The sequence below is a fragment of the Micromonospora sp. NPDC002717 genome, from assembly GCF_040295705.1.
Taxonomy (GTDB): domain Bacteria; phylum Actinomycetota; class Actinomycetes; order Mycobacteriales; family Micromonosporaceae; genus Micromonospora.
The window spans coordinates 1-57,671 of record NZ_JBEOVW010000033.1 but is presented as its reverse complement, the minus strand read 5'-3'; the positions used below and the strand labels follow the sequence as shown (position 1 = coordinate 57,671).

At 66.6% G+C, this 57,671-nt stretch carries 36 protein-coding genes and 2 pseudogenes (1 of these 38 running past the window's edge); 25 read left to right on the top strand and 13 right to left on the bottom strand.

The features are described from left to right. A protein-coding gene (locus tag ABT006_RS30400; protein ID WP_350711909.1) for a S8 family serine peptidase crosses the window boundary here: on the top strand, positions 1-1,157 show its final stretch. It extends 2,644 nt beyond the left edge of the window; only the last 1,157 of its 3,801 coding nucleotides appear in the window; the start codon falls outside the window, past its left edge; the stop codon is at positions 1,155-1,157. A gap of 843 nt (positions 1,158-2,000) precedes the next feature. Here ABT006_RS30400 and ABT006_RS30395 read toward each other — a convergent pair. Continuing rightward, positions 2,001-2,801: a HEAT repeat domain-containing protein gene (locus ABT006_RS30395; RefSeq protein WP_350711908.1), complete on the bottom strand. Its 801-nt coding sequence runs from the start codon at positions 2,799-2,801 to the stop codon at positions 2,001-2,003. Positions 2,802-2,813: 12 nt separating this feature from the next. Next, positions 2,814-3,203 (bottom strand): hypothetical protein, encoded by a 390-nt coding sequence (locus ABT006_RS30390; protein WP_350711907.1) that lies wholly within the window; start codon positions 3,201-3,203, stop codon positions 2,814-2,816. A 126-nt stretch (positions 3,204-3,329) separates the two neighbouring features. Here ABT006_RS30390 and ABT006_RS30385 point away from each other — a divergent pair, with 126 nt between their 5' ends. From ABT006_RS30385 to ABT006_RS30360, 6 genes are all read left to right on the top strand, one after another. Beyond that, on the top strand, positions 3,330-3,776 hold the full coding sequence (locus ABT006_RS30385) for a DUF6896 domain-containing protein (RefSeq protein WP_350711906.1): 447 nt from the start codon (positions 3,330-3,332) through the stop codon (positions 3,774-3,776). Between the two features lie 413 nt (positions 3,777-4,189). Beyond that, entirely contained in the window at positions 4,190-4,546 is a 357-nt protein-coding gene (locus ABT006_RS30380; RefSeq protein WP_350711905.1) for a hypothetical protein, read from the top strand. A 105-nt stretch (positions 4,547-4,651) separates the two neighbouring features. Next, a complete protein-coding gene (locus tag ABT006_RS30375) occupies positions 4,652-4,855 on the top strand; it encodes a hypothetical protein (protein ID WP_350711904.1) in 204 nt (67 codons plus the stop codon). Beyond that, complete coding sequence (locus tag ABT006_RS30370) at positions 4,852-5,193, top strand: hypothetical protein (RefSeq protein ID WP_350711903.1); 342 nt, start codon at positions 4,852-4,854, stop codon at positions 5,191-5,193. The genes ABT006_RS30375 and ABT006_RS30370 overlap by 4 nt, the downstream gene beginning before the upstream one ends. A gap of 91 nt (positions 5,194-5,284) precedes the next feature. Next, on the top strand, positions 5,285-6,034 hold the full coding sequence (locus tag ABT006_RS30365; RefSeq protein WP_350711902.1) for a DUF5131 family protein: 750 nt from the start codon (positions 5,285-5,287) through the stop codon (positions 6,032-6,034). 158 nt (positions 6,035-6,192) lie between these two features. Continuing rightward, positions 6,193-7,287, top strand: a complete 1,095-nt coding sequence (locus ABT006_RS30360) for a three-Cys-motif partner protein TcmP (RefSeq protein ID WP_350711901.1) — start codon at positions 6,193-6,195, stop codon at positions 7,285-7,287. 352 nt (positions 7,288-7,639) lie between these two features. On the opposite strand, the gene ABT006_RS30355 is transcribed toward ABT006_RS30360, so the two are convergent. Further along, entirely contained in the window at positions 7,640-7,999 is a 360-nt protein-coding gene (locus ABT006_RS30355) for a hypothetical protein (protein WP_350711900.1), read from the bottom strand. On the opposite strand from ABT006_RS30355, the gene ABT006_RS30350 reads away from it, so the two are divergent. The 4 genes from ABT006_RS30350 (at position 7,998) to ABT006_RS30335 (ending at position 11,366) form a co-directional block, all read left to right on the top strand. Then, positions 7,998-9,047, top strand: coding sequence for a tyrosine-type recombinase/integrase (locus tag ABT006_RS30350; RefSeq protein WP_350711899.1), 1,050 nt, complete (start codon positions 7,998-8,000; stop codon positions 9,045-9,047). The two genes, ABT006_RS30355 and ABT006_RS30350, sit on opposite strands and share 2 nt — an antisense overlap. 201 nt (positions 9,048-9,248) lie before the next feature. Beyond that, complete coding sequence (locus ABT006_RS30345) at positions 9,249-9,473, top strand: hypothetical protein (RefSeq protein ID WP_350711898.1); 225 nt, start codon at positions 9,249-9,251, stop codon at positions 9,471-9,473. Between the two features lie 541 nt (positions 9,474-10,014). Beyond that, positions 10,015-10,350 carry an AbrB/MazE/SpoVT family DNA-binding domain-containing protein gene (locus tag ABT006_RS30340; protein WP_350711897.1) on the top strand — a complete coding sequence of 112 codons (336 nt, stop codon included), beginning with the start codon at positions 10,015-10,017 and terminating at the stop codon, positions 10,348-10,350. After that, positions 10,347-11,366 (top strand): tyrosine-type recombinase/integrase, encoded by a 1,020-nt coding sequence (locus ABT006_RS30335; RefSeq protein WP_350711896.1) that lies wholly within the window; start codon positions 10,347-10,349, stop codon positions 11,364-11,366. Before ABT006_RS30340 ends, ABT006_RS30335 begins: the two co-directional genes overlap by 4 nt. Before the next feature lie 19 nt (positions 11,367-11,385). Here the strand turns inward: ABT006_RS30335 and ABT006_RS30330 are convergent, their stop codons facing one another. After that, a complete protein-coding gene (locus ABT006_RS30330; RefSeq protein ID WP_350711895.1) occupies positions 11,386-12,582 on the bottom strand; it encodes a hypothetical protein in 1,197 nt (398 codons plus the stop codon). Continuing rightward, positions 12,582-13,082 (bottom strand): DUF4365 domain-containing protein, encoded by a 501-nt coding sequence (locus ABT006_RS30325; protein WP_350711894.1) that lies wholly within the window; start codon positions 13,080-13,082, stop codon positions 12,582-12,584. Before ABT006_RS30325 ends, ABT006_RS30330 begins: the two co-directional genes overlap by 1 nt. A gap of 686 nt (positions 13,083-13,768) precedes the next feature. On the opposite strand from ABT006_RS30325, the gene ABT006_RS30320 reads away from it, so the two are divergent. The 3 genes from ABT006_RS30320 (at position 13,769) to ABT006_RS30310 (ending at position 17,042) form a co-directional block, all read left to right on the top strand. Then, complete coding sequence (locus ABT006_RS30320) at positions 13,769-14,794, top strand: hypothetical protein (RefSeq protein WP_350711893.1); 1,026 nt, start codon at positions 13,769-13,771, stop codon at positions 14,792-14,794. Positions 14,795-15,727: 933 nt separating this feature from the next. Continuing rightward, complete coding sequence (locus ABT006_RS30315) at positions 15,728-16,198, top strand: hypothetical protein (RefSeq protein WP_350711892.1); 471 nt, start codon at positions 15,728-15,730, stop codon at positions 16,196-16,198. A 340-nt stretch (positions 16,199-16,538) separates the two neighbouring features. Then, a complete protein-coding gene (locus ABT006_RS30310; RefSeq protein ID WP_350711891.1) occupies positions 16,539-17,042 on the top strand; it encodes a hypothetical protein in 504 nt (167 codons plus the stop codon). 472 nt (positions 17,043-17,514) lie between these two features. Here the strand turns inward: ABT006_RS30310 and pglX (ABT006_RS30305) are convergent, their stop codons facing one another. Further along, on the bottom strand, positions 17,515-20,790 hold the full coding sequence (gene pglX / locus ABT006_RS30305) for a BREX-2 system adenine-specific DNA-methyltransferase PglX (RefSeq protein ID WP_350711890.1): 3,276 nt from the start codon (positions 20,788-20,790) through the stop codon (positions 17,515-17,517). A gap of 211 nt (positions 20,791-21,001) precedes the next feature. On the opposite strand from pglX (ABT006_RS30305), the gene ABT006_RS30300 reads away from it, so the two are divergent. The 7 genes from ABT006_RS30300 (at position 21,002) to ABT006_RS30270 (ending at position 39,359) form a co-directional block, all read left to right on the top strand. Beyond that, the gene (locus ABT006_RS30300) at positions 21,002-21,172 is read left to right on the top strand and encodes a hypothetical protein (protein WP_350711889.1); all 171 of its coding nucleotides are present in this window, start codon (positions 21,002-21,004) and stop codon (positions 21,170-21,172) included. 424 nt (positions 21,173-21,596) lie between these two features. Continuing rightward, a complete protein-coding gene (gene pglW / locus ABT006_RS30295) occupies positions 21,597-25,811 on the top strand; it encodes a BREX system serine/threonine kinase PglW (RefSeq protein ID WP_350711888.1) in 4,215 nt (1,404 codons plus the stop codon). A 2-nt stretch (positions 25,812-25,813) separates the two neighbouring features. Then, positions 25,814-29,374: a BREX-2 system adenine-specific DNA-methyltransferase PglX gene (gene pglX / locus ABT006_RS30290; RefSeq protein WP_350711887.1), complete on the top strand. Its 3,561-nt coding sequence runs from the start codon at positions 25,814-25,816 to the stop codon at positions 29,372-29,374. Positions 29,375-29,405: 31 nt separating this feature from the next. Further along, the gene (locus ABT006_RS30285) at positions 29,406-33,149 is read left to right on the top strand and encodes a DUF6079 family protein (RefSeq protein WP_350711886.1); all 3,744 of its coding nucleotides are present in this window, start codon (positions 29,406-29,408) and stop codon (positions 33,147-33,149) included. Next, the gene (pglZ, locus tag ABT006_RS30280) at positions 33,146-35,941 is read left to right on the top strand and encodes a BREX-2 system phosphatase PglZ (protein WP_350711885.1); all 2,796 of its coding nucleotides are present in this window, start codon (positions 33,146-33,148) and stop codon (positions 35,939-35,941) included. The genes ABT006_RS30285 and pglZ overlap by 4 nt, the downstream gene beginning before the upstream one ends. After that, positions 35,938-37,245: a BREX system ATP-binding protein BrxD gene (gene brxD / locus ABT006_RS30275; RefSeq protein WP_350711884.1), complete on the top strand. Its 1,308-nt coding sequence runs from the start codon at positions 35,938-35,940 to the stop codon at positions 37,243-37,245. Before pglZ ends, brxD begins: the two co-directional genes overlap by 4 nt. After that, positions 37,242-39,359 (top strand): DEAD/DEAH box helicase, encoded by a 2,118-nt coding sequence (locus ABT006_RS30270; RefSeq protein WP_350711883.1) that lies wholly within the window; start codon positions 37,242-37,244, stop codon positions 39,357-39,359. The genes brxD and ABT006_RS30270 overlap by 4 nt, the downstream gene beginning before the upstream one ends. Positions 39,360-39,751: 392 nt before the next feature. Here ABT006_RS30270 and ABT006_RS30265 read toward each other — a convergent pair. Continuing rightward, positions 39,752-39,948: pseudogene (locus tag ABT006_RS30265) on the bottom strand (hypothetical protein). Positions 39,949-40,062: 114 nt separating this feature from the next. On the opposite strand from ABT006_RS30265, the gene ABT006_RS30260 reads away from it, so the two are divergent. Then, the gene (locus tag ABT006_RS30260; protein ID WP_350711882.1) at positions 40,063-40,941 is read left to right on the top strand and encodes an O-acetyl-ADP-ribose deacetylase; all 879 of its coding nucleotides are present in this window, start codon (positions 40,063-40,065) and stop codon (positions 40,939-40,941) included. Between the two features lie 718 nt (positions 40,942-41,659). Beyond that, positions 41,660-42,763, top strand: coding sequence for a PDDEXK-like family protein (locus ABT006_RS30255; RefSeq protein WP_350711881.1), 1,104 nt, complete (start codon positions 41,660-41,662; stop codon positions 42,761-42,763). Between the two features lie 38 nt (positions 42,764-42,801). Here the strand turns inward: ABT006_RS30255 and ABT006_RS30250 are convergent, their stop codons facing one another. The 3 genes from ABT006_RS30250 to ABT006_RS30240 all read right to left on the bottom strand — a co-directional run bounded on the left by ABT006_RS30250 (position 42,802) and on the right by ABT006_RS30240 (position 46,981). After that, positions 42,802-44,610: an Hsp70 family protein gene (locus ABT006_RS30250; protein WP_350711880.1), complete on the bottom strand. Its 1,809-nt coding sequence runs from the start codon at positions 44,608-44,610 to the stop codon at positions 42,802-42,804. Further along, a complete protein-coding gene (locus ABT006_RS30245; RefSeq protein WP_350711879.1) occupies positions 44,607-45,647 on the bottom strand; it encodes a hypothetical protein in 1,041 nt (346 codons plus the stop codon). The genes ABT006_RS30250 and ABT006_RS30245 overlap by 4 nt, the downstream gene beginning before the upstream one ends. 230 nt (positions 45,648-45,877) lie before the next feature. Then, a complete protein-coding gene (locus ABT006_RS30240; protein ID WP_350711878.1) occupies positions 45,878-46,981 on the bottom strand; it encodes a hypothetical protein in 1,104 nt (367 codons plus the stop codon). Between the two features lie 251 nt (positions 46,982-47,232). Here ABT006_RS30240 and ABT006_RS30235 point away from each other — a divergent pair, with 251 nt between their 5' ends. Beyond that, on the top strand, positions 47,233-50,199 hold the full coding sequence (locus ABT006_RS30235) for a serine/threonine-protein kinase (protein WP_350711877.1): 2,967 nt from the start codon (positions 47,233-47,235) through the stop codon (positions 50,197-50,199). Positions 50,200-50,459: 260 nt separating this feature from the next. Beyond that, a pseudogene (locus tag ABT006_RS30230) lies at positions 50,460-51,061 on the top strand (IS3 family transposase); the annotation flags it as partial. 345 nt (positions 51,062-51,406) lie between these two features. Here the strand turns inward: ABT006_RS30230 and ABT006_RS30225 are convergent. From ABT006_RS30225 to ABT006_RS30215, 3 genes are read right to left on the bottom strand one after another with little or no spacing between them, the layout of a single operon-like run. Next, entirely contained in the window at positions 51,407-54,607 is a 3,201-nt protein-coding gene (locus ABT006_RS30225) for a helicase-related protein (RefSeq protein WP_350711876.1), read from the bottom strand. Beyond that, positions 54,604-56,358: a phospholipase D family protein gene (locus ABT006_RS30220; RefSeq protein WP_350711875.1), complete on the bottom strand. Its 1,755-nt coding sequence runs from the start codon at positions 56,356-56,358 to the stop codon at positions 54,604-54,606. Before ABT006_RS30220 ends, ABT006_RS30225 begins: the two co-directional genes overlap by 4 nt. Next, positions 56,342-57,529, bottom strand: a complete 1,188-nt coding sequence (locus ABT006_RS30215) for a DUF6361 family protein (protein ID WP_350711874.1) — start codon at positions 57,527-57,529, stop codon at positions 56,342-56,344. The genes ABT006_RS30220 and ABT006_RS30215 overlap by 17 nt, the downstream gene beginning before the upstream one ends. Between the last annotated feature and the right edge of the window lie 142 nt (positions 57,530-57,671).

Sequence of the window (57,671 nt, the reverse complement as noted above, 5' to 3'; positions counted from 1 at the left end):
CCGGCCCGTTCTCCACGATCGTCCCGCGGGTGCTGCGCACCAAGATCCCCGCGTGGTCGCTCACCCAGGACGCGGGTCAGCAGCTGCTCGCCCGCATCCACCACGGGCGCACCAACGTCAGCCTCCGCGGCATCGGCAAAGACCCGCAGGTCTACAACGTGGCGCTGATGGTCCCCGACACCATCCCTGCCGATCCCACCGACGCCGTGACCTCCGCCAACTCCGCGACCACCCACGCGGACTACCGAGGCCCGGCCGGTACCTACATCGGCGACTCCAACGCTGCGGTTCGGCCGGGGGAAGCGTCACTCTTCAACCTCATCGACTACTTCGACGCACCCTCTTCCCGGACCGAGTGGTACTCCACGGGCAACAAGTGGCCGACCAGCGACCAGATGCGCTGGTGGCACACAGTCCACGCCGATGACGCAGACATCTCGCGACAGATCATGGGCGCGATCACCGGCTACGCGCCCGGCAGCACCCGAGACGAGACCTGGCTGGGGGCGGCCATCACGGCCGGCGGACCCCAGGGAGGCGGCGCCGTGCGCGACGGTGACGCGCTCATCTTCGGCCTGCCCGAGTGGGTCGACAGCGGCGGCCACTACGGCTGGTCGGGCAATACCACCGATCATGCGACGGCCCGGCTGTTCCGCGAGGGCGAGCTGGTCCGCGAGATCCCCTGCCCGGCGTGCCGCAACGTGATCGCCGTCGGAGCCGACAACGCCACCTACCGGCTCACCCTCGAGACCCAGCGCCCCGACTGGATGCCGCTGTCGACCAGGACCAGCACCGAGTGGACCTTCCAGTCGGCGCGTCCCACGGCCGACAGTGAGCAGCTCGCCATGCTATGGCCGCGCTACGAGCTCGAGCTGGACGACCAGAACCGGATGTCCGCCCGTGGCACGAGGACCTTCGACCTGTCCATCCTCACCGCTTCCGGCGAGGTTTCGAGCCTCGAGGAGCTGAAGGTCTGGGCGTCCGGCGACGACGGCGGCACCTGGTCGTCGGCCGAGACGAAGCGCAAATCCGACGGGTCATACACGGTGACGGTGCCCGCCGTCGGTTCCGGCTACGTGTCGCTGCGGGTCAGCGCCCGCGACGGTCACGGCAGCGCGGTCACCCAGACCCTGATCCGGGCCTACGAGGTTCACTGAGCGTCAGGCGATCACGGAGGGGCGGTCGCGTGGACGACCGCGCTGCAGCATAGTCGTGGGCGGATCCACTCTCAGCAGAGAGCCCATGACGAGAACGATGCGTTGCGCCGCCGAGGCCCCACACCGCCCGTCGCCAGTGACCGCGCATGGGGGGTGAAGCGGGGGATGCAGTGAGCGCAGCGAGCAAGCCCGGAGCTCGCCGAGTCACCATGCGTGGCCGGCGAGTTCTGGGCTTCCCGACGTCGACGTCAAATCGGTCCCGGACACTGGTCGTTCCAGCTGCCGGGTCTGCCCTTCGGCCACCCACGAGCGGGACGGCCGACCACCTCTTGAACCCGGCTGGTCCGGCCCAGCCGAAAACCAACGGGGCATTCGGGTGGGCGTCAAAAATCAGCCACTTGCCAGGCCTCAGGGGGTCAACTCGCGGATGCCACGCAAGCGCGACCTCCGGTGTCGGTGACGCGCGCAAGCATGCTGCCGATCATGAGATCCACCCAGATCGTGACCGCCGATGCGGCCCGCCGGACTCAATCCCCCCTGCCGATGATCTCGCAGTGGTTCTCAAGGGCGGGGTCCAACAACAGCATCCTCCCGCCGGAGCTGTGAGCAGAACAGCTCACCCCGCGGACTCGGCGATGGCGCCTGCCGCGTAGACGCTGGATGTGCTCACGCAAACCACCCCAGTCTCCGAGGCAACGACCCTCGATGTTCACGGCCGAGCGACGCACCCTCGCACAGCCCTCCTGGGCGCGTACATGGCCTCCGGCACATAGCCAGCCGCTCGCGGCTTTGCCGATGATTCGGCGTACCTTCGGCTTGTCTATCAGGTGCCGCGCCGTGGTGTCACCGATTGCTGGTTGGCGGATCAGTGGGTGGTGCGGTCAGTCGGCCCAGTTCGGTGCCGGCGAGCCGGCGCACCACGGGGTCGGGGTCGCTGGCATACCGGTGGAGGATGTCCGGGGCAGCGTCAGGCGCGAGATGTCGCGCCGCAACCGCGACCCGCTGACGGACGTCGGGGGCCGGGTCGGTTGCGAGCTCAACCAGGAGTTTCTGCCAGTGCGTTGTGCTGCCACCGGCGCTGGCGAGTCCACGGATGGTGGCCGCGCGTACCACTGCCTGGTCGTCTCGCGCCAGCGCCATGAGCTGCGGTGCCACGCGGGGATCGGAGTCGACCGCCTTCGCGAGCGCGTGGGCGGCGTCGATCCGCAGTTCCGGGTCTTCGTCGGCAGCGAGCGTGAGCAGGGCGTCGACTGCGGTCGGTCCGCCGACTGCGCCGAGGGCGTTGCGGGCGTTCTCGCGGACGTGCGAGTCGGGGTCGTTGAGTAGCCGCAGCAGGGCCGGGGTCGCCTCGCGGTTGCCGAGTTGCTCGAGTGCGTACGCGGTCATGGATCGTACCCGGGGCGCCAGGTCGGCGGCGAGGGCAACCAGCGGCATCACCGCGTCAGCCCTGCCGCTGTAGCCAAGTTGGCTGATCGCCGATACTCGTACCTGGTCGTCCAGGTCGCGCAGTGCCTTGATGAGAACTTTGAAGGCCCGGTCGTCGGCGGCTGAGTCAGGAATCGAGGCGATTGCCACGGATCTGATCTTCGGATCGGCGTCGGTCGCCGCAGCTGCCAGCAGTTCGACGTCCTGCGCTTCGGCCACGAACCCGAGTGCCTACCGCCCTTCGCGGCGCAACTCGAGCGCGTTACCGGTGACCAACTCGAGCACCGCGCGCCGGGCGGCTGGCCGGTCCCCGTGCAGCAGGTGGATGATTTCGGCCTGCAAGCTGTCCTGGTCGTCCCCGAGGTCGCGGGCCGAGGCGCGCAGCAGCGCCGGAAGCGCCGCCACACCCTGGATGCCGGCCAAGACGCCGGCGATCAGGTCGCGGCCGTAGAAGTTCCCTTCGTCAAGGAACCGGTCGAGTGCCTCGGTCAGGTGGGACACCAACGTGATGTCCCCGCAAGCCTCCAACTGTCTGAGAGTCGGTGCGATGGCGTCGTAATCGTCCTCAAGCTCCACGGCGTGCCGGACCACGGCTTCCAAGGCCCCACGGCTGTCGATCACGCGGCCACCCTGCCACACCCGATGGTGGAACAGTGCACCGAACCTGCAAGATCAATCCGCTTGTCCGTCGCCGGCCAGGCGCGGAGTCGCGCCGATATGCGGAGGCAGGATCCTCATACTGGGCGCATGGCTCGGGATGTTTCGTCGGTTGACGCTATTCTGCGCTTCGCCTCCGCCCTGCGCGAGTTGCGTGGTCGACTGCTCACCGACTTGTTTCCCGTCGCGGACATCGCGGATCTTCTGGCTGCGGTCCGCTCGCGCGGAGAGTTGCCCCGGGAAGGTGTCACCCGTAGCGGGATCGAGTACACCGTCCACGGCGCGGGGTGCCGGTTAATCAGCTCCGACGGCAGGGAGGTCGACGTCGACCTGGTCACCGATCCCCTGCTCGGGCGCGAGGTTGAAGCATTCGACGCCTGGCGAATCCGTTGGTTCCTCAACGACGCCGCCGATGACGGCTACAGCCATGAGGACATCGTGGCGGCCTGCACCCATTTCGCCGGCGAGGGCCCCCTACGCGAGGTGGTTGAAGGCCGTTGGTTCGCGTTGCCTGGCGCTCCAGGCGGCCCGGCATGAGTCACCCACACGCAGCAACCCACCGCTGTCCGCCTTGAAGCAGCGCATCTTCAGGTACCCGGATCTTCCGCCGTGCGTGAGCTGGGCCGCCAGTGTTGCAAGGGGTTTTGCTTCGCTGGGCTCATGCCGACTGGAGCCGGCGGGTATGGATGTCCTGGTAGCGGAGCGGGTCGACGGTGGCGGGGTCGTCGAGAGTTCGACGAGTAGGGCGCCGTTCGGGAGCCGGCGTGCCTGGGCCGCGATCTCGGGCAGCGGTGCCGGTGGCAGGTGGCGGTCGGGGCCCAGGTAGGTCCACCAGCCGAGCTGCCCGTTCACCGCTGGCACGTTCGGTCGGCCGTCGCCCTACGCGCCGCCGCCTGCCCCAGTACCCGGCCGAGATCGGCCACCACATCCCCGACGCGATCTTCGCCGCCGTGCAGCGCCTCACCGGCAGCCCCCGCCCCTACGACTTGGTGGAGGTCACGACCAAGATCTTGGGCGAGCACCTCCGCGCGCAGGCTGGCCCGGCGTGCGAGCTGACCGGCGGTGAGCTGATCCGCCGGCGTCTCCTGCTCGCCTCAACCGATGTGATCACGATGGCGCTCTACGCCGCCGTCGCGCCGCACGACGAGCGCCGCTGCCCGGCCCCCGGCGGCGAGCCGACCGTGCAGCGGCGCAGGCTGCGGCTTCGACCCCGACGACTTCGCCAACCTCACCCGCTAAACGGCCAGGGCGGGGCGACCCAGGCCGGTCCGCGCTGCCCGCTCGCCCCGCATCTGCCCTACCACTAGCTGCCGAAATACGCGTGTATTACACTAATGGAGTGCCGTACGAGTGGGAAGAGTGGGCCCTGCAGGCGCTCGCTGGCGTGCAGCCCTATGAGGTACGCCAAAGCTTTGGAGGCCAAGCAGCGGTGGCCGCGTGCTGCCGCCGATGCCGCAGGCTTCCAAGTGTTGACCGTCTGGGCCCGTACCCACGACGGCCGGCCGCTGATCGTGGCCGTGCACCACGTCCACGGCTTTACCTGGAAAATCATCGGCGCGCGTGACATGGCCGACGCCGAGCTGGCCGAGTTCACCCGATGGGAGCAGACGCGATGAGCGACAACCAGCACCTGCCGTCCACCCCTGAAGAGGTGGCCGCGCTGATGAACAACCTCACCTTCGAGCCGCCGCCCACCCCTGAACGGGAGGCCGAGCTGCTCGCTTCCCTGCCTGAGGCCGCTGAAGTCATGGTGGTCCGGTCCCTACGCATGCCCATCGACCTTGACGAAGCCGTCGCCGCAGCTGCTAAGGAAGCCGGCGTCACCAAAACCGCCTGGATCCGTCAAGCCATCGAGATCGTCCTGACCATGCAATCCGACGACGACCAGCCCATCTCCCGGGCCGACGCCCTCCGCGCTCTCACCCTGCTGCGACCCGTACGCCGGGCCGCTTAGGCGACGAAACCACCGCGATGAGCAGATTCGACGACGTCCGCTCTGTCGAACTCTCGTTCGAATGAATACTCTCGCGAAGTGAGGATCAGCCATGGGTGACCGCAGCGCCATCGAATGGACAGAGGCGACGTGGAACCCTACGACGGGCTGTGACCGCGTCAGCCGTGGATGCGACAACTGCTACGCATTGACGCTTGCCAAGCGGCTCAAGGCGATGGGGCAGCCACGGTACCAGCGAGACGGGGATCCGCGGACGAGTGGACCGGGGTTCGGGTTGACGCTCCACCCGGACAGCCTCAGCTTGCCGTTGACCTGGAGGCGCCCCCGGCTCGTGTTCGTCAACTCAATGAGCGACCTGTTTCACGCCCAGGTGCCGGTGGAGTTCGTCCGCCAGGTCTTCGAGGCCATTGCGGCGACTCCACAGCACACCTATCAGGTGTTGACCAAGCGGGCCCGCCGTCTACGCCGGCTGGCACCCTCGCTGACCTGGCCGTCGAATCTGTGGGTGGGCGTCTCGGTGGAGGATGCCGACGCGGTGGATCGGATCGATGATTTGCGGGACGTGCCCGCAGCGCTGCGGTTCCTGTCATGCGAACCACTGCTTGGTCCGTTGTCGGACCTGAATCTCGACGGGATCGGCTGGGTTATCGCCGGCGGCGAGAGCGGCACCAACGCCCGGCCGCTACATCCGACCTGGGTTGTGGACCTGCGCGATCAGTGCACCCGCGCCGGAGTGCCGTTCTTCTTCAAGCAGTGGGGCGGGCGCACGCCAAAGGCTGGCGGTCGCGAGCTGAACGGCCGAACATGGGACGACATGCCCCTCAGCTCGACTGCGCCCTGAGACTCCTCCCGGTCTACGCCCGGCAGGTCAGACCGCCGCGGGGACAAGCGCATCCTCAGGCGCACGTGCGGCCAGCTGGCGCCGCCGCAGAGGCTTTCCCTCCCGATGTCGCAATGAGACACTTCTTCGTAACACCTCGTGATCATCGGGAGGGCTGCATGCCGGTCGACGGCCCGGTGCCGTGGCCGTGTGCGGAGCACACGGGCGCCAAGCACGACATCTACCGCCGCTACCTCGAGCGATGGTTCCCCATTCTCCTCGCCGGCTCCAACGCCTACCCCTCTGTCACCTACGCCGAGGGCTTCGCCGGGCCCGGCATTTACAGCGGCGGAGAACCCGGGTCACCCGTCATCGCGATCCGCGCGCTCGTCGACAAGGTCCCCGCGACCAAGGGCATCGCCCGATTCGTCTTCATCGACGACGACCAGCGCTGCGTCAACATGCTCCGGAAAACTCTCCAAGAAGCGTTTCCCGACCGGCCGCGGTCCGAGGTCGCGATGCCCGTCACGATGGGCAAAGGCACCTGCGCCGACGATCTCGAAGCAGCGCTCGACCGCATGGACGCCTGGGGCCAGCCGATATTCGCAAACTTGGACTCCTGGGGCAATGCACCTGTGCCCTTCAGGCTGCTGAAGCGCCTCGCCGCGAACGTATCCACCGAGGTCATCGTCACGCTGCTCCCGCAGCACTTCGTCCGGTTCGTCAGCAACTTGGGCGAGGCGGGTGACGACGTGTTCGGCGGCGACCCGCGGTGGCGCGATGTCGTCAACCTGCCACCAGCGGCGAAGAGCCGGCACATCCTCACCTGCTACCGGCAGGCTCTGCAGGCGGCGGGCTTCCCGTACCTGCTGGACTTCGAACTGGTCCCCCGGAATGGCCAACCCCTGTACCTCGTCTTCGGCACCGGGCATCACCTCGGCGTGCAGAAGATGAAAGACAGCCTCTGGGAGGTCGACCGGGTCCAGGGCGTCGGCTTCCGCGATCCCCGCGACGAACAAGCAGAGACCCTGTTCGCCATGGACGAACCGCTTCTCGGGCCACTGACCCGGTTGCTGCAGCAGAGGCTGCGTGACAGCGAACCGGTCCGCGTAGAGGACCTGCGCCAGTTCGCTCTGTTTGAGACGGTGTACCGACCTGAACACGTCATCAAGGCACTGAAGCCGCTCATCGACGCCGGCAGCGTGAAGATCGAGGACGGCGGCCCGCTGCGGAGGGCATCCTTCGTTTCGCTAGTGCATGCGCCCCTTCGTTAGGTGTACCGAACTTCCTCGGCCCCCGGGTAACTGCCCACCGAGCAAGGCAGACCGGGCCGATCCTCCGACCCGGTGCGGATCTCGTCACGTTGGGAGGTGTACTTCCTCGAGAGAGCGCCCGATCATTGGGCGCAGAGGTGCCACGCGGAGCGGTGCGCGCCATCGGCCACCGGTGGCTCCCGGCCGTCAGGAACGACGAGGCCCGAGACATGGGCGCCCTGTTGTCACCGCCATGACACGACCTCCTGTCCCGAGCGGTGAACAGCTTGTCCGTCCGCTTGTTCCTGCTGCCCTGCCCGCCCGTTCACGTCCTCGTCCCGTACCGATGCCGGTACTGCCCGCTCGAGTTCAACTACCGGCGGTTGTCAATGCCGCGGAGCTTCTGTTGGGGATGGCTGTCCCATCCCGCTGCGGCCGGGTGGCCGCGCAGCCCATTCTGCGTGCGTTGGGTTGGCAGCCGGGCCACCGCCTTGACATCCACCCGCACCGAAGGGTGCTCGTTATTGCCTCGGCCAAGGATGGTCGGGACCGGGTGGGCAGCCGAGGTGCGCTGCCCCTGCCGGCTTCCAGCCGACGTATGTGCCGGATTGGGCATGGCGAGCCGGTCCTGCTCGCCGCGCTCGTCGCCCATGACCTGGTTGTTGTGCACCCGATCGGCGCCGTCACTCGGCTGCTCGCCGACCTGCACATCGAGGTAGCGGGAGGCGACCATGTCTGCTGATTCTGCCGCCGTTGCCGCCGCCCGGCAGGTCCTCGCGCATCTCGGTGTCACCCTGGCCGACCTCCAGTCCAACGCCGGCGTGTTGGTACCAGTGCCGACGGTCGCGGAGTATCTGCCGCGCGTGATCGCGGCGGCGGGCCCGGGTGCGAGACGGACGTACGGCACGTACTGGGAGCGGATGGCCGCTGCGTGGGGTGATTGGCCTCTGAACTGCGTCGCAGCGAGCGACATCGAGGCGATGAAACAGCAGATGGTCGCCACAGCCCGGTCGCGGCGTAACAGCCGCAACGGCCGGCACGCCGGCGAGCACGTCATCGCCGCCGCCCGCGCTTTCTTCTCCCGGGCGGTCGCTGACGGCCTCATCGACGCGTCGGCCAGTCCCGCCCACCGCGTCGCCAAACCCCGCCGCCTCCCCAGCACCCGCCGCGCTCTGACGCCGCACGAACTGGAAAAGATCAACATGGTGGCGCGGACCAGCGGCAACGATGTCATCCTCGACGCACTCCTGCTGCGCCTACACACGGAGAGCGCCTGCCGGCGTGGCGGTGGCCTCGCCCTGCGGCTTGTTGACCTGGATCGTCCCAGCGGGCTTGTGCGGCTGGCCGAGAAGGGCACTGTGCGGTGGCAGCCGGTCAGCCTCGACCTCGCCGAGCACCTGTACGAACATGCCCGCGTCCGCGGTGCCGTTCAGCCCACCGACCGCTTGTTGCGCTACCGCAACGGCCTGCCGATCAGTAGCCGCCGCTACGACCACCTGTGGAAACGCATCGGGGAGCGCCTGCCGTGGGTGGCCGCTCAGGGCATCTCCACCCACTGGCTGCGGCACACCACCCTCACCTGGGTGGAGCGCCACTTCGGCTACGGTGTGGCCCGCGCCTACGCCGGGCACACCGACAGCCCCGGATCCTCGACCACCACCTATATCAAGGCTGATCTGCACGCCGTCGCGGATGCGCTGTCGGCGATGACCGGCCAACCACACCCACTCGCCACGATGGAAGAAACCCGGGCCGCCTGGCCCACAGCCACTCGCCACTGATCGATATTGGATGAGATCCTGTCGCTTCGTGTGGCCGGTGGGGGAGGAGCCCTGGATTCCGCCGCACGAAGCGACAGGCAAGGGCGGGAGCCTGGGGATGAGCGACACCGATCCGACTGGGCCTGGTTCCGCCAGGAGGCTGGGGAGGTGTGAAACTATCGAGGATGGTTGAAGCCCTGGACTGAGTGACGGGAGTTGTGGATGGACGGCGCAGGCGGCGATTGGACTCCCGGTGACGTTGCTGCCATGATCGGCAACCCGTTCTATGCCGTGAATATCGATCCTGACCTGGCTGTCGCGCGCGATCCGATAATCTCCGAGGAAGAATGGGTTGCGGCGAACGCGAGATTGATCGACGAGCTTGGCCCAGAGCCTTATCTGCGTAACCTTCTGGCTGTTCTTAAGGGCGCGTACCCGACGAGTTGACAACTCCACCGCCCTCTTGAGATTTCGCGTCTGCGCCGTCGCTGGTGCCTCGCGGCGCGAACTCCGTGCGGACTCAGCCTGTCGGAGGCGCCCTTCTCCGTGTCCGGATTGATGAGTGCGCTGTCATCGGCGCAGGCAGATCGAATTGTTTGCTTAAATTGCGTCACGTGGCAGCTCACGCCTGTAGTGTTACGCATCGTGAAGTGCTAGGCTTATCGCATGAGCACCCGTTTGTATAGCGGGTGCTACGCACGGGTGGCCGAATCCCCCCTCGGACACAAATTTGCGGCACCGATGCCGTGTCTTGCATACTGGTGGTCAAGCGCACTTGACCACGCGAATCTGAACTCTGTCACCGCCTCTACCGGCTTGGCGCCGGGCGAGGGCGGTGTTCGTTGTGGCTGAGCCCTCGGTGGCTTCCGTCGTTCCTCCGGTTCTGCTTCCGGACCAGGTGAGGGCCTCTCGCGGTGGCTCCGCCGCTCGGCTGCGTCGGGCACCCTTACCGATGCCGGCTCTCCCTCAGCAGCGCACCGAAGCGAGGATGTATCGCCTGGCATCGGTCGACAGCAGCGGCCGGATCCGTGATCGGGCGATCATCGGCGCGCTGGGCTGGGAGCCTGGCGTGCGGCTCGACATCCGTCACGGTGCTGGGGCCATCGTTGTGCGCCGCGATCCCCAAGATATCTTCGCCGTCACCGGTCAGGGGCACCTGTTGCTGCCGGCTGCGGCGCGGCACTGGTGCGGGCTCGGCGCGGGGGAGCGGGTCCTGCTGACCGCGGACCCCGCCGCGAGCCTGCTCGTGGTGTATCCGCCAGGGTTGTTGGACGAGATGGTCGCCCACGCCGAGCGGACGGTGCTGGGCGGTGATGAGGCGTGAGCGCGGCCAGCGCGGGCAAGGCGGAGCTGGATGCCGCGCGGCTGTTGCTGTCGCGGATGGGCATCTCGCCCGCGGACCTGACGGAAGCGACGGCGGACCGTCCGTCGGCGCCGACGTTCGCGGAGTACGTGCCGGTGGTGGCGGCAGCGGTCAGCGGGGGCACCCGGCGCGCGTACGGGTCGTACTGGAAGCGTGTGATCGAGCAGTGGGGCCAGCGGCGCATTGACGAGCCGACGCCATCGGAGATCGAGCGGTTGGCCGAGTACGTCAAGACGCACGTCGTCGCCCGGCGCAACGCCCGGGGTGGGCGAAGCGCGGCGGAACATCTGATCGCATCGTTGCGCTGCCTGTACCGGCGGGCGGTCGCCGACGGGCTTCTGTCGGAGGCGGACAACCCGGCGTTGAAGGTGGCGAAGCCGCGGCGGTTGCCGAGTACGCGGCGGGCGTTGGCGGACGCTCGGTTGGCGGAGATCAACGAGGTGGCGGCGTCTACGGGTGATGATCCGGCGTTGGACAGTCTGCTGCTGCGGTTGCACACGGAGACGGCGTGCCGTCGGGGTGGGGCGTTGGCGTTGCGGCCGGTCGACCTAGACCCGGACCAGTGTCTGATCCTGTTGCGTGAGAAGGGCGAGACGGTGCGGTGGCAGCCGGTGTCGCCGACACTCATGCGGTACCTGCTGCGGCATGCCGAGCAGCGGCATGCCACCGAGGCGGGGCCGTTGTTCCGGTATCGCAGCGGGCAGCCGATCACCTACCGCCGGTACGACCACCTCTGGGTTCGCATCGGTGAACACCTGCCCTGGGTGCACGCGCAACAGATCAGCACCCACTGGCTACGGCACACCACGCTGACGTGGGTGGAGCGTAACTTCGGCTACGCCATCGCCCGCGCCTACGCCGGTCACTCGGGCAGCGGTGGTGACGCCGGAACCACCGCCACCTACGTCCGCGCATCCATCCACGAGGTAGCTGCCGCGCTTGCGGCGCTGACCAACGAACCCCATCCGCTTGCATGACTTGACCCAGAGTAGGAGTTTAAGGCTCTACTTGGCGCCGCCTTGCGGTTGGTTTTTGGCGAGGTGTTACGACGGGCTGTGGAAGCATCATTTCATCTACAGGATGGCAACGTGTTGGATTATCCACCCGCAAGGGCTTGCCAGGTGCCCGCCTGATGGTTCCCTCCACCAAAACCGCTCGTCCCTGATAGTGCCAATTCCATGCCTCTAGGTATTGGTGCATTCGGAGTCTAACGAGAATTTCAGTAGCGCGGCCCTGACGGACAGTCGCGATCGCGATCTCGCCAAATGGATCGTCGTGGCTCTCATGGCGCAGCTGCACGATGGTTCCTGAGAAGACGCGGCTAGGGTCGACCTTTTGCTGACGGAGCTTTTCAGCCACCACCTTTACCAGATCGGCCGCCTCCGCCTCGATGACAACGCTCCTTGGCATCGTCTCGGGCGCAGGTACAGCCGGAGCCCAAGCCACGGTTGCCTCGAACTCTCCAATGGCTCGTTGATCTAAGATCCGAGCCAATGCGGTGCAGAACTCTCGGCTGACGCCTCGGTAGACTAACTCATGAACTTGGTTAGGGGTGGGCGCCCGAGCGTGATCTACTACGAGCTCCCTAACCGCCTGCATCGACTGTGCAAACGTCCGCACCACGCGTCGCTCGAAGGGCTCCGAGGGTGCCCTATGTAATTCTCCGTGAGTGTGATCAAGGGTCGGTTGATGAAGGTCCGGTTCAGACGGTGCAGGTATCGGCACAAGCACCGGAATTACGTACGAGCCCTTCTGTGTGTGACCCATCAGCGCCTGGCGAACAACGTCATCACCAGGCTTGGAATAATTCGTGGCGATATGGGCGCGTTCCCAGCGTGCGGTCGTGGCGGCGGCGCGAAGCATCGCCCTCGCCGACGCCAAGATCTTGACTCCGGTTTCGAGTGGTATGGCGTCGGTGATTCTTGAGTCGTTGGCCGCGCGTAGGTGCGTGACGTCAAAGAGAAGGTACTTCGCCGCTGCGATCACTTCCTTCGGCGTCCTGCGCTCTGCGGCTGCCAATCTTCCGACGACACCTGAAACTAGGTCCGAGTCTTCGGCAGTTGGTACGCCTATTCGTGCGCCATCGCGGAGCCAAAGCGAGCCCGCAGGGCCGGGAGGTTGCTCAACCCAGCCGTTGAAGCGCAGGTATGCGCGCAGTTCGCCGATAGACGGCTGTGCGGCTTCGCTGATCATCAGTACCCACCTTGCGGCTGGGGCTGGAAGCATGCGTCAACGTCGGAGGACCATTGGCGTAGGGTATCTGCCGTAAGTCGCTGGCTCTTGGGAACAGTGATACCCGATGCCTGGGACATCTTGTCGACCCGCACCCAGAAGGCTGCTGCCCGGTGCATGGTGCCGTCGCCTCGATGGTCGAGCCAACTCGGTTGATCGTCAGGATCCATTACAACCAAGACGAAGTAAACCGGTACGCCGGAATTGTGCCACTTCTTCCACCACTGCTCGTCTGCTGGCCAAGTTGCGGTGCCGCCACCGTTGATGCGGAACTTGCCCGTGCACTTCACCTGCACTCGTGCGTCTGCGACAGCAAACTCGATCTTGCCGTCGATCGCTAGCACATCCTCATCGATGGAAGTCTCGGTGAACCCGACGCCAGCTTGGCTGCAGATCGCCCGGAGGTAGGCAACGCCGAACCTCGCCTTACAGCCGTTGGGGCCGAGGGTGGCGATGTCCACAGGGCCTGGCTGATGAGGGACCACCATGACCATCATCATGACGACCTTGCGACACTGAAGGTAGACCTGATGTTGCGCAGGGCTACGATTTGCTGAGTCGGCAAGCCGACAGAGTTCGCAACTTGAAGTTTGCTAAGCCCTTATGGGCAAGGTGCCGCTCGCAACCTGGCATCAGTCGTTGACATCAACGGTGGCGGCCAAGGCCGGACCGGTGCGGGCGGATGTTGCCTTCGACCGGATCCCAGCGGACACCAGCGGAAACTACGACACTCGCCGGAAGCGCCTTGTAAGCGAGGTGCCGCGCGTAGCGAAGCAGTCGCGAGACCGGCCCCGTTGGCCGCAGAGTCCCCGCGGCCAACGGGAACGTCCGTGGGTGCCCAGTTGGGCTGTGACGGAAGAGTTGGCTTCGGCAGCGAGGCAGCGGTAGATCTTGACATCCCGTGGATGTTGCCGAGATGCTCAACAAAGTTGCAATAGGCGCCGGAAGGAACTGAAAATGCCTGAGCCGGGATCTGACGTGGCAGTTGTGGTTCATCCTGATGTGGAAATGGTCCGCGATAGTGGAATTCCTGAACTAATGGCCCAAATCCGGCCTCAATGGCAATCTAAAGGGTTGATCGAGCGCGTCCGTCGACTGATGACCGTTGACCCTAGCAGTGCTTGCCAGCGCCTTCTGAACGCTTCAATTGCGGATCTGCGAGATCAAGATCGCGGGCCTTGACATTGCAGGCGACGCAGCTAAAGCTCATAAACTCCCAACCGTCGAGCGGTCGGAAGATATCGACAACTACTCGACCACAAACGTCATCAACTTGTCGTATCGTATGGGATTGCTTTCCCGTCCGGAGTGGCGTCGACTCTCTCGTTCGTATGACATTCGGAAAGACCTGGAGCACGAGGATTCAGAATACGAAGCTGGGGTAGAGGACTGCGTTTACATCTTCAAGACGTGTATCGAAGCAGTGCTGTCACGCGATCCGGTCACCTTGATCCGGGTGCACGAGGTGAAGCAGGTAATTGAGACCGCTGGTCCTGCAACGGCAGATCCCGAGCTAGTCGAAGATTTCGCGCACGCACCCGACACGCGACAATTGGAGATTTCCAAGTTCTTGGTCTCGACGGCAACAAACGACGGTGAGCCGGACCTGGTTCGACAGAACGCCTTCACACTGTTGGGGACATTGAGCGAAGTGACCCGACCCTCTGTGATCGTCGAGTTAGCCAAGCACTTCCAGGAAAAGATCCGGCGTAACGTCCTCACCGATCTGCAGGTGAGAGTCGCCAATGCGGCGGGCATCCTTCCCTTCCTTCGTAAGGCGCAGCGCCGTGCTTTCTTCGAGTCCTACTTGGATCAGCTGAACCGTACGGGTTACCACTGGGCTCAAAACACATCACACGGAGCACTCCTCCGCAACCTTCAGGAGTACGGCGGGCTTAAGGCAATCCCTGAGGAGACGGATCGAGAGGTCGTCAAGTGGATGGTGCTCTGCTACGTGGGCGAACCCGGCGGACGCGGCATGGGAGTGAACCGCAAGGTCTTCTATAGCAACTCGGCAGCGCCGTTGATTGAAGCCATCATAGAGATCAATCCCGATATTTCCGGCCGGCACCTTAAAGCCTTGTCCGCGGATCCAGACGTAAAGCGAGCCTGTGACCAAAGCACCCACGTCGCTCGGCGCTTCCAAGACCTTCTCGATCTCACCAATGAGTAGAGTGCCGGGCCTACGGACGTGCTTGTAACAGGGCTGCGGCGTTGTAGCGCGTCAACTAGGGAGTATCGAGGCCGTACCCTGATGATCTGCAATTTCAGGCCACGGCGCCAGAAGCAGCGAAGAGGCAACGTCGTCTGAAGGCGGCACGCTGACAGGCCCAGGCGCGGACGAGCTCCGAGCGTGCAGCCGTTGTCGGACGCGTCCGGACAGAACTCAGACGGAAGTAGCCCAGGCGCGAGTGAGATGGACCAGTCTGGGCTACTTCCAGGCGGCCGGGTGCCGCGCTAGATGCGCGCTCTCCGTAAGTGAGGCGTCACTTCGGCCGTTGCAGCCGGGCAAGGGCCAGTCTGGGGCGGGGAGCCTCTCAGGTGGAATGTGATGGGTAGCGGTAGTTTCTCGGTGTGGGCCGACGAGCGTCGGCCGCTTGGCCAATCGTCGTTTGCGCGTTGGTCGGCTTTCGTCGGAACAGGTGAAGGTCGGGAACGTCAACCAGACTGGTCGGCTGATCAGGCTAAGGCTCGGCTCGGGAAGTAGCTGGACCCGGCCAGCACCGCACGAACCGCGTCAACCGTTGCTCGACAACCGAAAGACAACCAGCGCCATCCCGGCCTCCCGAGTCCCGACGCCCCGCGGAGACGTCGAGCCCAGAGTGCCGACCGACCACTGTCGCAGATAGCTGGCGGACGCGTGTCGCTCATCGGTCGACCGAGGACAACAAGGGCGGAGACGGCACTGCCGAAATACTCTCTTCTGGATCAAGGGCCGCGCAAGCGCGGCCTGCCCGCCGCGCTCGGCCTGCTGGCGGCCTCCGGCCGGCATCGGCCGGCGCGGCGGGCCATCGGTCCCGAAGACAGTTCGAGAAGTCGATGCCGGTAGGTCGGGCGGCAACTGCGCCGGGGCGTGGACCTGAAGACGGCGGTGGAGACTGTCACGATGCAGTCGACGATCCGACGCCACCGCGAGTTGTTCTCATCCGTGCACAAGCGGCCCCTGATGTATCTGCTTCGGCCTGACTTCAGCTCAGGCGCCGCCTTCGTGCTCGGGTGCCACGTTGCCGACGAGGCGATCCTGACTGGCTTCCAAGAATGGCTCGTCACACGGGTGGGATGCGGGTCGAACGTCTTCTGGCCGCACCTCGTCCTCAGGCTCACCGAGCCAGTCGGTCCGAAGAACCCACGCGAGCTGGACTCCGAGACTGATCGCAGAGCCTTCGACGCACTGTTCTCCCTGTTGGACGAGTTCCTTGCGCTTCGGGAGGAACACGACAGCCTGCGCAGGGTCTATCGAGCTTACGAAGAGTGGCAGGAGCTGCGCGACGACCAGGGATGCCCGGAGTCCGGGGCCTCGGAATGCCCTGTCGTGGATTGGCCGCGTCCGGCGTCTATAGACCGAGCAGGGCCGTGACGATCGCGGAAGCCCCGAGCACCACCGAGGGCAGGGCGATCGGCTGCCGCGCCGCTTCGCGGCTTGCCACCGATACCGGGGTCCAGGCACGCGGGAAGCCGGCGGCACGGCAAGCCGCCCCCGGCCCGAGATGCCGGGGGCGGTAAGCCGCACGCCGCCGAAGAGCCGCGCGCTCACCGGGCCGCCGTGCCAGCCACGTGCCAGTAGTCGGTGCCCCGGACGGTCAGCAGCGGTCGTTACCGGGCGCCATGGCATCGCTGCTGACCAGGCGTTCCGGACAGATCAGGTCGGCCAGAAGCGATCTTCCAAGCTGGCGGTCTGGCGCTGCTATGGTGCGGCCGTGCCGGATGCCGAGACCGTTGCCGTTCTACTTCGCCCACTCCTGGGACGACGCCTGCTTGCGGTGACCGAGGCGCGGCATTGGTACGACGAGAGGCCAGTGGCGGGGGCTGCCGGTTTGCTGCATTTCTGGCTGCACTTCGAGGGAACGCCAGCCATCATGGCCCACGGCTGCGGTGACCTGCTGACGCTCACTGAGGAAGAGCCCTACTCGTCGTACAACATGCAGGAGTACGGACGGACCGTGGTCGGACCGGCCCAACCCACCGACCTGCTCGGCGAGGTGGTTGGGCAATGCCTCGTTGATGTGGGCCTTGTCCAGGGATACAGCACGGTTCCGGCTGTCGGCGGAACCGTGCTTCGCTTCGAGCGGGCCGAGTTGCTCGTTGCGACCCTGGCGGACGAGTGGATCTGCCAACCGGGGCGGATCCCGGAGAAGCTCCGGCAGTACCTGTGGTTCAGCGGTTGGTTGGGTACCCCCGGCCCTGCTGCCGAAGGGCAGTGACCGCGAGACGTCTGCACGTCACGGCCAGCCGTCAGCGTCCTCGCCCGTGCAGAGTGCATGCAATGATCTTGATCGCTGTTCGAGGAAGCCGACCCGTATGCCCAGGTCACGGCCCTGCTCGCCAGCCAGCCGCAGTCGCCTTCCTAAACCGTGTGTCGCAGGTTCGAATCCTGCCGGGGGCACCTCGAAGATCAGCAAGAACGCTTCCTGACCTGCGGATATGCTTCCGCGTAGGTCGGTCGACCTGTGCAGTGGTGTGCCGCCCGGAGTCGCCGTTTGTCGCTGTCCACGGACTATTCACGGATTGATCTTGACGGCGTTTGCCCAGGTCGCGCCAGCGAAGTCCAGCCGGCGTTGACAAGGACTACGGCCCCTACGAGGCTGTCAACACCGGTCAGCTTCCAATGGAGCCGGAACACATCGGAATACGCTCGGCAATCTGCTACGAGGTGCCTCAGGGCTAATACATCGCTCAGCTGTGCTTGCGGGGGCGCCCACGCTTCGATTTCAGGGGACGCCAACCGCGTAGATCCTCCTCGGTGACAACCCACCGGACCATCAAGTCGTCCAGCAGCGTGCGGTGGCTCCGGTACTGCTGGTCGCCACACCATTGCTTCACCCACGGCAGCAACTCGAGCAGACCGGCGAGCAGCGGAACAGCGTCATCGCGAGTCGGCGCGGCTGACGCGAGGTCGGACAACACCATTGCTCGGTCCTCGACGGGCCAGCCGGCCCACCCCACCATGGCGTCCTTGATGGCGCCTCCCGAACGCGCATAGGACACGAACCTTTCGCCAGGCACGTCGTACTTGCCGCGGTGTCGCCAATAGCTCACCTTTAGGAAATCTGCGCTGCTGTATTTCGGTGGTAGCGAGACCGGCGCGGTAAGCCCCAAGTCCTGTTCCCGTTGCAGCCGCCACGTCTCCTCCCACTCAGCGCGCTTCGCGATGCCTGAATCTCGATAACGTAGGGCGGAGAGAAACGGAACGACCTCGTCTGCGAAAAGACCCCTCACGACGTCGACCAGCGGTTGGCCTGGTGCGTACAGCTCAGCGGCCTCGATGACCGCCGGGTCCTCGCCCAGCAGCTCAACGAGCTTCGTAATCGTTAGCGGTCGCGCCCGCCTTGCGCCGTCTGCGTCGTCGTACCAGAACTCGGCCGTCTCGCACCTGTCGAGCAACCAGGTTCGCAGGGCATCGGCCGCCATGACGTCCCAGCCCGTGGAGGCCCACCGTCGTTTGAACTCCGGCCTTTCCAGAGTCCGCAACCGCCTGTCCTGCTGTATCGCATCGATCCGCCGCTTGACCACCTCACGGTAGGACGCCGGCCAGTGCGCGGGCAGATCGGTGGTCGGAAGGCCGCCGTGCCGCACAAACCAAGCAGTGTCCAGCTCGCCGACGACCACCTGTCGGGCCATGGCGATCTCGAAGGCTCGCTCGCCGAAGCTCAGTGGCGGAATGTCGGAGGCAGCGGCCAGCAGGCCCTCGTCCTCGGCGACGCCATACCGGAGATAGACCTCCCAGTCCAGCTCCTCCTGCAGGGCCACCATACGGGCGCGGATAGCTTCCCAACGGGAGCGAACCGTGGAGAAGCCCTCGCGGCTCGGGGACTGGCGGCTGAGGACCGCCGCGGGAGCGGCCTCAGACAGCTCCCGGGCGAGCCGGTCCAACTCATCGGCGTACGTGGAGTGCAGCTTCTCGGGCAACGGGAGGTCACGCAGCCGGGTGGCGGCGATCTCGTAGAAGGCGTCCCAGTGTTCGCCGGTGCCGGTCTGGTCGAGGCCTGACTTGCCCTTGCTGTTGCTGCCCTGCTTCAACCAAAAGCAGACCGAAGAACTGTTGAGCCATGCTGTCAGGTCGGTTCGGCGCTGTGCCGGCGCGTCTGAGGGGAGCTCGACGATCGGCGCGGATTGCAGTGGCACCTCATCCCTGTACAGGGAGGCGAAGTGATTGTGGGTGGCGATCCAGGAATACGTGATCAGCCGGTCGTTCATGCCCCTCCGGCCGACGAACTGATGCCAGCAGTACCAAGGTCTTCCGCTGTTTTCGGGAGATCCCTCAAACCCGGATGGGCGGTTCTGTAGCACCAGCCTGTACGGCCATAGCCGTCGTAGATGCGCGGGATGCTGCTCGATCGAGATGATGTTGCCCGATGAATCGTATGGACAGAAAGCGTAGCGGTCGGCCCCGGCGTTCCAGTCCCGGACCTCGGAGCCAGAGATCACGCCCACGAGGACGCCATCAGCGGGAATTCCCAGCGTCGCGAAGGTGTGACGTGGCGCGGTGAAGATGTCATCCGATCCCGTGTTGGCGAAGTATCCGATTCGCACCACATAGTCGTTCAGCCGACGTGGCGCACCGGCGATCTGCGCGAGGACCTCGTCCGCCTCGCTTGTTGCAATCCTTAGCGGAAACGAGCGGAGTTGCTCTTGGCTGACGTAGCGAGACGCCGACCACGTGTCGGCGTGACCAGGATGCGCCGTCTGTCGCAGCAACGATCGCCAGACCGGCGCCTGAGCGGGATCGGAGGGGACGGCCGGCTCACCACGCAGACCGGTCACGGTGAGCACCGGCGCCGCGTCACGAGGCGGCTCATTGCGTCCGATCAATATAACGGTGGGCGTGCCGTGGCCTGGAATGAACGCGCCCGAAGTGTCGATGATGTGCGTGAGCGCGACCCGGTGCCCGAAGAACTCCTCGACGAGTCGTCGACCAAACTCGCGCTTCATGAACGAGTTGGACGTCAGCTGACCGACATGTCCACCGGGCCGCGCCAACTGGAAAAGTCTCTGCGAGAAGGGAATCGTGAGGGCGTACCTGCCGACGCAGGCGTCGTACCGGGCGCGGTAGACCTCGTCGAGGATCTTGTCCCGGACGGTGGTGTAGGGCGGATTGCCCACCACCACGTCGTAGTCGCCGCCGAAGGGGTCCTCGACCAGCGAATCGGCGACGGCTACCGAGAACCGCCAGTCAAACCCGGCAACCTCGCTGAGCCTCGTGGCGCCACACGCGCGCACCGCAGCCATGAGCAGGCGGAACCGGGTGATAGCGACGGCGAAAGGGTTGAGATCCACCCCGTGCACGGAGCGCAGCGCACGACCGACCAGATCCTCGACAGCAACCGTGGGAGCGGCCCGCCGCCAGGCGGAAAACAGCCGCGTGAATGCCTCCAGGACAAATTGCCCCGACCCGCAGACCGGATCCATCAGGCGGAGGGCCTCATGCCCACGCTCCTGGATAGCAGGTTCAAGCGTGAGATCCAAGATGAACTCGGTGATGAAGGCAGGCGTCTGCACCAGGGCGTACTGCTTGCTGGCACTCTCATCGATGACCTGGTAGAGGTCGCCGAGGAAGCGGGTGTTCAGGTCCGCGGCGGCGAGGTCGTGCGCCTTGCCGCCGGCCGCGTCGGTGCGGTTCCACAAGGCGGCTAGTTGGCTGGCCATCTGTTCCGAGATCGGCAGGTCGAAGAGCGCGTTCTGCCCGCGCTCGAACAGCCCGGTTCCCGGATCGACCGCAGCGAAGGCCTCGAACCGGGAGAGGAGCCAAGGCAGCTGCTGGCCCGGCACCGCAGGTGGCGACGGTCCATCGATCAGGCGGTTGTCCTCCGCGAACCGCACAAACAGAGTGCTCAGCACCCACCCGACCGCTGCCTGGTCGACCTGCGCGTCCGAGGCTTCGCTGACCCGGGTTGCGCGTAGGTCCTCTTCGACAAGCCGTACGAGCCGGCGCAAAGGGGTGGATAGCTCCACGGTCGACACGCTGAGACTCGCCTCCTGGAATTTTGGAACCGTGTTAGAAACTCCGCTACTCTACCCTCACAGCTTCCCCTCTCCGCCGCACGCTGCTCGCCATCGACAGGCGCTGACGTGCCCCGGTGCCCGACAAGCATCCGGGAACAGCCGGAGGCCACGAAAGGACGGATCGGCAATGACTCCTCCGACGCGCCCCCTCTGGCTCGCGGTGATCATCATCTTCAGCCTCATGGTGGGCGCGGCCGCCGGGCTGCTGACAGGGATGAGCTCGAAAGATCCGGTCGACGGGATCTTGACCGGAGCCGCCAGCTTCACCGGCACCGTGCTCCTCCTGCTGGCGATAGCGGCGTTCCTTACCTCGTCGCCGGGCCGGCCCTGAGACTCTGGATGCGCAGCCGATGAGCCGCACGCGAGCGCTGCTGGACCTGCCGGCCAGCAGCGCTCGTTGGCAGGCCCCACTCGGGTGCCGAAATCCTCGCCCGGCCTGCTATAGCCCTTTTGATCACCGTGGTGAGTACGCGGTACCTCGTACTCACTCGAGCCGACGCGACAGCGATATTCAACAAGCAACTGGACGAGGATCACGGGTTTCCCTGTTCCGGCTGGCCTACCTCGGCGTGACCAACACTCTCGCGTCGCTAGCGGGGAACATGCTGTGCACCGCCACCTACTCCAGCCGGTCTCCCGGCCGAGGGCGACACCCTGCTGAGCGGAGACGGTGTCATCCGCTACCACGGGATATGCTCCTGCGGCCCGGGGGCGGTAGGTTCGGGGACGGCCAAGCGCGGCGCGGAGGGTGAACAGTGGCAGAGACTGGGCAAGACCGGTGGATCGAGGTCTCGCCCTCGCAGTTCCCGCACGAGGCTGAAGGGCTGGCACTGGTCCGCGCGATCATGCCCAGCGAGACGCCGTTTCGAGCCTGGTCGAACTTCGAGTTCCGCGACTCCCGGGGGCGATGGCACGAGGTAGACCTGCTCCTGCTCGGCCGTAAGCAACTGCACCTCATCGAGCTGAAGTACTACTCCGGCACCCTTCGCGGCGATGACCAGCGCTGGGCCCGCGATGGCCGGCGGCCGGAGGATTCCCCACTCAAGCTGGCGCGGCGTAAGGCGCAGTTCTTCGCGAGCAAGCTGAAGGACGAGCTGCGCTTATGGGCGCAAGAGCAGAACGTTCAAATACCCGACGAGCGAGACGTCATCCCGTTCGTGCAGGAGGCAGTCTTCCTGCACCATCCCGATTTGCGATGCGCTCTTGGCCCATCCAGCGCGATCAACCTCTACGGCCTGGACGGCCGTAGCACCCAGAGCAACCTCACCGAGATCTCTGAACTGGTGCTCGAATCCGCGGGGCGGCGGGCGATCGGACCGAACCAGGAACACATCCTGGTTAAGCTGCTCGAACGCATCGGCCTCGTGCAACGCCGGGAGCGTGAGGCAGGGTCCTGGGTCATCGAGGACCAGGCCATCGACTCGGACGAGGGCTGGCAGGACTGGCTCGCCTACCACCGGGTAGTCCAGCAGGACCGTGCCCGGATCCGGTTTCGGGTCCTGCCACCCACCGCGGGTCAGCAAGAGCGGGCGTCGGCCCGACGGATCGCGGAGCACGAGTTCCGGATCATGTCGCGGCTGCAGCACGACGGGCTGCTGCGCCCGCGCGACCTGGTCGAGTCCGAGCTCGGCATCGGGCTCGTATACCCCTACGACCAGCAATGGCAGCGCCTTGACCTGTGGCTGGCCGGCCAGGATCAGGGTGTGCCGCTGGCGACGCAGTTGTCGATGATCCGCCAGATCGGCGAGGCACTGCAGTACGCCCACAACAACCGGGTCGTGCACCGCGGGCTGATCCCGCAGGCGGTCTGGGTGCGTCCGGTTCCCGGCACCCAGAGCGACGTCAAGGTGCGGGTCGGTGATTGGCAGGGCGCAGGCAGCGTCCAGGGCGCCGCGGCCACCCATTCTTCGGTCCACGGGGTGACCTCCCTGGTCGACGCCGCCCTCGCCGACCACGGACCAGGAATGGCCGAGGTGTTCGGCGCCCCAGAGGGGGTGTGGAGCGCAGACGCCGACCGTATCCGGCTCGATGTGTTCGGGTTGGGCACACTCGCCTTCTACCTGATCACCGGGAGACCGCCGGCGCCCAACCGGAGCGCTCTCAGGCAGCGCCTGCGCGACCAGCACGGCCTCGACCTGGCGATCGAGCTGCCTCAGGTCCCGTCGACGCTGCGATCGCTCGTCCTCAAGGCAACCGATCCGGCGCCCAGTCGGCGGACGGCCGACGTCGCAGCGTTCCTGTCACAGCTCGCCGCAGCCGAGCGCGACGCCGCGACGAGTGAGGAGACCGATCCGCTCGAGGCGGCACCCGGCACGGTCCTCGACGGAAGGTTCCGGCTAGTTCGGCGCCTTGGGCAGGGCTCGACCGCGGTGGGTCTGCTCGTGCAGGATCTGCACGTCGAGGGAAACGGCGAGTGTGTCCTCAAAGTGGCTCTCGACGACACCGCCGCGACCCGTCTCGACGATGAGGCGGAGGCGCTGCGGCGCCTCGACGTCCCGCGGATCGTGAAAGTTCTCGAAGGACCGATCGTCGTCGGCGGCCGGCGCGCCCTCCTGCTCGAAAGTGCCGGGCCGGAGACTCTCACCACCGCGCTGCGGACGCGCACCCGTCTGTCATTTGACCTGCTGGAACGGTACGGGACGGACCTGCTGGACTGTCTCGTCGCGCTGGACAAAGCCGGGGTCGACCACCGGGACATCAAGCCGTCCAACCTGGGCGTGCGGGAAAGCCGCGGTGACCGTACCAAGCACCTGATCCTTTTTGACTTCTCCCTGACCCGCGCTGCAGCCTCCGCTACGCAGGCCGGCACCCCGCCGTACCTCGACCCGTTCCTCATCGGCACGCGGGACCGGTACGACTCGGCAGCGGAACGATATGCCGCCGCGGTGGTTCTCTTCGAGATGGCGACCGGCAGCACACCGGTCTACGGGGACGGTGAGGGCGACCCGGGAAGCATTCTGGATGAGGCGACCATCAGGCCGGAGATGTTCGACGCCACGCTCGCCGGCGACTTGGTCGATTTCTTCCGTAAGGCGCTGGCCCGCGATGCCGGCGCCCGGCATCACACCGCCGAGGCGATGCGGGCTGCTTGGCTGAGGATCTTCGCGAAGGACGCCACGACCGAGCCCGACGAGTCCTACGACGAGCTGGCAGCTCGGGCGACCCTGACCACGCCACTGCGCGACTCCGGGCTGACTGCCCGCGCCCTGTCGGCGCTGGAACCCTATGCCGTCCAGACGGTCGGCGAGCTGCTGACCGTCGACCCGGTCCAGCTGTCCCGCCTTCAGGGCGTCAAGAACGCGACCCGACTGCAGCTCACCTCGCGCATCAAGGAATGGCGCGCCCGGCTCGGCTCCGAGATCCGCGCGGCGGAACGAAGCGGTCCGGAGCTCACCCCCACGGCAGCCGCAGACCTTCTGCTGAGAGTTGTCGCCACGCCGCGCTCACCGTCACGCGGTGGAGTCGTCCGCCTGATCCTGGGGTTCGACACGACGCTCGACGCCTTCGCGACGCACGCTCAGCTCGGGGCCAACCTCGACGAGCCAGTCCAGCAGTCGCGCATCACGACGCTGCTCGGAACCCTGCAAGAGCGGTGGGCCGGAGATCACGACGCCCGAGCGCTTCTCGACCGGTTGGCCGAAGCGGTCTCGGCCCGTCTCACCGAACTCGGCTCGGTCGCGACGATCGCCGAGTTGACCCGCACGGTGGCAGAAACGCTCGCGCCTGAGGCCCATCCCGACGAGCGGCTGGCTCGTGGTCTGCTGCGTTTCGCGCTCGAACGCCGCAAGGCGATGAACAAGGCCGACGGCTCGCAGCCACCCGTCTGGGTACGCCGGCGCGCGGGAGTGGTCACGTTGCTGGCCGAGGACCAGGCGCTGTGCGATGTCGCCGAGTCGCTCGCCGTGGAGGCGGACCGCCTGGTCAACGCGACCGGCGACGCCGCGAACGCAGTCATCCCGGCGCAACGCGCGCAGGCCCGCCTCGAAGCGGCTGTCCCCACCGAGAGCGGATGGCCGGCAGCCCTCGCCGACCCGCTGCGCCGGGTGACTCTGGCCGCCGCCGCATCGACTCACGCGGCTGCCTCAGGTGCCGGAGATCTGCACCACCGCGGCTTCACCGCGGTCGCGGCCCTGGCCCAGACGTTCGCGGACTTCGGCGGGCAGCAGCTCACCCCGGACGAGATCCGCGAACGCGTACGGGTTCGGTTCCCCGCCGCGCCGGAGCTGCCGCGGCGGCCGACGCTCGACAGCCTGATCACGGAGGCTGGTCTCGGCCTGATCTTCGACGACCGGCTTCGGGTCTACCGGGCCCTGGACACTGGTGCCGCGACAACCGGGCTGGATTCTCGGTCGGCGACCAGTCTCGCGGTGACCACCTCCCCGGTGGGTGCCACGGGTGCGTTGGGCGCCCGGTTGGAGACCTCGATCGGCAGCCGGTCGTTCCTCGCGCTCGGCACCCGCGCCGATCGCCTGGGCCGTCTGATCGACGCCGCCCAGGCGCGGTACGGGGCGACGACGCTGGACCTGACCGGCGCGCTGCTGGACGCGCTGCGTGCGGTGTCCGCGGCCGCCAACATGCCCTGGGATCTGGTGCGCGCCGCCGACGCCGAACGGGAGTCGAGCCGTCCCCGTCGCGGTCTGGAGGAGCTGATCCGCCGATCCTGGCCCGAGGTCGAGGCCACCGTCGAGCGGGCGCTGTCCGCGGGACGTGACGACTCGCCCGTGCTGCTCACGGACGCGTCGCCGCTCGCCCGTTACGGCAACATGGCGCTGCTCACCCGCTGGACCGACCTGGCCTCCCCGCGCCGCCGTGCGGTCTGGCTGCTCGTGCCGCAGCTCAACGGCAACCACGGTCCTGTCATTGACGGCCGGCCGGTGCCGCTCGCCGCACCCAACCAGTTTGTCAACCTCGACAACGAGTGGATCGACAGTACGGCTGCCCTGAGCGCAGCCGCCGAGAAGGAGCAGTAGCAATGGCGGTCTCAACGGGGTTGACGGCAGCGCTCAAGAAGGTCGTCCTCGATCTGGAGGACGACCTTCGCGACCGCGTCGCCTCGCAGCCGGAAGTGCTCCAGGCGTGGGAAGCCGAATGGCGTGACGCGGTCAGCCGCGAACGGACGGCTATGTCGTGGCAGGAGTGGCGCGACGACCGGGTGACGCAGGCAGCGGTCGCGTGGGTACTGACCACGGTTTTCGTACGGTTCTGCGAGGACAACCGCCTACTCAAGCCGGTCTGGATCGCCGGCCCAGCCGACCGCCGGCAGGAGGCGCTCGACGCGGAGCTTGCCTACTTTCGCGCCCATCCGGAAGACACCGATCGGGAGTGGCTGCTCCAGGCGATTGAATACCTGCGGAGTGCGAAGGCAACGCGGGATCTAGTCGAGTCGCACTCGCCGCTCTGGACGGTCTCTCCGTCGGGTAAAGCCGCCAAGCGCCTTGTTGCGTTCTGGCGCGAACGCACTGCCGACGGTGACCTCATTTGGGATCTCGCTGATCAGGATCTGTCGACCCGGTTTCTCGGGGACCTTTACCAAGACCTATCTGATTACGCCAAAAGTACCTTCGCCCTCCTTCAGACGCCGGAGTTCGTCGAGGAGTTTATCCTCGATCAAACGATGGAGCCGTCACTCGCTGAGCGGCCACTCGAAGGCTTCAAACTCATCGACCCCACGTGTGGATCGGGCCACTTCCTCCTTGGCGCCTTCGCACGGCTCAACGATCGCTGGGCGGCCTATGCGCCGGGATTGGAAGTACAGGCACGGGTGCAGAGGGCTCTCGACGCCATCCATGGCGTAGACCTCAACCCCTTCGCCGTCGCCATTGCACGCTTCCGTCTTATCGTTGCGGCGCTCGAGACGGCAAGCCTCACCTCCTTGGAAAACGCGCCTTCCTTTGAACTCAACCTTGCCGCCGGCGACTCGCTGCTGCATGGACGCCCGCAGTTGGCGTTGGACTTGCCCGGCATGGAGGACTATGACTCAGGACTCAGCGGTTTCGCCTACGTAACGGAAAACCTCGCGGCCCTGCGGTCAATCCTGGAACCAGGCAAGTATGACGTCGTGGTTGGCAATCCGCCGTACAAGACGGTGAAGGATGGGAAGCTCAACGCCGCCTACCGCGAGCTTTACCCGACTTGCAAGGGCGCGTATGCGCTGACAGTCCCGTTCATGGAGCGCTTCTTCCAACTGGCTAAACCGGCTATAGGTGGCCGACCCGCAGGCTGGGTTGGTCAGATCACGTCCAACTCCTTCATGAAGCGTGAGTTTGGATCTCGACTAATCGAGAATTTTCTAGCTAAGCAAGACTTGAGACTCATCGTCGATTCATCAGGCGCTTACATCCCGGGACACGGAACCCCTACGGTAATCCTCGTGGGGCGTCCACAGTCCCCCATTGGAGATACAGTAAAAGCAGCCCTCGGCGTTCGAGGCGAGCCTGGACAGCCAGCCGATCCAGCCCAAGGCGTGGTCTGGAAATCCATTGTCGACAACATCGATCAAGAGGAGTACGACGACGATGGCTACATAACTGTAACTAAGCTACCACGGAAAGCGCTGTTGACCCATCCGTGGAGTCTTGCAGGAGGCGGAGCGGACAAACTTCTTGCTGCGATCGATCTGCCTGAGAGCCGGCGGCTGCAAGCTGTGTTGGCTGATATCGGTAGCAGCGTAGTTACCAGAGCCGATGATATGTATCTCCTTGGACGCGAAGCTTTGCTGCGCGCGGGTGTATCGGTCAACCACGTCATGCCATTGGTGGACGGTGACGACGTACGCGATTGGACCTTTCTCCCAGGTGTAGCCGCCTTGTGGCCGTACAGTCTAGATACTCTAGACGCCGAAACTGAGCCAGCTATTCAACGGTTGCTTTGGGTTTCTCGCACGGAATTGTCTAGCCGCGTGGCCTACGGCAAGACGCAATTGGAGCGGGGGCTCAACTGGTATGAATACTCGATGTTCTTCCGGGACAGGTTTGCTGGAGAGCTGGCGATATCCTGGTCGGGCCTCGCGACACATAATCATTTTGTCTTGGGTCGGGGCGGTCGCCTTTACAACCGTTGGGCCCCGGTGATCAAGTTACCGAAGGGGGCGACGGAGGAGGATCATCTTAGACTGCTCGTAGTGCTGAACTCCTCAACGGCTTGCTTTTGGCTTAAGCAAAACAGCCACAATAAGGGCAGCACTGTCGATACGCAGGGTGCCCGGCAAACACTCTCCCCGTGGGAGAACTTCTACGAGTTTACAGGTACTACTCTCAGAGATTTTCCACTCCCACACAATATCCCGGTTCACCCGGGCCGAGCACTCGACGAAGCCGCGCGCGAGATTTCAAGCCGTTTCGAATCAGCGTTTGCGGTTGGTGCAGAAACCCCCTCAGAGGAAATCCTCAGCAGACTCGAAACAGACATTTCAAGACTGCGCGCTTCAATGATTCTTGCACAAGAGGAACTTGACTGGGAAGTCTACTATTCATACGGGTTGGTGGATCGCAGTCTGACCTTCCCGATTGATGGCATCCCCGGCATCCAATTGGGTGAGCGAGCGTTCGAGATTGCCTTAGCGCGAAGGACGGCTTCCAGCAAGGAATCGCCTGCCTGGTTCTCGCGCCATAGGTCTACACCCGTTACAAACGTTCCATCACATTGGCCGCAAGGGTATCGGGACATCGTGCAGCGGCGGCTTGAGCTGATTGAGTCGAACAAGTTCATCAACCTTCTTGAGCGTCCCGAGTACAAGCGGCGGTGGGCGACCGAGCCGTGGGAGAAGCGGGTCGAGAAGGCGTTGCGGACGTGGCTGCTCGACCGCCTGGAGGCACGCTCGTACTGGTTTGACGCCCAGGGGCGGCCAACCGCGCGATCAGTCGCTCAGCTCGCCGACATCGTGACCCGTGATGCAGACCTCGTCTCCGTCCTGCAGCTGTGGGACGGACGCAAGGATCGGTCGATCACTCAGCAGCTCGCCACGCTGCTCGACACGGAGAACGTGCCCTTCCTGGCCGCGTACCGGCTGAAGGATTCTGGACTGCGTAAGCGTGAAGCCTGGGAGCACACCTGGGGTCTGCAACGCCGTGAGGACAAGGGTGAGAAGGTCGGCGAGATTCCGGTGCCGCCGAAGTACGTGACCGGGGACTTCCGGAAGCAGTCTTGGTGGCAGCACCGGGGCAAGCTCGACGTACCCAAGGAGCGGTTCATCCTCTACCCGAACGCCGGCCGCGAGACCGACCCCACCCAGTTGCTTGGGTGGGCCGGCTGGGACCACGCTCAGCAGGCCCTGGCCCTGAACGCGGTTATCGCCGAGCGGGAGGCCGAAGGCTGGGCTGACGATAAGCTTGTCCCCCTGGTCGCAGGCCTCGCGGAGCTCCAGCCCTGGGTGCGGCAGTGGCACGACGAGACTGACCCCACCTACCAGCTCAACCTGGCCGACTACCTGGAGGAGCAACTGCGCGGTCGCGCTCACCAGGTGGGCATGACGGTCGAGCAGCTTGGTGCCTGGAGGCCGCCGGCCGCCAGCCGAGGACGCCGACCGAGGTCGTGACAGCCATGACGATGCAGCTTGAGGAGAAGGCGTGAGTACCCCGCTCCGCGACGTCATCACCATTCCCGAGCGTGCCGGCGCGGAGGACTACGTCCTGCGACTGACCGACTCGGTCGGGCACAACGCGGTCCAGCGCACGCTCGACGAATACGTCGTCACCGATGCGCTGGTCGAGGCGTTCGACTCAGCGATGGGCCTGGTGGCCGAGGGCGTCACCTCCGGTACGAGCCGTGGTTCGTTCCTGACCGGCTCGTTCGGTTCGGGTAAGTCGCATTTCATGGCCGTACTTCATGCCCTTCTTCAACACGAGCCGGCCGCCCGCGCCAAGGCTGAGCTTCAGCCCGTGGTGGCGCGTCACGATCCCGTCCTGGCCGACCGGAGGATCCTGCCGCTCGCCTTCCACCTGCTCGGTGCGCGGACGATGGAGGAGGCTCTCTTCCAGGGATACATTCGCCAGATCGCCGAACGTCATCCAAGTGCGCCACTGCCCGCCGTTCACAAGTCCGACGCGCTTCTAGAAGACGCCGAGCGCTACCGGGCGCAGCTAGGTGACCGGCAGTTCTTCGCCGGTCTCAACGGCGAGGCAGATGGTGCGGGCGACGGCAAGGCCGACCCGTGGGCCGCCGTGCTGGGCGCCGGTGAGTGGGATGCGGTCCGCTACGCCGAGGCGCGTGGCGCCTCGGCGGCGAGTCCCAGCCGGCAGAAGCTTGTGTCGGCCCTGGTCGACACGTACTTCCGCTCGTACACCCAGCAGGCGGAGTACGTCGACCTGGACACCGGGCTGGCGGCGATCTCGGTGCATGCCAAGAGTCTCGGCTACGACGCCGTGGTCCTGTTCCTCGACGAGCTGGTGCTGTGGCTGGCGTTCTCGGTGCAGGACCGGGAGTTCTTCCGCCGGGAGTCGCAGAAGCTCACCAAGCTGGTCGAGTCGTCCATCGGCGGGCGGCCCATCCCGCTCATCTCCTTCGTGGCCCGGCAGATGGACCTGCGGCGCTGGTTCGCAGACTCCGGTGCGAGCGGTGCCGAGCAGGACGCGCTGGACCGCGCGTTCCGCCACCAGGAGGGCCGGTTCGGGGTCATTCCGCTCGGCGACGACAACTTGCCGTACGTCGCCAACCGCCGCCTGTTGGAGCCAAAGAACCCTGAAGCTGCCGCGGTTCTCGAAGGTGCATTTTCTGCAATCGACCGGCGCCCCGCCGTCTGGGATGTGCTCCTCGACGGCGTGAACACCGACGAACGCCATCGCGGCTCCGACGAGAAGGCGTTCCGCCTCACGTACCCGTTCTCGCCGGCCCTGGTCTCGACCCTGCGCAGCCTCGCCAGTGTCATGCAGCGCGAGCGGACCGCGCTCAAGGTGATGCAGCAGATGCTCGTCGACCGGCGCGAGACCCTGACCATCGACCAGATCATTCCGGTCGGCGATTCCTTCGATCTCGTGGTTCAGGGGCAGACCGGGCAGGCGTTGGACGCTGAGGCGGCCGCGCTCTTCCGGTCGGCCAACAAGCTATACACGGACAAGGTGCGGCCGCTGCTGCTCGGCATCCACGGCATCGACGAGCGGACGCTGCGGGAAGAGCCAGAGAAGGTTCCGCCCGGCTTCCGTACCGATGACAGGTTGGCTAAGACTCTCCTGCTGTCGGCCGTCGCTCCGAAGGTGCCGGCCCTGATGGCGCTGACCGCTGCCCGGCTCGCGTCGCTGAATCACGGGTCGATCGTGTCGCCGCTGCCGGGCGGTGAGGCGGCCGTGGTGCTGTCCAAGGTGCGCACCTGGGCCCGGGATATCCCGGAGATCCACCTGGACGGTGACGACCGCAATCCGACGATCAGGGTGCAGTTGTCGGACGTCGACTACGAGTCGATTGTGGAGCGGGCTAAGGCTGAGGACAACGATGGCCGGCGTCGTGAGCTGCTGAAGGACCTGGTCAGCCAAAGCCTGGGTGTCACGTTGGCGGCTCAGGATCTGCAGGGCGCATATCCGTACGACTTCGTCTGGCGTGGCTCGAAGCGCAAGGTCGACGTGCTTTTCGGCAACGTCCGTGACCGTAGCTGGTTGTCTGACGACCACTTCCGTGCCGCTCCGGACACTTGGCGCATCGTCATCGATCACCCGTTCGACGACCCTGGCCACTCCACGGTCGAGGATCTAAGACGGCTGGACGAAATGGTGGCCCGGGGCGTACAGGAGCGCACCGTGGTTTGGCTGCCGCGGTTCCTATCGGATGACAAAATCCGTGAGCTGCGACGCCTGGTCATCCTCAACTGGCTGCTCGACGGCAGCGCCGAGCGCTGGCAGGGCAAGGCCGACCACCTCAGCGAGGCCGACCGTGCCCTTGCCCGGTCCATTCTGGAGTCTCAGCGCAACACGCTGCGGCGCAGCCTGGAGGACGCTGTGCAGCAGGCGTATGGCGCCGCGTCGCCACGCCCGGGCGTCCTTCTGGAGGACGCGTCGCACGAGCGTACGCTGTTCTCCTTCGAGCGGCGCTTCGCCCCGGCCAATCCGGTCGGCGCCACGCTCGGTCAGGCCTTCCACAATTTGCTCGATCAGGCGTTCAAGGCCCTCTACCCGGCGCATCCCGCGTTCGAGCCGGGTGATGTGGAGGTCAAGGTCCGCGACCTCAAGGCCGTCGCCCGGTACGTCGCGCGGACAGCGGCGGACAGCGAGAAACGCGTCGAGCTGGAGGCCGATGCCGCAGTGGTGCGTCGGATCGCGGAGCCGCTCGGCGTCGGTAAGGCCACGGAGATGCACTACCTGCTCGGTGACGATCGGTTCACCCCATGGGGTCAGGAGATCGAACGAGCACTCGGCCGGCGGGCGCAGGAACAGGGTAAGCCGGCCGACGGGCCGGTGACCGTCGCGGAGCTGCGGCGCTGGATCCGGGACGTGTCGCCCGCCCATGGCCTGCGGGACGAGGTCGCCGACCTCGTCATCATCGCGTGGGCGGCGCTGCGGCAGCGCGCCTGGTTTCAGCAGGAGACGGCTCTGCCGGTCGTACCGGAGCCGGGCTCGCTCACCCCGGTTATGGAGCTGCGCACTCAGGAGCTGCCGTCGGCCGATGATTGGGAGTCGGCGCGAACCGTGGCTGGCGCCATGCTGGGCGTTGTGGCCGGGGCGTATCTCACCGCGCCGGCTGTGGCCGATTTCGTCGGGCAGGTCACCGCCAAGGCGGCGGAACTGTCGAAGACGGCGCCCGGGTTGGTGGGAGCGATTGAGGCGGCGTACCGGCGCCTGGAGATCGCGGACGGTAACCGGCTGAGGACCGCTCGAGCCGGGTCTGCGCTGGTGCAGCAATTGCGTCACCTCGACGGCGTCAAGCTCGTTCAGGTGCTGGCGAAGGCGAACCTCGGCGATGCCACACCGGTCGCGGCAGGCAAGTCGCTGGCTTCGGCGGAGACGGTCGGGAAAGCGCTCACGGGATTTCCGTGGCACCGGTTGGACCCGCTGCGTGAGGCGATGAAGGGGGAGGACAGCCGCGCTGCGGACGCCGCCGCTGTCGTCAACGGCCTTCGGTCAGCGCTGGAGCAGGACGAGCTGCCGGTACCGATCGGACGCGCGCTCGCAGTTTGCGAGGACGGGATCTTCAGCTGGCTGGCGAAAGCTGCGCCCTCGGCGGATCCTGAGCCTAAGCCGAAGCCATCCGTTGTGTCGGGTCCCACGGCCGGGAGTTCCAGTCGTGCGGGCGGAGCAGGCAACAGCGAAATCATGAACCAGGTGCGGACGTTCCTGGACGCCAACCCCGACGTCACTGTCGAGGTGACATGGCGAGTGCTGCCGTGACCGTCGCCGTGGCCACGACGCGGGTGAGCGCATCGATGGTGCTCGCCATCATCGACGAAGCCCTGGCCAAGAACTACCGTACCGGCGTCATCGGCCTCCGCGGCGTCCCTGATCGGGCCACCTCCGTCGACCTGCAACACCAGGGCCAGACCGTACGGGTCCGGGTGGCCGAGTCCGCACTGGCGGCACGAGAGATGCTCGGCGAGCACCGCGACGGCGACTGGCTGGTGATCGTTACCGACCGTGACGACGACGATCTCGGTGCTGGTATCCTGGCTCATTTCGTCTGGCAGCGGCTGCGCAGACCGGATCCGTGGGAGGCGGTCCGGGCCCGGTTCGCGGCCGCCGGGATCGACCCCGCGTTGACCAGCCGCCCGGACAACCGGGAGCTGGCCACGGCGTTGGTGGCCGCCACCCCGGCCGCAGGCTGGCCGGCCGCGCCGGCCGGCGTTCTCACCCGTACCCATGCGCTTGGTGCCGTTGCCGCCATCCACCTCAACTTCGACACGGACACCGCCGACGTCCTCGGCGTCCTCCGCTGGTCGATCGCCGCGCGCAGTGTCGCCTCCCTCGGCGCTCTGCGCCGTAGCGTCGGGGACCTACTGGCCGACACCACACTCGACTGGATCGCCCAGCGTGCGGGCTCGGCGGCAGGCCCGATACGGGCGCTGCTGTCCCGCGGTGAACTCGCCGACGTGGTACCGCTCGGCTTGGTTCTGCGGCTGCTGACCAACGACCGGTACGACCAGCCAACGACGCATCAGGCTCAACTGGCTCTGGTCCGGCTCGAACCGCGGTGGGGCGAATACAGCCCTACGCCGGCCGCATTGGCCGCCCTCGGGCAAGCCGCGGACGCGCTGCTGTCCGACCTGATTCACGATCGGCGCGCCGACGACGACGTCGCTCGCTGCCTGGACCGGGCCGACGCGATCCTCACCCAGATCCAGGCCGAGCCGCTGGCCCGCCACTCTGAACTTCTCGCCGGCGGATTGCGGGCGCGCTTCGTCGCGCTTGCCGACGGCCTGCGCGGGGCCGTCATGGCGCCCGGCAGCGCCGGCGACACGGACACCGTCGAGAAAGCCTGGGCAGCGGTGCGGGCCCACCGGCTCGCCGCGACCACGCCGTTCCGGGGACCCTTCGAGGCTGCGGTGCGGCTGGTCCGATGGCTTACTGAAGTCGATTCCGCGCCCGGTACCCCCGCGGACACTCCCGAGTTGGGCCTCCTCGCCCGCCGATATCTGGACAGCGCGGCATGGGCCGACGCGGCGATCAACGACGCGTTCGGCGGGGTGGACGATCCGAGCCTGTCCGGTGCGCTGCACGCCGTCGTCACGGCCGCGCAGCAGCGGCGTCGCGCACAGGAACGCCACTTCGCCCGGGCGCTCGCCTCGGCGCCCACCCCTGCCGGCCGCGGTTTGCCAGCCAGCTCGGGAACCGTCTGGTACCTGGAACAGTTGTTGCCGGGCTGCGTCATTCCGCTCGCCCGCAAGGCACCCGTACTACTGCTGGTCCTAGACGGCATGAGCGCCGCCATCGCCACCGAGATCCTGTCCGACGCGACCGGGCGGCTCGGCTGGCTTGAGGCCGCCCTGCCTGGTGCCGATTCGCTGCGAAGGACGGCGGCGCTCGCGGTGTTGCCGTCGGTAACTGAGGTGAGTCGCGCATCTCTGCTCTCCGGCCGCCTCACCCGCGGGCAGCAATCCGAAGAACAGCACGGCTACGCCGAGGTGACCTCCAAGGGCGGGAAGATCCTCGCGCGGCTCTTCCACAAAAAGGCGGTGGACACTACCGCAGCAGGCTGGTCGGTCAGCCCGGATGTCGGCGGCGCCATCGACGACATCGAGCTGCCGCTGGTGACCGTCGTCCTCAACACGATCGACGACGCGCTCGACCGCAGTGACCCCGCGGGCACGGTCTGGACCGCCGATGCCGTCAAACACCTCGAACCGCTACTCGCTCGGGCGGCCGCCGCAGGACGGACCGTCGTCGTGACCGCCGATCACGGTCACATCGTCGAACGCCGTCAAGGCACCCAGCGATCGCACCCCCAGATTTCCAGTGCTCGTTCTCGCCCGGCCACCGCTCCCGTCCAGGAAGACGAGATCGAGGTCAGCGGCCCTCGCGTGCTGACAAACGGCCACCGAGCCGTCCTCGCCGTCGACGAGACCCTCCGGTACGGCCCGCTGAAGGCTGGCTACCACGGGGGAGCGAGCGCGGCAGAGGTGGTCGTCCCGGTCGCCGTCCTCGTACCGGATGAATCCCGCAACCAGGCCGGTCTGGAGTTGCTGCCGCCGCAGGAGCCCACGTGGTGGCTCACCTCTGCGGCCGTTTCGCCGACACCCACCGACTCACCGGCTCCGAAGGCCGCGGGCGGCAAGAATCAAGGGGGGCGCCAGACCGGCCCGACTCTGTTCGATCAGGCGCCGTTTGAGCAGAACCTGTCCGACCAGGCCCCGGAGGTCATTAAGCAACCGACGACGACGCTCGGCCGTGCCGTCGTGACCAGCTCCGTCTATAAGGCACAGCGGAAGATCGCTGGCCGCCTCATCGTCACCGACGATCAGATCGTCGGAATCATCGACGCGCTGGCTGGCGCGACAGCCAACCGGCTGGCGCCCATCCCCGCCGCTCAAGCCCTCGGCGTCGCCCAGACGAGACTGCGGGGTGCGCTGACGCAGGTCCAGCAACTGCTCAACGTCGAGGGGTACGCCGTTCTGGCCGTCGAACCAGCGACCGGCACGGTCACGCTTGACGTCACGCTCCTGTCCGAGCAGTTCGAGGTGCCCTCGTGACGCTGGACGTCTCCCAGCGGCGCCGGCGCGAGGTGATCGATGCGCTTCGCCGTGGAACCGTTCCGGAGAGCGGTCTCGACCTGCTCGCGGTCGGTCTCGACCGATTTTCCGCCGCTCTCGACGGTGAGCTCGACACGGTCAGTTCTGGCGGCGCCGTGTTCAAGGCGGTGCGGGGCGAATACGGCGCTGGCAAAACCTTCTTTACTCGACACTTGGCCGAGCGGGCTCTCCGCCGCGGTTTCGCCGCGGCCGAGGTACAGATCTCCGAGACCCAGACGCCGTTGCACCGGTTGGAGACCGTGTACCGGCGCATCACCGAGTCCATGCGGACGGCGTCGATACCATCCAGCGCGTTCCGCGCTGTTCTTGACTCCTGGCTGTTCACGCTGGAGGCCGATGCGCTCGAAGCTGATTCCGCCGCGGAGGCAGACGTGGGCGCGGCGGTGGATCGGCTCCTCGAACAGCGGCTCGCTCAGGTCAGCAAGTACTCCCCGCTCTTCGCACTGGCGTTGCGTGGCTACCGGGCGGCGTTGAGCTCGGGCGACACCGTCGTCGCCGACGGACTGGCCGCATGGACGGCCGGACAGCCACAGGTCGCGGCGTCGGCGAAACGAGCCGCCGGAATCCGTGGCGAGCTCGACCATTTCGGCGCCATGGCCTTCCTCCAAGGGCTGCTCACTGTCCTGCGGGACGCCGGCCATCCGGGGTTGGTCCTTGTCCTCGATGAGGTCGAGACCCTGCAACGGGTCCGTGGCGACGTCCGGGACAAGGCACTCAATGCGCTGCGCCAGATGATCGACGAGGTGCACTCCGGACGCTTCCCCGGACTGCATCTCGTCATCACCGGCACGCCTGCGTTCTACGACGGGCAGCAGGGCGTGCAACGGCTCGCCCCGCTGGCGCAACGGCTTGCCGTCGACTTTGGCACGGATCCCAGATTCGACAACCCCAGGGCCGTGCAGATCCGTCTGCCGGGCTTCACGATCGGGTCCCTGGCCGAGCTGGGTGGCCGCGTTCGGGATCTCTACGCCGCCGGGTCAACTGCTCCCGACCGGATACGGACTCTGGTCGACGACGCGTATCTTGACCAGCTGGCTCGTGCCGTTGCCGGCGGCCTGGGTGGAAAGGTCGGCATCGTGCCGCGCCTGTATCTGAAGAAGCTGGTGGGCGATGTCCTCGACCGGGTCGACCAGTTCCCGGACTTCGACCCGAGGCAGCACTACGCGCCGACAATGTCGGCAGCGGAGATGACCGACGTGGAACGCAACGCCGCAAGCGCCGACGACATCAAACTAGACGTGTGACCGCCAACCTGCTGCATCCCGTGCTGCTGCACCACATCGTCAACTCCCTGCAATGGCCGGGTCTGCGACCCCTGCAGGAAGCTGCTGTGGGGCCGCTCCTTGCTGGCGAGGACACGCTCCTCCTCGCCGCGACCGCTGGGGGCAAAACCGAAGCGGCAGCGTTTCCGCTGTTGTCCCGGATGGCAGCCGAGAGCTGGTCTGGTACCTCCGTGCTGTACCTCTGCCCGCTCAAAGCTCTGCTCAACAATCTGCTGCCGCGCTGGGAACGCTACGCCGACTGGCTGGGACGGCGAGCCGCGCTCTGGCATGGCGACGTCACCGCGTCGAGACGGCGGGCGATCCTGGCTGCCCGCCCGGACGTGGTCCTGACCACGCCGGAATCCCTGGAGTCGATGCTGGTCAGCCGTAACGTCGACCATCGGGCGTTCTTCGCCGGCCTGCGTACCGTGGTCGTCGACGAGGTGCACGCTTTTGCCGGCGACGACCGCGGCTGGCATCTCCTCGCCGTCCTGGAACGGCTGACCCACCTGATCGGCCGGCCCGTTCAGCGGATCGGGCTCTCGGCAACCGTGGGCAACCCGGATCGCTTGCTGACCTGGCTGCAGGGCTCCGGCGCGGGTGTTCGGGCCGGACGCGTCATCGCTCCTGACCTGCCGGTCGCCGCGACAGCGACTGCGGCGACACCTCCGCCGGGCGAAATCGAACTCGACTTCGTCGGATCCCTGCAAAATGCTGCCACGGTGCTCGCCGGGCTGCACTCCGGTGAGAAACGGCTGGTCTTCTGCGAATCCCGCCAAGCCGTAGAACAGCTCGGCAGTCTCCTGCGGGATCGCGGCATCACCACCTTCCTGTCACACGCCTCGCTGTCCGCTGACGAAAGAAGACGCTCGGAAGAGGCGTTCGCCGAGGCGCGTGACTGTGTCATCGTTTCGACCAGCACACTCGAACTGGGAATCGACGTCGGTGATCTCGACCGCGTCATTCAGATCGACGCACCCTCGACGGTGGCCTCATTCCTGCAACGACTCGGGCGCACAGGTCGGCGGCCCGGCAGCATCCGCAACTGCCTCTTTCTCACCCGCAGCGGCGACGCCCTGCTGGAGGCAGCGGCCCTGCTGGTGCTCTGGGGCCGCGGATGGGTCGAGCCAGTCGTCGCCCCGCCAGAGCCACGGCACATCGTCGCCCAGCAGATGCTCGCGCTCTGCCTGCAAGAACACCGGGTGGGAGATCAGAACTGGCCGCAGTGGTGGAACAGTCTTGACCCCTTCGGCCGCGGCGCCACCCCGATCATTCGCCATCTGATCGATCAGGGCTACCTCGACAGCGACAGCGACATGCTTTACATCGGTCTCGAAGCTGAACGGCGCTTCGGGCACCGACACTTCATGGGCATGACAGCGGTATTCGTCGGAGCACCCGAGTTCACTGTCCTAGTGGGCCGCGATGAGCTGGGCCGCGTTGACCCCGCGCTGCTCACGGAGGAGGTGCAGGGCGACCGTCGACTGCTACTCAACGGGCGAAGTTGGCGGGTCACCTACATCGACTGGCGGCGGCGGCGCTGTTTCGTCGAACCCGCCGAGAGTGGCGGAAAGGCTTGCTGGATGACCGGGGGGTGGGCAGGTCTTGGATTCGAGCTGAGCCGCGCCATGCGGGAGGTACTTCTTGGTGCTGATCCCCCTGTGAAGCTCACTCAGCGAGCAGCGAAGCGGCTCGCTCACGAACGGGATGAACGATCCTCGCTGGTACATCCGGGAGGCAGCGTCATCCTCCGCGATCGGAATGGTGGTGACCTACGGTGGTGGACCTGGGCCGGTTTCCGCGCGAACGCCACCTTGGCGGCCACGTTGACCGAGGTGGTCGACCCGGTCCAACGCTTCGATGACTGCCAGGTCCGCCTACGGGCGAATCTCACTCGGGAAGAATGGCGGGCACTCATCGCCGACGCAGATCAGCGTCTGTGCTTGCCCGAGGTCAACAAGAAAGCTCTTGACGGACTTAGGTTCAGCGAAGCGCTGCCGGAGCGGCTCGCGCTGGCGACGTTGGCGTCTCGCCTCGCCGACCTCGGTGGCGCAACCGCTGTCCTGCAGGAGCCGACGCGGTTCGGTCAGACATAGCCGGGCAGCGGGTCGATTTGGCTGTGTGACGTGTTCGAGTTCGGCTACGAGGTTCGCGAATGTGGCCGCTCCAGTCTCGGGCTCGATGGGACCTCCGACGCGACGCTCTGGCCCTCCAGCGTGCTGACCCTGGCACACCTCACCCTCACCGACCGGGCCCGCCGGCTGAGGGACACGACGGGGGCCTGCACGTACAAGCACTCGGTGGAGGTGTATCAATAATTGTTATTCGTCGCCGTGGCGCCCGGTTGGCTGGGCCGCACTGATCGTGTCGCCGTTGCTGGCCGCCCAAGCCGACCTCTTGTTCCCCAGGGCTGGCCGGCAATATGGGCGTGCAGCGAGGGAGCCCAACCATGATCTTGGCTGCCGCTTCGTCTCGGCGGGCTGCCGGGTCATTCGCGGCGGTCCTGGGCGTCTCGGGGGTAGGGCTGGCAACAGTCAGGGCGGTGCCGGTAGACGCGTGGGTCACGGCCGCGCCGGTGGCCGTACGCGGGTTTGATCTCGTGCAGGCAGGCCTGCCACACGGCGGTCTCCCCACGCCGGGCACCACCTGGCCTGCATTGGGCCCGCCGCTCAGCAGCACCTCCACGCTCTGACGGCCCGAAACGTAGTCAGCGGTCCGGCTGCACCGCGAGCGGCAGGAGCGGGAAGCTTTGTGCCGGGTGGTCGGTGCTCCGTCGGTGCCTCCGGGCAGACTGATGCCGTGCCAGTCATCACCGCCGTTCTCGGGGACATCACGACGCAGGACGTTGACGCCATCGTCAACGCGGCGAACAAGGCTATGCGCGGAGGCGGCGGTGTGGATGGCGCGATCCATCACAGCGGAGGCCCGGCGATCCTGCGTGACTGCATCGCCCGGTTTCCTAACGGCCTCGCCACCGGCGACGCCGGATGGACAACAGCAGGCGACCTGCCTGCCCGGTGGGTCATCCACACGGTCGGCCCGAACTACAACGCCGGACAGCGCGACCGCTCGCTGCTGGTGTCGTGTTACCGGCGTGCCCTGGAGGCCGCCGACGAACTGGGCGCGCGCAGCGTCGCATTCCCGCTGATCAGCACGGGCGTCTTCGGCTGGCCGCGCGCCGATGCCATCTCGGCGGCGATCGAGACCATCGCGGCTGCCGAGACGTGCGTCGACGAGGTGCGGCTCGTCGCATTCGACGAAGCCATGTACAAGCAAACTCGCGCGGCGCTTTGGGTTCGGTGTCCGCCGCCGGTCGGCACAGACACGGTCGGCTTCTTGTTCGAACGCGAGCCAATCCAGTACGGGCTGCGCGGCGATCCCTACCTGTGGCGAGAACTCCGCGCGCGGTTCGCCGACACCCCGCTGCCAGACGACTGGTTCACCTTACGGACGCTCATCATGGACACCATCGAGCAGGTTGTTGGCGAACATCTCGGCAGCCGCGAACTCGCACGATGGCACGACAGCGCCGAAGCGGTATACGTCCCCGAGTTCGATCCAGGCCACGGCATGTCTGCCGGCGCCGTCCAGGTTCGGTGGTGGCTGCACACGGGAGTGCCGATCTTACTCGACCGCTACGCCGCGTTACGTGAATCCGGCGGATTCCCGGCTGACTGACTCACTCTCACCTACACCTGATACAACTGGCCACCGCCAAACCATCGCGACGTTGCGCGTACGGCAACTCGAGCGTCGGGCTGCCGTCCAAGCGCAGCAGGTCGAAGACGTAATAGACGACCGGCGTGCTGCACAGCAGACGCTGTGTCGGCGCCGACACGTGCATGCGGCTCTGCAGCCCGGGAGAGCGAGGGGCCGTCGCCCGCCTCTAAGGCGACGATCTCCCCGTCGACGACTGCCCGCCGAGAGCACCCCATCGAGATGGCGCTTTACGTCCGAGGGAATACAGCAATCATCATCGACATCCCCAAGCGCTGCGGGCTGCGCTGAAGGGCAGCGGTGCCGCCGCGGCGCGGCGACGGGTTGCCAAGATGGTGGGGGACAGGCCGGCGACCTTGCCGTCGATCAAGATGCCGCTGCCGTGTGGGCCGGCGATGGTGGCGCCCTGGTGTCATCCGTCCGATGAGATTCGCCTCTCGAAGGGGCGAGGGTGTCGGCGTCGGGGTATGTCGTCGAGGTCGCCGGTGACCGCAACGCGGCGGGTCAACCCGCTGCCGGTGCAGGATCGGGGCGATCCCGGAGAAGTAGGTAGGCGACCAACAACGCCGCGAATGCTTGCCGGGATGGCCGGGTGCCGTCGGAGGCAGGCTGCGCGGGTAGGTCTGGTTGGACGGGCTCCCGATTGACGATCGCCGCCGTAGGGTCGACGGTGACTGTTATGGCTTTGCCCGTGATCAGGTTTGCTCTGCCACTGGCGTCGGAGGTGCGCTGGTCGGACATGCTCGCCGTAATGCTTGCGACCGATCCCGTGCCTCTCGGCGAAGTGCTTGGGTTGTCCGGGCCGCTGTGCGACGTTGTCGTCCACCGGGAGGTAGCCGTTGATCCCGCGAGCCAGCCAGACATTATCATCGAGCTGCAGGGACAACGGATCGCAGTCATTGAGGTGAAGGTACTCGCGGGCCTCGGTACCGCACAGCTGGAGCGGTACGCCGACGCCGTCCCGGACGCTGCTGTCTACGTGCTCGTGTTTCCTAGCCGTCTCGTCATTGACGTCGGGCCGAGTTCAGGCTGGCGGATGCTCACATGGGAGACGCTGCTCGACGCGTATCAGACCAGCAAGGATTCCTGGGTAGCCACCTGTGCGACCGCTTGGCGCGAGCACCTAGACCGTGCACTGCCGACCGTCGATGCCGCAACAGTGTGGAACGACCTGGTGCCCGGGGAAGACTTCGTCATCGCGCTTCGTGCGCGGATGTCATGGCTTCACGGGCAGCTCGCACCTCCACCGCCGATTCACCATGATCTTGTCTCCTCCTCCGCCGGCGTCAGCTGGGTCGTCCGGTTGTACACCGAGGCTGCGGAGAAGGGCTACCTAATCCTGGTCGAGGTCGAGGAAAACCTGCCGGTACGAGACTTCCCCAAGTACTTGAGCAGCGGCTCCCGGCAGCCGCGCGGGCCGTCGATCAAGGTGTGCCTGCAGCAGCAGGACATCACCACATCCGCCGGCTACAACTGGCACTACCTTGCAGCCATGTGGCCACTCATGCAAGGCGCGCGAGGCGATTGGGTTACCAACCCAGCCCGCCCCAAAGCCCCGCACGACAAGGCGGGCCACCAAGAGATTCTTGCCGGTGGCGCACCCCCATACCTCGGTATCGGGTTCGGTGAAGCTCAGGCCAAGATCTCTGGCGCGTGCATGTTCGGCGCCCGTATTCAGCTGCCAGCGACGATCTCCCTCGGAGAAGTCTCGCAGGAACTCTCCAGCCTGTACGACCTGATCATCGGAATGGCGCGCGTTCTCCCGCCCACCAAACCGCAGTAGTCCCGTCGCTCCTGTAGTGAATCGTCGGGAAGTTCCCGTTATCGTCGCGCTGGGCGACCGGCCTTGCCGGTTGACCGGCTCGGGGTCGAGCCGCATCGGCAGGCCTCGTGGCCCCAGGGACGTTTGCAGACCGCGCAGGGCTGGTAGTAGAGGTGTTCGAGCAACTGCTCCTGGGTTGCCTGGTCGGTGCCGCGCATCCTCGCGAATGCCCGCGGGTTGTGCTTGTATAGGACGTCGCCGGGCACGAGTGACTGGTCCATCTCGGCCGCGCTGTTGGCGCGTATGCCCACACCGTGGGCGCGCTGCGAGGGTGCGGGCCGTTTCGGCTTCGGGGATGGTTCCTCGGCGGTCGATGACTCTGGGAGCCCGATTCCGAACTCCAGGTCGTGGAACTGTGCGCTTCGCCGGTCCTTCTTCTGGCTCGACGTGGCCGTCACCTCGAGAATCAGGTCGTCGTCGACCATGACGTCGAGTTCGAGTCTCTCGACCAGCGGTGGCGCCTTATCGTCAACCGAAAGGGTGACCACACCCAGGTTGGTCCGAGGGTCGCTGGCCTGCGGATGGTCGGACAGCGCCGTGGGCGCCTCGATGGGCAGCTTGACGACGCCGTCGGACGGGTCCGTGCAGTACAGGTGGATCCGCACGTTTCGGACCTCGCCGTCGCCAGGCATCTCAGTGCCGGCGTGCAGCAGCGGGAGGCGCGAGCCTCGTGCCATTTCCAGCTCCAGCGGCTTGGCCAGGACCAGCCGCTGAGAGTCCTTCGCGATCCACGCGGCGCCCTGGGAGATGAGCGTGGCGCTGTTGCTGGGTACGACGACCTTCTCTGGCCCGAACAGCTCGTGGAGTCGGCCACGGATGCTGGGCATGGCCGCCATGCCGCCGGCGACCAGGCATAGTGACACCTGCGCAGGCGACATGTTCACGCTGTCCAGGAGCGACTCGATGTGGCGTATTCCGCCGACCACGAGGGGCCGGGTGATCTCCTCGAGTTCCTGGCGGCTTAGCGGATACTCAAGGGTCTTCCCGGACTCCGGGAAGTAGCCTGGCCGGTAGAACGTGACGTTCGTGCGCTCGGAAAGTGCGATCTTGTTGCGTTCGGCATCCTGCAGCAGCCTTCTCCTGGCCTCGGGGGATGGGCGGTCGCTGTCGGTGATGCCGTTCTTGAGTGAGAAGCGTTTGACAACCTCCTCGCGGATGACCAGGTCGAATCTGTCGCCGCCGGCCTCATCGGTGCCGCCGTTGCGAAGTTGAAGAATGCGACCCGGTTGGAGCCGGCACAAGGTGAGGTCGAGGGTGCCGCCACCCCAGTCCACGACGAGCACGTTGCGCCTCATCAAGCTCCTCGTCAACCCCGGGTCGGCGGAGCCGCGCAGGTGCCCGTAGAGTGCCGCCAGCGGTTCGTGGACGAACTGGGCGATGGTGATGCCGGTGCGAGCGAACGCTTCCCGCAGAGCAGCACGCCGGGGGCCGTTCATGTTGACGGGAATGGTCACAACCGCCCGGTCGAGCTGTCCGAGTGTCTGCCGCTGCGCGCTCCTGAGCGACTCGCTCCGCACGAAACGGATCACGTCGGCGACGATGTCGATCGGGTTGCGTTCCACGCCGCCCACGGTGATGACCTCCTGGCCGAGCAGGAACTTCGGCGACTTGACCGTGTTGCCGTAGACGCCGACGCCAGCCTCTTCGAGGGCGTGCCGGGCCTCCCGCCCGACGATGATCTCCTCGCCTTCGTAGCGGACGACGGACGGGTGGGGCAGGCCATCCTCGTCGAGCACGTCGATGACACGGTCGCCGACAACCACCGATACCAGGCTGTTGGTGGTCCCGAAGTCGAAGCCGACGATCACCGTGTTCCTCCGAGTTCCTTAAGCCTTGCGACTTCCTGCTGGATCGCTGTCAACGCGCGATCGACGAACTCTTCCGCCACAGGCGTGCTGCCACTACGCAGCGCGTGAAGGCCATCGCTGAGGAGTTCGACTTGACTGCCCAGCCGCCGGATCACCTGGGTCCGCAGAACCTCGTAGTCGTCAACCATGTGGCTCTTGTCGACGAAACGGTTGGTGCGCTCGGCCTCGATGTCAGATGTCAGAGCGGTGACCTGGTCTGCCAGGCTCTCGCTGCGTGACCGCTCCGACGCAATGGCTTCGCGAAGAGCAAGATTGTCGGACTCCGAGCGGTCCGCTCGTTGCCTCTCGGCGCTGGTCTCGTCTTTGGCCTGGTTGAGCTGCGCGGTCAGCTTCTGGTGTTCGACCAGGAAGTGTCCAACCAGATGGTTGAGTGCATGTCTTTCACCGGCAGTGACCAGGGCGACTGCGATGTCCGCGCTCGACACGGCTTCGGTGGCCGGCCGGGCCCACACGGCCGAGGTCATCTCCGAAATGAACTGGGCGGACGACCAATGGCCCTGCAGCACCCACAGCAACGCAAACGAGATGACTGCGTTGTCTCTCAGCAGTCCACGTTGGGCATCCCGGTAGGCGCTGGGCTCGACGTCGAGACTTTCGGGCGTGACCTTCTTGGCCGCCTCCGACACCTTCGCGCTTGAGACGAAGGGCGGCTGATCGGGGTCCGTGCCGGTTGGGTTGGCAACGTAGTGGTGGTAGATCGGATGAATCGCCAGAACCCTGTGGGTCAGCTCGATCAGGGCCTGCCGAACGGGATCGTTGGGTCTCAAGGTCGCCGCCGCAGCCAGGAGTTGGGGCGGCACTCTCAGAAAAGGGTCCTTCCTCGCCAGATCTGACAGCCATTGCGAGCCCAACGCGTCGGCGCCCGACGTGACCACCAGTGCCGACAGATCGTTCCCCGACAGGCGCACACGCCGGCCAGGAACCCGGTAAGCGCGCTCGATCAAGTCGCGCAGATCGGCGGGCTTGGACGCACGCACCGGCGTCTTCTTCCCGGCCGTCGTCGGCGCCTTGGCACCGGCCCTCGCCGCGCCCTCTCGCGGCTCCCGCTCGCCTGACCCTGGCACGTGCTCGGCCTGCCCGGGCGATGCTGGAGCGCTGTCGGCGTCAGCCGTTGGTGCGGAAGCGTCTGGACCTTCAAGCCTTGGCGCGGCTTTGTCCGCCGGGCCCCCGGCTGGCCCGTCCGTGCCGGCGCCGCTCGGGTCGGTGTTCACTGGGTCAACGCTCCTTGGACTCGCTTGCGGAAGGTTTCATACCAGCGCTCGGTGTTTCGTCCGTGACGCAGGAGGTCGGCGTTGCGGATCGCTGCGGTGTGGTCGCCGACTGCGAGGTAGTGCTCCGCGGCGACCAGGCGGAGCTTGAAAGCGTCGTGGGGGCGCTGGGCGCTGATCACTGACCCAAACTCCTCGACGGTTTCACCCGCGCTTCCGTCAAGTGGCAGCGCGCTCCACGCAAGGACGCGTTCGATGACCGTGTCGCTGAGCACATGGTCCCAGCTCGTGTGCGACTCGGCTCTCAGATCATGTCGGGTTGACGGCATTTCACCTTCGAGGATCTCGCGGAACCGTAGAGAGACGGCGGCCACCCGTCGGCTCCTTGTTCTGGCAGCGGCCCGCGGGAACTGGCTGTAATGGAACGCCACGATCCCGCAGATCGCCTCAGCCGGGTGACGGTCGAAGTCGCCGAGCGTAGTGACGGCCTGGTTGTACCGGCCCTCGTATCCCTGCTCGCCCTGGCGATCTGCCAGCCCGGACTCGGCCGAACCCTCGCGCGCCAGCACCCCGTACAGATAGTTCGCCAGTCCCGATAGGTAGGCGCGGGCGGTCGGGAGGTGTTTGCTTCGCATGATGAAGTGATCGATCGAGCTGTGGGACAGTTCCCCGCTGTCCACGAGCTGCCCCAGTGCCACGTCGACGCTCTGCAGGTCCTCCTCGTCGGCCAACGCGAAGGCGAACTGGAACTCCTGCCGCGCCTCGCCGTTGACCAGCGTGACGTCGTGCACACCGCTGCGTTGCTCGCTCAGGTACGTCGCCGCGGTGCCGGCGGAGAACTCGCGGCCGTTCACGCTGATCGCCTTGGCGTTCCGGAACACCCAATCGGACGCAGATGTCTCTTTGGAGATCGCGAGTCGGCTTCGGCCGCATTCACGTCCCCGAAAGACGAGCATCGGCTGCATCGTGTGATGTCCGCCGAATTGGTGGACGCGCAGGTCCTCGTCGGACGTGAATGTGACGTTGCACTTGGGGCACGGGAATGTGGGCGGCGGTGGCGGTCCGAACTCTGGCACGATATGGGGAAGCTCGTGGAACTCCATGTACCCCGTGTGCCAGAACCCCATTCTCTCCCGCCTGGGACGTTGGACGGGACCGCACCCGTGCGGGTCGCGGCGCCAGGACGCTCATGATAACCAGGACGGTCCACATCGGCCCCCGCGCGGGCGGCAACCGCCAGCGAGCTGCGGCGGGACCAAGATGCGGCGTAGCAGGGAAGAGGTGGCAGTTTCTTCAGGGGGACCGGACGGGAGACAATCACAGCGTCATGTCTGATATGCGGTCAGGGGGTTCAGTGAGCGGCGCCGACCTGAACGATCTGGATGGTGTGCCTACGCTGATCGCCCGGTACGGGCAGCTCCTGGGCGGCGATCATGACGAGCGGGAGCGCGGCCAGCTGCTGCTGGACATCCTCCACGATCTCCTGACCGCGTCTGGCGTTCAGCCGCGGCCAGCGGCGCCGCTTGTCGGCACGAGTCCGACGCTGGGCCTGCGTCGTGGTGACACGAAGCTGCTGCTGGGCCTAACTTGGCGCAACTCGCCGCTGACGGCACAGGACGTCGCCATGTGGCAGCAGGCCGCGCAGCAGCGCAGCAATATGCAGGTCGCGCTGATCTCGATGTCGGGGTTCGACGCCCACGCCGGTGAGGCAATGGACCCCCAGGTCCCGTCAGTGGTCCTGCTGGATCGCACGCATGTCGAGGCCGCGCTGTGCGGCGTGCTGACCGTCGAGAAGGCGATGCAGGAGGCCAGTGACCGGGCGGACTTCGACGGCACCGCCTTTACCTCCCTGACCAACCTGCTGCTGACGGCACCGCGTCACAATCCGCCGTCGTTCGTGTCGTTCACCCGGTCGCCGATGCCGTGGGAACTCGAGATCGCCGCCGCAGGCGAAGTCTCGCTGCAGCATCTGCTCAGCGGAGGCGCGGGATGGGGTGAGATCACAGGTTTCACCGTTGATGGCCCCCGGATGCTGATCACGACCGGCGAAGGTGTCGTGGAGGTCGACACCCTGCGCGGCACCGCTCACTGGCTCCTGCCGCTGGCGGGTTGCTCGGGAAGCGCTCTGGCTTCGGCCGACGGCGGGATTCTGGTCCGGCGGGGCTCGGCCGTCTTGGAGTGGAAGGACGATGTTCTAACTCCGATCGCCGGGGACCTGGGCAATACCCGGATGCTGCTGTGGGGTCCCGGTGGGCAGGCATGGGCCTTGTGTGGCAACGGCGCCGAACTGGGCGGCGCGACGCTGGGCCTGGTCCGGTTGGGTGGCACCGTCGGTGATCAGCAACGCTACTCGATCTCGTTCAACGCGGACGTGCTCAGCGCGGCATGGTTGGGCGACCTGCGCTTCTTCCTCGGCGCGGAGGGCCACAGCGCAATCGTGGACCTGGGCCGCAGCACTATGGTGCGGCGCGACGACTGGATCGAGTCGCCGCCGAGTCCCCAATACCTTGTGGCCCGGGGCGGCGAGGTGATCGCCGCAGGTTCCAGTCGTACCGGCGTGCATGTTTTCCTGCATCGTGTTGATCCTGCCGGCAGAACGACCAGCCTTGTCACACAAATGCAACTCAACCGGGTCCAAGGGCTTGGCGTCACCGCGCAGGGGCGGCTGCTCCTGCTCGGCGATGTGCGGGGCAACAGCCGAGTTCCACACCCGGTCATCGTCGAGATCAGCATGGGCTCCGGAATCCGTACCGCGGCACGCACCAGCGCGCTGGGGAGAGCGCTCGAAGCTGAGCCGCCTGCGGCTGATGCGGCTCGCGGAACGCCGGTCGATACTGCGGCGGCCCCCTCGGTTGTCGCGGCGGACACCGCTGATCCGTACATGCCCGTGCGGCTTGTGGCGCATGGTGAGCGCAAGGACTATGCCTTGGAGCCTCGACCGCTCAAGACCGGTGGGCAGGCACAGGTGTTCCGGGCCAAACACAAGAGCACCGGCACGCCCGTCGCGTTGAAGCGGCTGCGAATGACGGGAGAAGACCAGCGGGCCCGGATGCGCCGCGAGGTCGAAGCGGCCGGCATGTTCGGCTCGAACCGTCACCTGATGCCAGTCCTGGATTTCAGCGCTACCTTCGACTGGCTCGTCATGCCGTTGGCGGATCACTCGGCCGAGGACATGGCCGCCGCGCTGTGCGTTGATGGACCGCTGCGGGCGTTGATCACGGCGATCTGCGAAGGCATGCGGGAGCCACACCAGGCCGGGTGGATCCACCGCGACCTGAAACCGGCCAACATCCTGTGGCTTGACGGCCGCTGGGTCGTTGCGGACTGGGGCTTGGGCCGCCGTCCTCGCGGGCATACCACCGCGCCGGGACGCACGCAGGTCGGCGAGCTCTACGGCAGCTTGGGCTATGCCGCGCCCGAGTTGTACACCGACGCCCACGCGGTCAGCCCGCAGACCGACATTTACAGCATCGGCCAGATTATCGGCTGGGCACTCCTGCAGACCGATCCCCGCGCGAACGTACCGCATCTCCCCCCGGCAGGCCCCTGGCGGGCGGTCGTACGCGCCGCGACCCACCACGACCCACGCCAGCGCCCAGCGACCGTAGACGAGCTCCTCGCGCTGATCGCGGCCGAACTCGACCCTCCGCCGATTCCCCCCGTCAACCGTGGCCGAGCGCTCATCGCAGCGGCCCTCGAAGGAAGCGATCTAACACCGCCCGCCCTCTTCCGTCTCGCCGCAGACACGAGCAGCGACTACCTGCTGTACACGGAAGTGCTGGTCCACCTCAACAACACCCAGGTCGAACAGGCGGTGTCCGCCGACCCCACGACCGCCCGCGCCGTAGTCCAAGGCATCCAGGAGCTACCTACAGGCGGGTACGAGATGACGATCGACGCCGGCGACGTCCACAACCTCACCCTATGGCTGCTGCAAATCGCTCGTGGCGCCGAATCAATCGAGGCATGGGACCTGCTCGAGGACACGGTCGACGCCATCTTCTACCTCAACAACGACTGGAACCGGGTCCACTGGGAGGTCCACGAAGCCATCCGCGCCTGGCTATCGGAACGGTCCGGCGCCGCCGCGGCCATCGCGGCACATGCACTGCGCGCACACCCACACTCCATCCCGGTCTTCCGCGATCTCGCGCAGCAGGAAGCCGTGGACCACCGCATCCGGCAAGCAACCATCCGGGCAAGTCAGCATGCCTCCGACTACGTCTCTCGCCCAACCCGGCTTGGGCCATCTGGCGAGGTTGTGGGCCGAGTAGTTCATGGCGGCGGGCCGGCCACGACGCGGGCGAGCAGCTCTTCGTAGGCCCCGCGGCGGCCGTGCAGGTGTTCCAGCCACCACGTCGCGCCTGCCTCCGCCTACGCCCGGAACATTGCCCATCGGACGGCCGGGACGAGCCGATGAGCCGAGCACCCCGCGCCGCATTCGCGGAAGTATCGGATGCCGTCCGCGAGTCGATCCGGGGCACGGTCATCCGGCCCAGATCGTCGTCCCCGCCCTTGAGCCAACCGTCCCAGTGCGCCCGGCGCACGGCGGTCCCGCTGCTGCCTTCGGGGAATGGCTGGTGGAGCGCGTTCGGCAAGCGCAAGCGTCGCGGCAAGGGCGGGAAGGTAGGCCCACCGGTGCACGACGACCTCGTGCGCTGGGACTTCACCGCCGACGGCCCGAACCGGTTGTGGCTGGCTGACATCACCGAGCACCACACCGCCGAGGGAAGCTCTACCTCTGCGCGATCAAGGACGTCTGGTCCCACCGCATCGTCGGTTACTCCATCGACTCGCGGATGAAGTCCCGCCTGGCCGTCGCCGCCCTGGACAACGCCGCCGCCAGACGCGGTGACCTGGCCGGTTGCATCCTGCACACCGACCGCGGATCCCAATTCCGGTCCAGGAAATTCGTCCGAGCCCTCCACCGCCACCGGATGGCCGGATCGATGGGCCGCGTCGGCGCCGCCGGCGATAGCGCCGCCATGGAATCGTTCTTCGGACTCCTGCAGAACAACGTCCTCAACCGGCGATCATGGGCCACCCGCGAGCAACTACGGATCGCGATCGTGACCTGGACCGAACGGACCTACCATCGCCGCAGACGACAGCGGTCGCTGTCCCGGTTGACCCCCGTTGAATTCGAGACCATCATGCACCCACCGGCCAGTCAAGCCGCGTGACTACACCTGTCACCTGCCGGTGCAGCAGACCCGACGGCTCTTCGAAGTTTGAACGCGGTTCGTGGTTGGAGCCGACCCGGAGGCGAAGGGCTCGCAGCCCATCGGTGATCATCTGAGCTCACTCGCCCCGCACAGCGACGCCTCGGCCATCGACGCAGCCCGGTCGGGGCCAGCGTAGAGGCGAAGCGGCGCTCCAGCCGGCCGGCCAGCCGGACCAGCCGGTAGTCCACGAACTCGTCGGGCCGGCCCTCGGTCGCGCTGCTCGTCACGGGTCCACCGTACGGAAGACCGCCGATCCGACGGGGAGAATCAGTTACCTGATACCAGATATCAGGTAACTGATTCTCAGGAGGTCCCATGTCCGCCACCGCCGACCCGTTCTTGCTCATCTGCGGACGTCGACCGGGCGGCGTCCCCCGCTTCTCGGGTACCTGTACTGCTGAAGAAGCGCTGTTCAGGTACGGCCGCCGTGCGGGTAGGAGGCCGAAGGTCGATGGTGTCGCGATCGGCTGACTGGTCACCGAGGCCTGCGCTGGCCAGCAACGCGAGCATGTCCTCCTGCCGCGGCTGGCCGAAGGTGAGCCGGTACAAGGCCAGGTCACGTTTCAACTGTTCGTAGCGGGCGAGGTCCCGGCTGAGCGGTAGCGGCAGCACGTGACGCTCGATGTGGGCTTCGCCGGGATACACCCAGTACGGCGCCATGTCGCCGATCCGTGACTGGCGCCGCGCCGCGTCGTAGGCGGACTTCCACACGTCCGGCTCGGCCGACCGGAGCGCCTCGACGCGATGGGCAGCGGCGACGTTGCTCCGTACCGCGTGGCCGCCGAAGCGGTGTACCCGCCCTTCCCGCTGCTCGAAGTCGACCGGGTTGGCGGGGACGTTCCAGTGCACGACCGCCGAGCAATACGTATGGAAGTCGATGCCCTCCTGGCCGGCGCTGGTGGTGGTGACCACGAACGGCCAGAACGGGCTGTTGAAGGCGTGCCGCACGCCGCTCATGCGTGTGGCCTGGGATTCGTCGTCACCGCGGCCGCCGTATCGCAGGGCGAATCGGCCGGTGATCGGAATCCGGCTGCCGGGGTGCAGGGGGTCCAGAGCGGAGTATGGCGCCGAGTGCAGTGTCAGCGCCCGGTGGATGGCGTGGGCGAGTGCCAGTAGGGCATGGTCGTCGAGCGGTGTCTCCGACGCCGAGCTGCGCAGCGTGTGCACGTACTCGTCGAGGACAGCCTGGAGCCCACCGGCGGCGCAGTAGCGCAGCACGGCCCGCCAGTACGGCTCACTCAGGCCCAGAAGATCCAGCAGGAGCATCGACTCAGGACGATTGAACAGGCTGCGTAAGCCCGCCGCGACGACGGTTGCCGCCTGCCACAACCCCTGTGACGTGACGGCGCTGCCATCGTTCACGAGCCGGCCAAGGGCACGCCAGGCGATGTTGGCCGGGCCGTGCAGCCCGATGGAGACCAGATCGTCCACCACCGTCTCCGGGCTCGCGCACACCGGCTCGTCTCCGGCGGCCACGGCGAGGGCCTCCTGAACATGCCGGACGAGCCCGGTGTGCTGATCCTGTCCGCCGTCGCTTGCCGGATCGGCTGCGCTGGTAGCCGCCTCCACGGCCGCCTTGAGCGATATGCCAGGGTCGGCGCCCGGCCATTGCAGCACGGCGCGCCAGGGCTGTGGCTCGCCGGTGTGCGCGGAGGCACGGAAGCTGTCCGGCGCGTCGGCGAGCAGCCGCTGGCGGAGGCCGGACTCGATCGCTGCCAGATCCAGCAGCTGTTCTGGCTCGCGTCGGGCGGCGGCCAGGGGGTCGCAGGCAGCGGCGAGCACGGGATGTGGCCAGAACAGCGCCAGGGTGCTCATGGACGCCACCCGTTGGTCGCTGATCCGGTAGTCCAGCCGGCTGCGAGGCGGCTCGCTACTTCCGTGTCGTACGCGGCGTTCCGCTTCGTAGCTCAGCAGGGCCGAGACGGCGGTGGGGGTGGCGTTCCAGGACGAGAAGACCAGGCGTTTGGTGATCTGCTGGCGGGCCGCGTCCGCAAAAGGCGGGCCAAGCGCGTAGTGGGGCATGGACGGAGGCAGCCACAACAGCTGCCACCAGCCCCGCTCGACGGTGTGCGCGGCGAGGTTGCGCAGTTTGCCGTTGCCGAGGTCGATCGGCGCGTACGCGCGAATCGCCGCCGCGTCGAGCAGGTGCGCCTGGTCGAGCAGCCGCCGAAGCTTGCGGTTCATCCCGCCCTGCGTGGCCTTGCCGAGGCGGTCGCCGAGCAGGTAGCCCTCCACGAAGTTGAGGAAGTACGGCGCCGACTTCCAATAGTCGAGCAGGACCGGGGCATCCAATGCCCTGCCGAGTCGTTTCATGACGACGAACGACCAGATCTCCGTCGGGTTGAGCCCAGCGGCCGGGGAGACGTGTTCGGCCAGCATCGCGTGGCGGCCCAGGGCCGGGCGTTCGGTGCGGCACATGACCCGCAGAAGCAGCTGCCGGATGTCGTCTCGTACCGCGTCGGTCGGGGCTCCGGTGACCACTGTCTCGCGGTAGGCCCGCAGCGCCGCCTGCACCGCGTCCCGCCAGTGCGGATCCGGGCAGAGGAAGTGCAGTACCCGGCCGAGGTCGGCGTGGTGGTCGTCGGTGTCGGCCTCCTCGGCGAAGGTGAAAGGCTTGTAGGGGGTGGCCGACAGCAGCAGGACGCGCGCGCCCTGGTGGTTGAACAGATGGTGGGCCAGTTCGGCGGCCTCGCCGCCCAGTTCGGGGTCGAGCAGGTTCCGAAAGCGTTGGAACTCGTCGAGGATGACCAGGTCGGGTTCGAGGGCGTGGGCACCTGCCTCAGCGAGCACGGTTCGTAGCCGACCGACGAGATCCTTGCATCGGGCGTGTTCGGAGTCGGTCAGCGTCGACCGTCGGCCGATGTCGGCAATCAGCTCGTCGAAGTGGTCGAGAAGTCCCCGGGCGCGGGCGAGGTCCAGGAAGTGGTTGTGCACGCCGGGCTCGATGCCGTGTGTGAGGCTGCGGCTGAAGCTGTCGCATTGGGTCTGGAACGCCTCGAACGAGCGTGTCGTGCACTGCATGATCCGCAGCGCGGCCTTGCGCTGCCAGCCGTCCCAGCGCTCGTTGCGCAGCAGGTAGTGGAGCATGGCCCGTTCCTCAGCCTTGCCGGTGCGCCAGCCGGGGGTGAAGGAGGTGCCGGGGGTGAAGGACACGAGATTGACGGGCTTGGCCGCCGACGGCTGCGGCGTGATGCGAGGCAACTCGCGGCCAAGCAGGGTGAGACGGCTCGACATCGCGTGCGAGGCGCGCTGCGGTCCCGCCAGACGAGCCAGGTTCTGCGCGGCGACGTCCTGGTTCGAGCAGATGTAGATGATGTCGATGCGGCTGACGGCGTCGTCGCGCTCAAGCCGATCGATCATCGCCGCCACCACGCCACTGGCGACGACGCTCTTGCCAAGACCGGTCTCGTCAGCGACGAGGAACCGGCGAGTCGGATCAGCGCCAAAGTAACGCTCCAACACCCACGCGACAGTGTCCCGCTGGAAGTCCTTGAGCCCCTTCATGCTCCCGCCCCGCTCTTGCGCAGTTCCCGGCGCACCTGGTCGACGTGCTGCCACAGGTCCAAAAAGCCCTCCGGCAGCACCGCCCTGCCGCGATCGGTGGCCGCCAGTTGCCTGACCAGCCCGGCGAGCTCGTCGAGCTGAGCGGGCCGGTCCGCCAGCGCGCCCAGCAGAAGCTCCAGCACACCGGTGCCGCCCCGGCGCCACAGCCCCGCAACACCGTCGGCCCCTGCCACAGCGACCGCGTCGGCCGACACACCGAAGCCGAGCAGCAGCATCAGGAACTGCAGGAACTTCTCCGGGGTGTTGACCTGCTCGGCGAGCACTCGGTCCAGCCGATCGCTCGGGTCGCCGGTCAGACTGGCGATCGCCACCGCCCGCCTGCTCGTGCCATCGCCAGCCACGGCGGTCAGCAGCAGGAAACGAGTGATCTCCGTGGTGGACAAGCCGCTGAAGACGACGTCACCCGGCAGGTCCGTCACCAGGTCGGGTCGGGTCAGCAGAGCGACCATCAGCCGGCCGCCGGGCGGCGGCGACAGCTTCTCCGCAGCACGTACGCGCAGTTCGTGCGGCTCGTCGCGCGTGCGCACCGAGGCCCGGAAAGGGACGGTGGCAATGTCACGCAGATATTCCTCAAGCTGCCGCCCGACTTCGTCCTCGGGCTCGGCGAGGTCACGCCGCTCGTAGTCGTCGAGGATCGCCCGGAGGCCCGCGCTCTCGCCAGCCATCGCGTCGATGCCGAGTCGGTCCCGCGAGCCGACCAACTCGACCAACAGCTCGACATTTCCGGTAAAGGCCGCGTCGGTGGCGTTGGCGGAGCCCACCATCACCCGAGCACGCCGGCCGTACTCGACGACATACGTCTTGGCGTGCAACCCCGTGAGCCGCGCCGGGCCGCTCTCGTCGTCGAGATCGAGCGCTGCGAGATCGTTGAGCACCAGCACTTGGCACCCGTCGAGCGTCCCCTCGGGTAGCCGATCCAGCTCCTCCTGCCTACCGATCACGGTCAGGTGACCATCGCCCGGGGCGCAGACGCCGAGGCCATCCACCGTAACGAAGGGAGACATCACCAGGTGCCGAGTGCCGGTGAAGTCCGGCCGCCGGACTCCCGGCACGCCAAGGGCATGAAAGTAGAGCTCATCCTGGAAGAAGCCCTCGGGTAGCTGCCAGACGGCCCGATGAAGGTCCCTCAGGAGTTCCTCGACCGCGGCGCGCCGCTGCTTCGGCACCGGCTGCGTCGCAAGGTCGATCGCGTGTCGGAGCAGCTTGACTACCGGAACGTTCTGCGACCTTGTCCGAGTGCCGATCACGCCATCCAGGCTCAGGCAGACATCCCAGCTCCGGTCGTTGGTCATATTGCGGCTCAGCACAACCAAACGCAGCAGCGGATCATCGTCGCCGACGTAGCGCACCAGCCACATCTTCGGATGAAAAAGCTTACCGGGACGCGGGCGCCGCACCGGGTGTATAGCCTGCTCGAGCAAGAGCAGCAGACCGGAGTTGCCCGGCGGCGGCGCGATCTGACCGGCCTGGCAGAACACGTCGATCCGGTCGGCGCAGCGCCGCACACCGTCCATCACCGAGATCGGGTCATCCTGATCCCGCAGGGCATGGGCAGCGAACGCCAGCGGTGCGGTGAGCAGACTGTCCAGCTCAAGGGTGAACGTCGTGGCGACGGCCCGGTCCAGCCGGTATCCCGCCGGCGGACGCAGAACGTCGGTCAGCAGTGTCCGTCCATCAGGCGGCAGCAGCACCAGTGGCCTCCATGCCCGTGTGGATGTCGGTCAGCAGGCGCCGCACCTGCGGCCAGCGGTACACCAGCTGCCGGCTGCCCGACGCGCCCGTCCAACTGCGCAGCAGCTTGCCGTTGGTCAGGCGCGACTGCGTCTTCTTCACCGCCTTCTCACGCCGAATGACCAAGTCCCGCAGCTGCTCGTCATCTGCGGCGCCCGCAGCCCGACCAGCAAGGACGAGGTCGAGCCACGCTTCAATGAACGCCTGGGTGCGCAGGTTGGTCTTGATGCGCGGGTTGACGGCGACGACGCGCCTCCACATGTCCGCCCGGTCCCACGGCCCGACCGTCGAAACCCGTTCGGCCCACTCTGCCAGCGCCTCGCGGTAGTCCGGCGGCTCAACGCGGTCGTGACCCGCCTGGTCGTACTGCTCGGCAAGGATCAGGTTGTAGAGCAATGCCGCACCGTGCAGACAGGTGGAAAACCCACGGGCGTGCTCCAGGTCACGCCTCAACCGCTGCGGCGCCGTGCCCGCCGCCGATACCAGCCATGGTGCCGCCGCCTCGTCCTCCGGCCGGTTGCCCACCTGCAGCAGATGGGCGAGCAGGCTGCCGGAGGTGCTGGTCGCGATGCGCTCCCGCAGCCAGTCCGCCTCCCAAGGGGTCAGGTCCAAGCCCGTCCCCACAGTTTCGGGAAAGCCTGCTGGCGGCTGCGGCAGGGTTGCCGGCCATCGGCCCGCTCGCAGGTCGGTCAACTCCGCCACATCCGGGTCGTCCGGCGTCGAAGTCAGCTCGATGCCGTTGTCGATGCCGTAGCGACGAAGTGCGGACGCATAGATCGTCGAGGGCAAGGTCTTGACGCCGGTCGACGCTCGGCGTCCGATGAGCCCGTCGGTCGCGCCGGCCGCCTGCAAAGCCGAGATCACGCCACGCTCCACCCGGTCCAGCTGCACCGCCTGATCGCGATCGGCTCGTCGACCTGCGTGGCGAATACACCATGGCACGATCAACAGGTAGCGCGCCCGTGTGTGCAGCGTCGACGTCCCGGGAAACAGCAGATCGCTGAACGCATCACGGACCTGGCCAATGCCCAGTTCGTCCCTGCTCTCCTGCTCGCTGAACATGTTGAGCATCTCGCGAACACGCTGCTGCTCCGCCGGAGAGCTGTCCAGCCACGACAACTGCGACACCACGGTCCGCCTCCCGGTTTCGGCTCGCAAGTATCGCGCCCTGACCGCTCCTAAAGGACGTCTCGTAACTCGGCGGTCGGTCCATGGTGGATCATGTCGGGGTGCAGGTGATCTCGGCGACCCGTCAGGAGTGGATCTTTCCGTT

Coding starts and splice junctions, on each gene's coding strand:
- ABT006_RS30385 (WP_350711906.1), top strand. CDS start 3,330: ATGGCTCGGGATGTTTCGTCGGTTGACGCTATTCTGCGCTTCGCCTCC.
- ABT006_RS30370 (WP_350711903.1), top strand. CDS start 4,852: ATGAGCGACAACCAGCACCTGCCGTCCACCCCTGAAGAGGTGGCCGCG.
- ABT006_RS30365 (WP_350711902.1), top strand. CDS start 5,285: ATGGGTGACCGCAGCGCCATCGAATGGACAGAGGCGACGTGGAACCCT.
- ABT006_RS30360 (WP_350711901.1), top strand. CDS start 6,193: ATGCCGGTCGACGGCCCGGTGCCGTGGCCGTGTGCGGAGCACACGGGC.
- ABT006_RS30350 (WP_350711899.1), top strand. CDS start 7,998: ATGTCTGCTGATTCTGCCGCCGTTGCCGCCGCCCGGCAGGTCCTCGCG.
- ABT006_RS30355 (WP_350711900.1), bottom strand. CDS start 7,999: ATGGTCGCCTCCCGCTACCTCGATGTGCAGGTCGGCGAGCAGCCGAGT.
- ABT006_RS30345 (WP_350711898.1), top strand. CDS start 9,249: ATGGACGGCGCAGGCGGCGATTGGACTCCCGGTGACGTTGCTGCCATG.
- ABT006_RS30340 (WP_350711897.1), top strand. CDS start 10,015: ATGTATCGCCTGGCATCGGTCGACAGCAGCGGCCGGATCCGTGATCGG.
- ABT006_RS30330 (WP_350711895.1), bottom strand. CDS start 12,582: ATGATCAGCGAAGCCGCACAGCCGTCTATCGGCGAACTGCGCGCATAC.
- ABT006_RS30315 (WP_350711892.1), top strand. CDS start 15,728: ATGCAGTCGACGATCCGACGCCACCGCGAGTTGTTCTCATCCGTGCAC.
- pglX (WP_350711887.1), top strand. CDS start 25,814: ATGGCGGTCTCAACGGGGTTGACGGCAGCGCTCAAGAAGGTCGTCCTC.
- ABT006_RS30255 (WP_350711881.1), top strand. CDS start 41,660: ATGGCTTTGCCCGTGATCAGGTTTGCTCTGCCACTGGCGTCGGAGGTG.
- ABT006_RS30240 (WP_350711878.1), bottom strand. CDS start 46,981: ATGGAGTTCCACGAGCTTCCCCATATCGTGCCAGAGTTCGGACCGCCA.
- ABT006_RS30225 (WP_350711876.1), bottom strand. CDS start 54,607: ATGAAGGGGCTCAAGGACTTCCAGCGGGACACTGTCGCGTGGGTGTTG.